At 65.3% G+C, this 57330-nt stretch carries 51 protein-coding genes and 1 pseudogene (1 of these 52 only partly in view); 19 read left to right on the forward strand and 33 right to left on the reverse strand.

The window, feature by feature from the left end; all coding sequences use genetic code 11:
- The 8 genes and pseudogenes from AU194_RS16345 to AU194_RS32630 all read right to left on the reverse strand — a co-directional run.
- Positions 1-488: DUF222 domain-containing protein (locus AU194_RS16345; protein ID WP_157576138.1), on the reverse strand; the 488-nt coding region annotated here is incomplete at its 3' end.
- A 40-nt stretch (positions 489-528) separates the two neighbouring features.
- A pseudogene (locus tag AU194_RS16350) lies at positions 529-2421 on the reverse strand (propionyl-CoA synthetase); the annotation flags it as partial.
- 87 nt (positions 2422-2508) lie between these two features.
- The gene (locus AU194_RS16355; protein WP_059090315.1) at positions 2509-3189 is read right to left on the reverse strand and encodes a response regulator; all 681 of its coding nucleotides are present in this window, start codon (positions 3187-3189) and stop codon (positions 2509-2511) included.
- Positions 3186-5711 (reverse strand): sensor histidine kinase KdpD, encoded by a 2526-nt coding sequence (locus AU194_RS16360; RefSeq protein ID WP_059090316.1) that lies wholly within the window; start codon positions 5709-5711, stop codon positions 3186-3188. The genes AU194_RS16355 and AU194_RS16360 overlap by 4 nt, the downstream gene beginning before the upstream one ends.
- Positions 5704-6555 (reverse strand): potassium-transporting ATPase subunit C, encoded by an 852-nt coding sequence (locus AU194_RS16365; RefSeq protein ID WP_059090343.1) that lies wholly within the window; start codon positions 6553-6555, stop codon positions 5704-5706. Before AU194_RS16365 ends, AU194_RS16360 begins: the two co-directional genes overlap by 8 nt.
- Before the next feature lie 2 nt (positions 6556-6557).
- Entirely contained in the window at positions 6558-8699 is a 2142-nt protein-coding gene (gene kdpB / locus AU194_RS16370) for a potassium-transporting ATPase subunit KdpB (RefSeq protein ID WP_059090317.1), read from the reverse strand.
- A gap of 1 nt (position 8700) precedes the next feature.
- Positions 8701-10371, reverse strand: a complete 1671-nt coding sequence (kdpA, locus tag AU194_RS16375; protein WP_059090344.1) for a potassium-transporting ATPase subunit KdpA — start codon at positions 10369-10371, stop codon at positions 8701-8703.
- 2 nt (positions 10372-10373) lie between these two features.
- On the reverse strand, positions 10374-10475 hold the full coding sequence (locus tag AU194_RS32630; protein ID WP_231743413.1) for a potassium-transporting ATPase subunit F: 102 nt from the start codon (positions 10473-10475) through the stop codon (positions 10374-10376).
- 255 nt (positions 10476-10730) lie between these two features.
- Here AU194_RS32630 and AU194_RS16385 point away from each other — a divergent pair, with 255 nt between their 5' ends.
- The gene (locus tag AU194_RS16385) at positions 10731-11408 is read left to right on the forward strand and encodes a decarboxylase (RefSeq protein WP_059090318.1); all 678 of its coding nucleotides are present in this window, start codon (positions 10731-10733) and stop codon (positions 11406-11408) included.
- A 68-nt stretch (positions 11409-11476) separates the two neighbouring features.
- Here AU194_RS16385 and AU194_RS16390 read toward each other — a convergent pair whose 3' ends face one another.
- Genes AU194_RS16390 through AU194_RS16400 form a run of 3 tightly spaced genes read right to left on the reverse strand, consistent with a single transcriptional unit; the run spans position 11477 to position 14845 of the window.
- The gene (locus tag AU194_RS16390; RefSeq protein ID WP_059090319.1) at positions 11477-11884 is read right to left on the reverse strand and encodes a RidA family protein; all 408 of its coding nucleotides are present in this window, start codon (positions 11882-11884) and stop codon (positions 11477-11479) included.
- A gap of 58 nt (positions 11885-11942) precedes the next feature.
- Positions 11943-13523, reverse strand: a complete 1581-nt coding sequence (locus tag AU194_RS16395) for a long-chain fatty acid--CoA ligase (RefSeq protein ID WP_231743415.1) — start codon at positions 13521-13523, stop codon at positions 11943-11945.
- On the reverse strand, positions 13523-14845 hold the full coding sequence (locus AU194_RS16400) for an MFS transporter (RefSeq protein WP_059090321.1): 1323 nt from the start codon (positions 14843-14845) through the stop codon (positions 13523-13525). Before AU194_RS16400 ends, AU194_RS16395 begins: the two co-directional genes overlap by 1 nt.
- A 213-nt stretch (positions 14846-15058) precedes the next feature.
- Here AU194_RS16400 and AU194_RS16405 point away from each other — a divergent pair, with 213 nt between their 5' ends.
- Positions 15059-15691: a TetR/AcrR family transcriptional regulator gene (locus AU194_RS16405; protein WP_059090322.1), complete on the forward strand. Its 633-nt coding sequence runs from the start codon at positions 15059-15061 to the stop codon at positions 15689-15691.
- Between the two features lie 55 nt (positions 15692-15746).
- Positions 15747-16964, forward strand: coding sequence for an MFS transporter (locus AU194_RS16410; RefSeq protein ID WP_059090323.1), 1218 nt, complete (start codon positions 15747-15749; stop codon positions 16962-16964).
- Positions 16965-17397: 433 nt separating this feature from the next.
- Here AU194_RS16410 and AU194_RS16415 read toward each other — a convergent pair whose 3' ends face one another.
- Complete coding sequence (locus AU194_RS16415) at positions 17398-18888, reverse strand: UvrD-helicase domain-containing protein (RefSeq protein ID WP_197417639.1); 1491 nt, start codon at positions 18886-18888, stop codon at positions 17398-17400.
- The gene (locus AU194_RS16420) at positions 18881-19684 is read right to left on the reverse strand and encodes a hypothetical protein (RefSeq protein ID WP_059090325.1); all 804 of its coding nucleotides are present in this window, start codon (positions 19682-19684) and stop codon (positions 18881-18883) included. The genes AU194_RS16415 and AU194_RS16420 overlap by 8 nt, the downstream gene beginning before the upstream one ends.
- A 278-nt stretch (positions 19685-19962) precedes the next feature.
- Between AU194_RS16420 and AU194_RS16430 the strand changes: the two genes are divergently transcribed.
- A protein-coding gene (locus AU194_RS16430) for an IS3 family transposase (RefSeq protein WP_157576140.1) occupies positions 19963-21101 on the forward strand; the annotation gives its coding sequence in 2 pieces (ribosomal slippage) (positions 19963-20233 and positions 20233-21101; 1140 coding nt in all).
- Here the strand turns inward: AU194_RS16430 and AU194_RS16435 are convergent.
- The 3 genes from AU194_RS16435 to AU194_RS16445 all read right to left on the reverse strand — a co-directional run bounded on the left by AU194_RS16435 (position 21063) and on the right by AU194_RS16445 (position 27234).
- Positions 21063-22001, reverse strand: a complete 939-nt coding sequence (locus AU194_RS16435) for a hypothetical protein (RefSeq protein WP_157576142.1) — start codon at positions 21999-22001, stop codon at positions 21063-21065. The two genes, AU194_RS16430 and AU194_RS16435, sit on opposite strands and share 39 nt — an antisense overlap.
- 1144 nt (positions 22002-23145) lie before the next feature.
- Complete coding sequence (locus AU194_RS16440) at positions 23146-26268, reverse strand: RND family transporter (RefSeq protein ID WP_011856887.1); 3123 nt, start codon at positions 26266-26268, stop codon at positions 23146-23148.
- A 330-nt stretch (positions 26269-26598) separates the two neighbouring features.
- Positions 26599-27234, reverse strand: coding sequence for a TetR/AcrR family transcriptional regulator (locus AU194_RS16445; RefSeq protein WP_011856886.1), 636 nt, complete (start codon positions 27232-27234; stop codon positions 26599-26601).
- Positions 27235-27338: 104 nt separating this feature from the next.
- Between AU194_RS16445 and AU194_RS16450 the strand changes: the two genes are divergently transcribed.
- A complete protein-coding gene (locus AU194_RS16450; protein ID WP_011856885.1) occupies positions 27339-28208 on the forward strand; it encodes a metal-dependent hydrolase in 870 nt (289 codons plus the stop codon).
- A 133-nt stretch (positions 28209-28341) separates the two neighbouring features.
- Here AU194_RS16450 and AU194_RS16455 read toward each other — a convergent pair whose 3' ends face one another.
- The 3 genes from AU194_RS16455 to AU194_RS16465 form a co-directional block, all read right to left on the reverse strand.
- Positions 28342-29232: an alpha/beta fold hydrolase gene (locus AU194_RS16455; protein ID WP_011856884.1), complete on the reverse strand. Its 891-nt coding sequence runs from the start codon at positions 29230-29232 to the stop codon at positions 28342-28344.
- 58 nt (positions 29233-29290) lie between these two features.
- Positions 29291-29743 (reverse strand): PaaI family thioesterase, encoded by a 453-nt coding sequence (locus AU194_RS16460; RefSeq protein WP_011856883.1) that lies wholly within the window; start codon positions 29741-29743, stop codon positions 29291-29293.
- Between the two features lie 174 nt (positions 29744-29917).
- Positions 29918-31114, reverse strand: a complete 1197-nt coding sequence (locus tag AU194_RS16465) for a cytochrome P450 (protein WP_011856882.1) — start codon at positions 31112-31114, stop codon at positions 29918-29920.
- 73 nt (positions 31115-31187) lie between these two features.
- On the opposite strand from AU194_RS16465, the gene AU194_RS16470 reads away from it, so the two are divergent.
- Together AU194_RS16470 and AU194_RS16475 are read left to right on the forward strand one after the other, a co-directional pair.
- Entirely contained in the window at positions 31188-31784 is a 597-nt protein-coding gene (locus AU194_RS16470) for a TetR/AcrR family transcriptional regulator (RefSeq protein ID WP_011856881.1), read from the forward strand.
- Positions 31781-32830, forward strand: a complete 1050-nt coding sequence (locus AU194_RS16475) for an LLM class flavin-dependent oxidoreductase (protein ID WP_011856880.1) — start codon at positions 31781-31783, stop codon at positions 32828-32830. Before AU194_RS16470 ends, AU194_RS16475 begins: the two co-directional genes overlap by 4 nt.
- Before the next feature lie 48 nt (positions 32831-32878).
- Here AU194_RS16475 and AU194_RS16480 read toward each other — a convergent pair whose 3' ends face one another.
- The 3 genes from AU194_RS16480 to AU194_RS16490 form a co-directional block, all read right to left on the reverse strand.
- Positions 32879-33343 carry a DUF6188 family protein gene (locus AU194_RS16480; RefSeq protein WP_024449209.1) on the reverse strand — a complete coding sequence of 155 codons (465 nt, stop codon included), beginning with the start codon at positions 33341-33343 and terminating at the stop codon, positions 32879-32881.
- 78 nt (positions 33344-33421) lie between these two features.
- Positions 33422-34093: a TetR family transcriptional regulator gene (locus AU194_RS16485; protein ID WP_011856878.1), complete on the reverse strand. Its 672-nt coding sequence runs from the start codon at positions 34091-34093 to the stop codon at positions 33422-33424.
- On the reverse strand, positions 34090-34602 hold the full coding sequence (locus AU194_RS16490) for a PaaI family thioesterase (RefSeq protein WP_011856877.1): 513 nt from the start codon (positions 34600-34602) through the stop codon (positions 34090-34092). The genes AU194_RS16485 and AU194_RS16490 overlap by 4 nt, the downstream gene beginning before the upstream one ends.
- Positions 34603-34704: 102 nt before the next feature.
- Here AU194_RS16490 and AU194_RS31230 point away from each other — a divergent pair, with 102 nt between their 5' ends.
- A complete protein-coding gene (locus tag AU194_RS31230; protein ID WP_011856876.1) occupies positions 34705-35397 on the forward strand; it encodes a TetR/AcrR family transcriptional regulator in 693 nt (230 codons plus the stop codon).
- Positions 35398-35746: 349 nt separating this feature from the next.
- Here AU194_RS31230 and AU194_RS16500 read toward each other — a convergent pair whose 3' ends face one another.
- The 3 genes from AU194_RS16500 to AU194_RS16510 all read right to left on the reverse strand — a co-directional run bounded on the left by AU194_RS16500 (position 35747) and on the right by AU194_RS16510 (position 38659).
- Positions 35747-37081, reverse strand: a complete 1335-nt coding sequence (locus tag AU194_RS16500) for a hypothetical protein (RefSeq protein ID WP_059090327.1) — start codon at positions 37079-37081, stop codon at positions 35747-35749.
- A gap of 128 nt (positions 37082-37209) precedes the next feature.
- Positions 37210-37542 carry a helix-turn-helix transcriptional regulator gene (locus AU194_RS16505; protein WP_024449211.1) on the reverse strand — a complete coding sequence of 111 codons (333 nt, stop codon included), beginning with the start codon at positions 37540-37542 and terminating at the stop codon, positions 37210-37212.
- A complete protein-coding gene (locus tag AU194_RS16510) occupies positions 37532-38659 on the reverse strand; it encodes a tyrosine-type recombinase/integrase (RefSeq protein WP_046363131.1) in 1128 nt (375 codons plus the stop codon). The genes AU194_RS16505 and AU194_RS16510 overlap by 11 nt, the downstream gene beginning before the upstream one ends.
- 398 nt (positions 38660-39057) lie before the next feature.
- Between AU194_RS16510 and AU194_RS16515 the strand changes: the two genes are divergently transcribed.
- The 3 genes from AU194_RS16515 to ripC all read left to right on the forward strand — a co-directional run bounded on the left by AU194_RS16515 (position 39058) and on the right by ripC (position 42099).
- Positions 39058-39528, forward strand: a complete 471-nt coding sequence (locus AU194_RS16515; RefSeq protein WP_059090347.1) for a hypothetical protein — start codon at positions 39058-39060, stop codon at positions 39526-39528.
- A gap of 324 nt (positions 39529-39852) precedes the next feature.
- Positions 39853-40338 (forward strand): hypothetical protein, encoded by a 486-nt coding sequence (locus AU194_RS31235; protein ID WP_231743417.1) that lies wholly within the window; start codon positions 39853-39855, stop codon positions 40336-40338.
- 669 nt (positions 40339-41007) lie between these two features.
- The gene (gene ripC / locus AU194_RS16520; protein WP_134057451.1) at positions 41008-42099 is read left to right on the forward strand and encodes a peptidoglycan hydrolase RipC; all 1092 of its coding nucleotides are present in this window, start codon (positions 41008-41010) and stop codon (positions 42097-42099) included.
- A 20-nt stretch (positions 42100-42119) separates the two neighbouring features.
- Here ripC and AU194_RS16525 read toward each other — a convergent pair whose 3' ends face one another.
- Complete coding sequence (locus tag AU194_RS16525) at positions 42120-42917, reverse strand: alpha/beta fold hydrolase (protein ID WP_059090328.1); 798 nt, start codon at positions 42915-42917, stop codon at positions 42120-42122.
- Between the two features lie 56 nt (positions 42918-42973).
- Complete coding sequence (locus AU194_RS16530) at positions 42974-43819, reverse strand: F510_1955 family glycosylhydrolase (protein WP_059090329.1); 846 nt, start codon at positions 43817-43819, stop codon at positions 42974-42976.
- 244 nt (positions 43820-44063) lie between these two features.
- Here AU194_RS16530 and AU194_RS16535 point away from each other — a divergent pair, with 244 nt between their 5' ends.
- Positions 44064-44759 carry a DUF305 domain-containing protein gene (locus AU194_RS16535; protein ID WP_059090349.1) on the forward strand — a complete coding sequence of 232 codons (696 nt, stop codon included), beginning with the start codon at positions 44064-44066 and terminating at the stop codon, positions 44757-44759.
- Between the two features lie 16 nt (positions 44760-44775).
- Here AU194_RS16535 and AU194_RS16540 read toward each other — a convergent pair whose 3' ends face one another.
- Entirely contained in the window at positions 44776-45960 is a 1185-nt protein-coding gene (locus AU194_RS16540; RefSeq protein WP_059090330.1) for a cell wall metabolism sensor histidine kinase WalK, read from the reverse strand.
- Complete coding sequence (locus AU194_RS16545) at positions 45957-46703, reverse strand: response regulator transcription factor (RefSeq protein WP_059090331.1); 747 nt, start codon at positions 46701-46703, stop codon at positions 45957-45959. Before AU194_RS16545 ends, AU194_RS16540 begins: the two co-directional genes overlap by 4 nt.
- Before the next feature lie 137 nt (positions 46704-46840).
- On the opposite strand from AU194_RS16545, the gene AU194_RS31240 reads away from it, so the two are divergent.
- Positions 46841-47095, forward strand: a complete 255-nt coding sequence (locus AU194_RS31240; protein WP_231743420.1) for a hypothetical protein — start codon at positions 46841-46843, stop codon at positions 47093-47095.
- On the opposite strand, the gene ripA is transcribed toward AU194_RS31240, so the two are convergent.
- Positions 47073-48476 carry an NlpC/P60 family peptidoglycan endopeptidase RipA gene (ripA, locus tag AU194_RS16550; RefSeq protein WP_059090332.1) on the reverse strand — a complete coding sequence of 468 codons (1404 nt, stop codon included), beginning with the start codon at positions 48474-48476 and terminating at the stop codon, positions 47073-47075. The two genes, AU194_RS31240 and ripA, sit on opposite strands and share 23 nt — an antisense overlap.
- Positions 48477-48814: 338 nt before the next feature.
- On the opposite strand from ripA, the gene AU194_RS16555 reads away from it, so the two are divergent.
- From AU194_RS16555 to AU194_RS16580, 6 genes are all read left to right on the forward strand, one after another.
- On the forward strand, positions 48815-49177 hold the full coding sequence (locus tag AU194_RS16555) for a BlaI/MecI/CopY family transcriptional regulator (RefSeq protein WP_024444607.1): 363 nt from the start codon (positions 48815-48817) through the stop codon (positions 49175-49177).
- Complete coding sequence (locus tag AU194_RS16560; protein WP_011856857.1) at positions 49177-50097, forward strand: M56 family metallopeptidase; 921 nt, start codon at positions 49177-49179, stop codon at positions 50095-50097. The genes AU194_RS16555 and AU194_RS16560 overlap by 1 nt, the downstream gene beginning before the upstream one ends.
- Positions 50098-50430: 333 nt before the next feature.
- On the forward strand, positions 50431-50847 hold the full coding sequence (locus tag AU194_RS16565) for a hypothetical protein (protein ID WP_059090333.1): 417 nt from the start codon (positions 50431-50433) through the stop codon (positions 50845-50847).
- 102 nt (positions 50848-50949) lie between these two features.
- Positions 50950-52068: a PLP-dependent cysteine synthase family protein gene (locus AU194_RS16570; protein ID WP_059090334.1), complete on the forward strand. Its 1119-nt coding sequence runs from the start codon at positions 50950-50952 to the stop codon at positions 52066-52068.
- Positions 52065-53327 carry an MFS transporter gene (locus tag AU194_RS16575; RefSeq protein ID WP_059090335.1) on the forward strand — a complete coding sequence of 421 codons (1263 nt, stop codon included), beginning with the start codon at positions 52065-52067 and terminating at the stop codon, positions 53325-53327. The genes AU194_RS16570 and AU194_RS16575 overlap by 4 nt, the downstream gene beginning before the upstream one ends.
- A 110-nt stretch (positions 53328-53437) precedes the next feature.
- Entirely contained in the window at positions 53438-54184 is a 747-nt protein-coding gene (locus tag AU194_RS16580; protein ID WP_197417640.1) for a response regulator transcription factor, read from the forward strand.
- Positions 54185-54246: 62 nt separating this feature from the next.
- Here AU194_RS16580 and ripB read toward each other — a convergent pair whose 3' ends face one another.
- The 3 genes from ripB to AU194_RS16590 all read right to left on the reverse strand — a co-directional run.
- Entirely contained in the window at positions 54247-54993 is a 747-nt protein-coding gene (ripB, locus tag AU194_RS31245) for an NlpC/P60 family peptidoglycan endopeptidase RipB (RefSeq protein WP_046361656.1), read from the reverse strand.
- A 484-nt stretch (positions 54994-55477) separates the two neighbouring features.
- Complete coding sequence (locus tag AU194_RS16585; protein ID WP_059090336.1) at positions 55478-56701, reverse strand: Ig-like domain-containing protein; 1224 nt, start codon at positions 56699-56701, stop codon at positions 55478-55480.
- Between the two features lie 384 nt (positions 56702-57085).
- Positions 57086-57330 carry the 3' portion of a sterol desaturase family protein gene (locus tag AU194_RS16590; RefSeq protein WP_059090351.1) on the reverse strand. It continues 685 nt past the right edge of the window, so only the last 245 of its 930 coding nucleotides appear in the window; the start codon falls outside the window, past its right edge; it ends in the stop codon at positions 57086-57088.

Raw genomic sequence — 57330 nt, forward strand, 5'->3', positions numbered from 1 at the left:
TCGGGCCGCAGCACACGGGCATGCCCGACGAGGTCGCGTTCGTAGTCGTCGCGGCGGGCAAACGACACCCAGATGGGCAGATTCTTGATGAAGTCCTGGATGATCCGCACGTGGGCAGAGCTGATCGCGCCTTCGGCGACCGCGGCCGCGGTATACGGCAGTTCGGGGCGCACGAATTGCCCGGTCAACGTCTGCCTCGGACCCAGCTGCCGCGTATCGGCCAGCCGTTCGCCGGCCTCGCGCAGCGACACCCGCAGCGCGTTGGCCAGCAGTTGTTTGTGCGAGGTGGCCCCGAAGTCGTTGGGCGAGGCCTCCATCACCCGGCTGGTCAACCGATGCTCGACGGCCGGGACCGCCCACAGGGCGGTCTTGATGCGATCGAGTTCGGCGAGCGCCTCGGCCGGGGTCAGGGCGTCGACGGACGCGGCCTGCAGTTCAGCCACGGCCGACACCAGGTCGTCGACCGCGGTGCCGAACCCTCCATCCATATATCGAACACTAGTGCGAGGGTCCGACAAGTAGGCGGGGCTACTTCTTCGTGCGCAACACCGGCTGGAGTTTGTCGATGACGGTTGGGTCCTCGATGGTCGAGGGCAGCGGCTCGTCCCGGCCTTCGGCGATCCCGCGCATGGTCTTGCGCAGGATCTTGCCGGACCGCGTCTTGGGCAGGGCGTGCACGATGTCGACCTGCTTCAGGCAGGCCACCGCACCGATGGTGTCGCGCACCGCCGCGACCAGCTGCGCTTCGAGACCCTCGGCGTCGGCGCCGGTCTTGAGCACCACGAAGCCGCGCGGCACCTGGCCCTTGAGATCGTGGGCGACACCGATCACCGCGCACTCGGCGACGGCGGGATGCGCGGCGAGCACCGCCTCGATCGAGCCCGTCGACATGCGGTGCCCGGCCACATTGATCACATCGTCGGTGCGGCCCATGACGAATAGGTAGCCGTCGTCGTCCATGTAGCCGCCGTCGCCGGTCAGGTAGTACCCGTCGAACGCCCGCAGGTACGAGGCGACGTACCGGTTGTCGTCACCCCACAGCGTCGGCAGTGTGCCGGGCGGCAGCGGCAGCTTCACGCAGATCGCGCCCTCTTCGTTGGCGGCGCACTCGGATCCGTCCGAGCGCAGGACCTTGACGTCGTAACCCGGCATCGGCATGGTCGCCGAGCCCGGTTTCACCGGCATGGGTTCGACGCCCATCGGGTTGCCGGCGATGGCCCACCCCGTCTCGGTCTGCCACCAGTGGTCGATCACCGGGATGCCGAGCTTCTCCGCGCTCCACTGATAGGTGTCCGGGTCGAGCCGCTCGCCCGCCTGGAAGAGGTACTTCAGCGAGGACAGGTCGTAGTGGGCGACTTCCTTGGCCTGCGGGTCCTCTTTCTTGATCGCCCGGACCGCCGTCGGCGCGGTGAACAACGCCTTGACGCCGTGCTCGGCGGCCACCCGCCAGAACGCCCCGGCATCCGGGGTGCCGACCGGTTTTCCTTCGTACAGAACGGTTGTCGCGCCGAGCAGCAGCGGTCCGTACACGATGTAGGAGTGCCCGACGACCCAGCCGACGTCGGATGCGGTCCAGAAGACGTCACCGGGTGCGATGTCGTAGAGGTTGCGCATGCTCCACATCAACGCGACGGCGTGGCCGCCGTTGTCGCGGACGATGCCCTTGGGCTTGCCGGTGGTGCCGGAGGTGTAGAGGACGTAGAGCGGGTCGGTCGCCGCGACCGGCACGGGGGCGACGGGTTCGGCGTCGGCGGCCAGTTCGGTCCACTCGTGGTCGCGGCCCGCGATCAGGTCGCACCGGTGGCGATCGCGCTGCAGGATCACGCACGCCGACGGTTTGTGCTCGGCCATCTCGATGGCTGCGTCGAGCATCGGTTTGTACTCGACGGTGCGGGTCGGCTCGATGCCGCACGACGCCGACACGACCACGGTCGGGCGGGCGTCGTCGATGCGGGCGGCCAGCTCGTGTGCGGCGAATCCGCCGAACACCACCGAATGAATGGCGCCGAGACGGGCGCAGGCCAGCATGGCGATCAGTGCCTCGGGGACCATCGGCATGTAGATGACGACGCGGTCACCCTTGCCGACGCCGAGGCCCCGCAGTGCGCCGGCGAACCGTGCGGTCCGATCCAGCAGTTCGCGGTAGGTGAAGGTGGCCTTGGTGCCGGTGACGGGTGAGTCGTAGATCAGCGCGGTCTGATCGCCGCGGCCGCCGTCGACGTGGCGGTCCAGGGCGTTGGCGCAAGTGTTGAGCTCGCCGTCGGGGAACCAGCGGTAGAAGGGCGGGTTCGTGTCGTCGAGGATGCGGGTCGGCTCCCGGGTCCAGGTGACCGCTTGTGCGGCCTCGGCCCAGAACTTCTCGGGTTCGTCGATGCTGGCGCGCAACAGGTCTCGATAGCCGCTCATACCGGCACGGTATACCGAGCGAACCGCTGGTGGTTCAAGACCTCGACGTTGATGTTGAAACGCGGCACGAGGATGCTCCTCGCCGCCGTCGGGCTTCGGTCGCTACTGCTCGAACCGGTAGCCCATTCCCGCCTCGGTCAGCAGGTGCACCGGATGGGACGGGTCGTCCTCGAGTTTGCTGCGCAGTTGTGCGAGATAGACGCGCAGGTAGTGCGTCTCCTTGGCGTACGCCGGGCCCCACACCTCCCTGAGCAACTCCTCACGGCCGACGAGCTTGCCGCGGTGACGCACCAACATCTCGAGCATTCCCCACTCGGTGGGGGTCAGGTGCACCTCCGCGCCGTTCTTGATCACCCGCTTGGCCGCGAGGTCCACGGTGAACGAGGCGGTCTCGACGATCGGTTCGCCGGTGTCGAACACGGGCGTCGCACGGCGTACCGCGGCCCGCAGCCGGGCGAGGAACTCGTCCATGCCAAAGGGTTTGGTGACGTAGTCGTCGGCGCCGGCGTCGAGGGCCTCGACCTTGTCGGCGGAGTCGGTGCGCGCGGACAGCACGATGACCGGCGCCGAGAGCCAGCCCCGCAGTCCGGCGAGCACGTCGATTCCCGACATGTCGGGCAGGCCCAGGTCGAGCACGATGACGTCGGGCTTGTGGTCGGCGGCGGCGCGTAACGCCTCGGCGCCGGTGGCCGCGGTGGTCACCTCGTAACCGCGGACCGACAGGTTGATCCGCAGTGCGCGCAGGATCTGGGGTTCATCGTCGATGACGAGCACACGGCTCATCCCGAGACCTCCGTTGCGGCGGCCAGTTCGATCTCGACGGTCAACCCACCGCCCGGGGTGTCGCCGGCGGTGACGGAACCGCCCATCGCCTCGACGAATCCGCGCGCGACCGACAGACCGAGTCCGACGCCGTTGGTGGTGTCACGGTCGCCGAGGCGTTGGAAGGCGTCGAACACTCGGTCCTGCGCGCCGGGCGGTATGCCGGGTCCTCGGTCGGCGACGGCGATCAGCACCCGGTCACCCACCTGCCCGGCGGTCACGCGCACCGGACCGTCCGGCGCGTACCGCAGGGCGTTGTCGACGAGGTTAGCCACGACTCGCTCGAGCAGGCCGCTGTCCGCGGCGACCACGCAGCCGTCGACGCCGACTTCCACTCGGTCGACGTCGACTGCACCGGATCCGGTTGCGCCGCGGCTGATTCCGACGAGCGCGCGTTGTACGGTCTCCTCGAGGTAGACGGGCCGCAGCTGCGGACGGACGACGCCCGCGGCCAGGCGGGAGGAGTCGAGCAGATTGGCCACCAGGGCGGTCAGCTGATCGACGGACTCCTCGACGGTCGCCAGCAGTTCGGCGCGGTCGTCGGGGGAGAAGTCGACATCGTCGGCGCGCAGGCTGGACACCGCGGCCTTCGCTGCCGCCAGGGGTGTGCGCAAATCGTGGCTGACCGCCGACAGCAGGGACCGGCGCAGCTCGTCGGCGCGGGTGATGGCCTCGGCTCGGCCCGCCTCCTCGATGAGTTCCCGCTGCCGCACCAGTCCGGCTGCCTGGCCTGCGACCGCCGCGAGCACCCGGCGATCGCGGGCGGCCAGCCTGCGCCCGGCGAGCAGCAGCCAGAACTCGTCGTCGCCGACCTCGATCGCGGTGTCGGCGGCGGCGATGTCCGAGCACGGCTCCGGGCCCACCGACGCGATGACGCCGGCGCCCTCGCGCACCAAGCTGACCGACCGCTGCGCGTAGGTTTCGCGGACGCGCTCGAGCAGCATGCCGAGGTCAGCCCCACGCAGGACGGCGCCGGCGAACAGGGCGAGCAGTTCGGCCTCCCGCGAGGCCTGTCGCGCCTCCCGGCGCCGGTTGGCAGCGCTGTCCACCAGTGCCGCGACGGCCACGGCGACGGCGAGCAACACCACGATGGTCAGCGCGCTGTCGGGGTCGGCGATCGTGAACGTGTGCCGGGGGTTGATCAGAAAGTAGTTGAGCAGCAGGCCGGACAGGACCGCGGACAGCGCCGCCGGTGCCACGCCGCCGAGCAGTGCGACCAGCAGGACGCCGATGAAGAACAGGGCACTCTCGCCGGCCACGCCGAGCAGCGGGTCGAGCGTCACGACGGTCAGGGTGCAGATCAGCGCGGGTACGACGAGCGCGGCGAACCACGAGGCGGCGTGTCCGAATCGGCGAGCCGATGACGAATGTCTACGCGATGCAGCGTGGGTCACCATGTGCACATCGATCGTGCCGGACTGCTGGACCACCGCGGCCCCGGTGCCTTCGTCGAAGATCCGCGCCCACCGGGACCGTCGTGACGTGCCGATGACCAGCTGGGTGGCGTTGCGTTCGCGGGCGAAGTCCAGTAGCGCGGTGGGGATGTCGTCGCCGGTCACCGTGTGCACCGTGGCGCCCAGGCTGGTGGCGAGTTCACGCACCCGGCCCATCTGCGGTGCCGACACTCCGGTGAGCCCGTCACCGCGGACGACGTGCACGACCATCAGTTCGGCGCTCGACCGTGACGCGATGCGGGAGGCACGGCGCACCAACGTCTCGGACTCCGAACCGCCGGTGACCGCGACGACGACACGTTCGCGCGCTTCCCAGGTGTCGGTGATCCGGTTGTCGGCGCGGTACTTCGCCAGCGCGGCGTCGACCTGATCGGCCAGCCACAACAGTGCGAGTTCGCGCAACGCGGTGAGGTTGCCGCGCCGGAAGTAGTTCGACAGCGCCGCGTCGATACGTTCGGGGGCGTAGACGTTCCCATGAGAAAGTCTGCGCCGCAACGCTTCCGGGGTGATGTCGACGAGCTCGACCTGATCGGCGGCCCGCACCACCTCATCGGGTACGGTCTCGAGCTGTTCGATGCCGGTGATCTGGGTGACGACGTCGTTGAGGCTCTCGAGATGCTGAACGTTGACCGTCGAGACGACCGTGATGCCTGCGGCCAGCAGCTCTTCGACGTCCTGCCAGCGTTTCGCGTTGCGGCTGCCCGGGGTGTTGGTGTGGGCGAGTTCGTCGACGAGCGCGACCTGGGGGCGGCGGGCGAGTACGGCGTCGACGTCGAGTTCGGCGAAGCTCCCGCCTCGGTAGGAGATGTGCCGTGCCGGGATCACCTCGATGCCGTCGAGGAGTTCGGCGGTCTTGGCGCGGCCGTGGGTCTCGACGACGGCGGCCACCAGGTCGGTGCCGCGGGCCAGGCGCCGGTGCGCTTCGCCGAGCATCGCGTAGGTCTTGCCGACGCCGGGAGCTGCGCCCAGGTAGATGCGCAGCTCCCCGCGTTTCGGGCCGTTGGCCGCCGTCACCCTCTCATCATCCACCGTCGAGTGCGAGGTTGAGCTCCAGCACGTTGACCCGCGGTTCGCCGAGGAAGCCCAGTGTGCGGCCCTCGGTGTGGGCGTCGACCAGCGCGCGCACTGCCTCGGGGCGCATGCCGCGCGCGGCCGCGACCCGGTTCACCTGCAGCTGTGCGTATTCCGGCGAGATGTCCGGGTCGAGCCCACTGCCGCTCGCGGTGACCGCGTCGGCGGGCACCGGGGACGGGTCGGGGGCGTCGCCGCGGACGGGAATGATCTCGCCGGCGGAGTAGTCCTCGCCGGGTCGGGCGCATTCGACGCGCACGCCGGCGTAGGTATCCAGGAACGGCCGGTCCGTCGCGGCGCAGGGTTCGTTGACGCTGACCACTCGGGCGGGGTGGGTGACGTGTCCGTCGGCACCCCTGGGGCCGAGCACCGACAGCACCGCGCCGACGCCACCGCCGGTGCAGTACGGACGTGCGCCGGCTTCATCTGGCAAACCCTCGAACCGCGCGACGGCCTTGCTCCGCGCACACACCTGGCTGAGCAGACTCGGCCGGTCCGGGGCGTCGACGATGTCCTCCGGGCCGAGGTTGCTCGCGCCGGACGCCAGTGGATCGTAACCGTCGCCCGCCGCCGACGGTCGCCCCTGGAAGTACTGCGGTCCGGTGAACGGCTGGCCGATCAGGCTGCTGCCCACCGGCTTCCCCGCCTGCGTCACGAGAGATCCGTCGGCCCTGTCCCGTAACCCGGGTAGCTGCGCGATGAGCCAGATCGACGCCGGGTACACGAGGCCGAGGAGCACGGTCAGCACCAGCAGCGCGCGCAGTGCGGCGGTGTGCTGACGAAGGAGGCTGGAGAGTTTCACGGTCACATTCCCGGGAGGAGTTGGACGACGAGGTCGATGAGTTTGATGCCGACGAACGGCGCGACGATGCCACCGAGGCCGTAGACGGACAGGTTGCGGCTCAACAGTTTCGACGCGCTGCCCGGCGTGTACCGCACCCCGCGCAGTGCCAGCGGGATCAGCGCGACGATCACCAGCGCGTTGAAGACGACGGCGGACAGGATGGCCGACTGAGGGCTGTGCAGGCGCATGACGTTGAGCACGTCGAGGCCGGGGTAGAGGCCGACGAACAGTGCGGGGATGATCGCGAAGTACTTCGCGATGTCGTTGGCGATCGAGAACGTGGTGAGCGCCCCGCGGGTGATCAACAGCTGCTTGCCGATCTCGACGATCTCGATCAGCTTGGTGGGGTCGGAATCCAGGTCGACCATGTTGCCCGCCTCTTTGGCCGCCGCGGTGCCGCTGTTCATCGCGACGCCGACATCGGCCTGGGCGAGGGCGGGGGCGTCGTTGGTGCCGTCCCCGGTCATCGCGACCAGCTTTCCGCCGGCTTGCTCTTTCTTGATGAGCGCCATCTTGTCTTCGGGGGTGGCCTCGGCGAGGAAGTCGTCGACACCGGCCTCGTCGGCGATCGCCCTGGCGGTCAACGGGTTGTCCCCGGTGATCATCACGGTGCGGATACCCATGCGGCGCATCTCGTCGAAGCGTTCCCGCATTCCCCTCTTGACGACATCCTTGAGGTGGACGACGCCGAGAACATGGGCACCGCCATCCCTGACCTGCCCGACCACCAGCGGGGTGCCACCCGCGGCGGAGATCCGGGTGACGATGTCGTCGAGTTCGGCTGGGACATCGCCGCCTTCGGCGCGGATCCATTCCGACACCGAGCCGGCCGCACCCTTGCGTAGGCGCAGTCCGCCGACGTCGACGCCCGACATGCGCGTGGCGGCACTGAACTCCACCCACTGGGCGTCGACGAGTTCGTCGCGGCTGCGCGCCCGCAACCCGTGGTCCCGCTTGGCGAACACCACGATGGAACGGCCCTCGGGGGTTTCGTCGGCCAGGCTCGACAACTGTGCCGCATCGGCGAATTCGGCGGCCGTGACGCCGCTGAGGGGGACGAACTCCGCGGCCTGCCGGTTGCCGAGTGTGATGGTGCCGGTCTTGTCGAGCAGCAGCGTGTTGACGTCGCCGGCGGCCTCGACGGCGCGACCGGACACCGCCAAGACGTTGCGTTGTACCAATCGGTCCATCCCGGCGATACCGATCGCGGACAGCAGCGCCCCGATGGTGGTGGGAATCAGGCAGACCAGCAGCGAGACCAGCACGATGCCGGTGATGCCGTCGCCGCCGAGGGCCGGGTTGTCCGGGACGCCGGGGCTGCCCGCCTTGGCGTAGATCGCCAGCGGCTGGAGGGTGGCGACGGCGACGACGAACACGATCGTCAGCGACGTCAGCAGGATGTTCAGTGCGATCTCGTTCGGGGTCTTCTGCCGGTTGGCGCCCTCGACGAGCGCGATCATGCGGTCGATGAAGCTGTCGCCCGGCTGCTGAGTGATGCGGACGACGATGCGGTCACTGAGGACCGTCGTGCCGCCGGTCACCGCCGACCGGTCGCCGCCGGATTCGCGGATCACCGGCGCGGACTCACCGGTGATGGCCGATTCGTCCACCGAGGCGATGCCTTCCACCACCTCGCCGTCCCCGGGGATGACGTCACCGGCCTCGACGACGACGATGTCGCCCTGCCGCAGCAGTGGTGCCGCGACCTCTTCGGCGGTGCCGGGCCGGCCGGGCCCCCACCCGATGAGGCGGCGGGCCATGGTGTCAGCCTTGGTCTTTCGCAGTGTGTCCGCCTGTGCCTTACCGCGGCCTTCGGCGACCGCTTCGGCGAGGTTGGCGAACAGAACCGTCAGCCACAACCAGAGGACGGTCAGCACGCCGAACCACGTCGGTTTCATCAGCGCGAGCACGCTGCTCCAGACGGCGCCGATCTCCACGATCAGCATGACCGGGTTGCGCCACAGGGTGCGGGGGTCGAGTTTGCGGAACGCCGCCGGTAGCGACTGCCACAGCATGCCGGGGTCGAGTAGCCCGCCGGGGATCTTCTTCGGTGCCGGATCGTTCGGGCGGGTGGTACGCGCGTCTATGGCGGTCAGGGTCATGTCAGTGAAGTCCTTCAGCGAGGGGGCCGAGCGCGAGTGCGGGCAGGAACGTGAGGGCGACGAGGATCAGCGTCACGCCGGTGACCATGCCGACGAACTGCGGCCGGTGGGTGGGCAGGGTGCCCACCGACTCGGGCGTCTTGCCCTGACGGGCAAAGGATCCGGCTAGAGCGAGGACGAGGATGACCGGGAGGAAGCGGCCGAACAGCATGGCCAGGCCCAGCGCGGTGTTGTACCACGTGGTGTTGACCGACAGCCCCGCGAACGCCGAGCCGTTGTTGTTGGCTGCAGAGGTGAACGCGTAGAGGACCTCCGACAGGCCGTGAGGACCGGTGTTGAGCATGCCGTCGCGCTGCCCCGGCAATGCCATGGCGATCGCGGTGCCGGTCAGTACGAGTAGCGGCGTGACGAGGAAATAGGTTGCCGCGAGCTTGATTTCGCGGGGTGTGATCTTCTTGCCGAGGTACTCCGGGGTGCGGCCCACCATCAGACCCGCCACGAAGACGGTGATGACGGCCAGAACCAGCATGCTGTACAGACCCGAGCCGACACCTCCGGGCGCGACCTCGCCGAGTTGCATGTTGAACAGGGTCATCAAGCCGCCGAGGCTGGTGTAGGAGTCGTGGAACGAGTTGACCGCGCCGGTGGAGGTGAGCGTCGTGAGATCGGCGAACACCGCGGAGTCGGCGACGCCGAAGCGCTGTTCGACGCCTTCCATCGCCGAGCCGACGGCCGTCGGGACGGTGCCGTGCGCCTGTGCCTGAAAGGTCATCATCAGCGCGAGGCTCAGCGTGGCGATGACGCCCATGACCGCGACGATCGCCACACCCTGCTTACGGCTGCCCACCATGCGTCCGAAGGTGCGGGGCAGTGAGAAGGCGATGCACGAGAGCAGGAAGATCTCGACCCAGTTCGTCCAGGCGGTCGGGTTCTCGAACGGGTGCGCGGAGTTGGCGTTGAAGAAGCCGCCACCGTTGGTGCCGAGCTCCTTGATGGCTTCCTGGCTGGCGACGGGGCCGCCCGGGATGGGCTGCTGGGCGCCCGAGAGCGTCGTGACGACGGTGTCGTGGAGCGCGAAGTTCTGGATCACGCCGCCGGACACCAGGATGACTGCGGCGATCACGCTCAGCGGCAGGAGGATGCGCAGGCTGCCGCGAACGAGGTCGACCCAGAAGTTGCCGAGTTCCGTTGTGTCACGACGGGCCAGACCGCGCACGAACGCCATCGCGACAGCCATACCGACGGCGGCCGAGACGAAGTTCTGCACGGTGAGGCCGGCCATCTGCACGAGGTGGCCCTGGGTGGATTCGCCGGAGTACGCCTGCCAGTTGGTGTTGGTCACGAAACTGACGGCCGTGTTCCACGCCAGCGATGGCGTCATCTCGGTGGCCGGATCGGTCAGGTGCAGCGGCAATCTCGTCTGCAGCAGTTGCAGGCCGAACAGGAACAGGACGCTCACCGCGGAGAAGGCCAGCAGGCTGCGCGCATAGGAGCCCCAGCCCTGCTCGGCGGCGGGGTCCGCGCCGATCAGTCGGTAGACCACGCGCTCTGTGCGCCAGTGCTTTTCGGTGGTGTAGACCCGGTACATGTAATCGCCGAGCGGCACGTGGACGGCCGCGAGGGCCACGGCCAGGCTGAGGGCGAACAAAACGCCCGCGGCGGTGGTGCTCACGGTCATAACCTCTCGGGGAACAGCAACGCGGCGAAAAGGAAGACGACGATCGCGACGGCCAGCGCCAGGCCGACGAGGTTTGTGATCACAGCTGTTCGACCCACTTCTGGATCACCCCGAGAAGCGCGAAGGCCGTGACCGTCAGCGCGAGGTATCCGAGCACAGACATACCGTCTCCGTATCTGCGCCACCGTGTCTCGGTGGCCGCCGACCAGCATCGGCCCGGACGAGCGCGACTTCGACGGTCTTGACGGTTTCTTGACGGGGTAAGGCGGCGTCTTTACGGACGCTTAGCACTCGCCGGAGGGTCACAGGTTGCGGACAGCGTGGCCCGAGGTCGCACCGCCACGATCGATTCCATGATCAAGTTCCGTCGCTCGCAGTCCCTGCCCCGCCACACGGCGTGCCACCGCGCGTTACGGGGGACGCCGCTGCATGTCCCTGCCGAGTTGTTGACGACGGCGTCGCTGGCCGAGTGGGTGCGCCGACGTGGGTTGGGGGTCGACGTGTCCAGCGTCGAGGAGCTGCAGGTGGCGTTGGAGGCGGGGTTACCGCCGTCACGGGTGTCCGCGCTGTCCCGGGACGTCGCGGCGGTCGAGGCCGCGGTGGCGGCCGGCGTCGGGCGGTTCGTGATCGGCGGGTGGGCCGAGGTGCTGCTGCTGGCGGGGCGGCCGGCGGCGGCGCATCGCGTGGTGGTGGATGTCAGCGAGCCGACGGGGGAGCGCCTGGCGTCGTCGGTGCTGTCGATGGGCCGGCTCGACGTGGTGGGGCTGCGCTGCGGGGTTGCGGGTGAGGCGTCGGCGGCCGAGGCGGTGCGCCGGATGATCGAGCAGATGGCGCGGCTGCGTCGCGAACACGGGGTGATCCTGACGCGGGCGTGCCTGTCGGGCTACGGGCGTGCCGATGCCGACCCGCAGGAGCTGCGGCAGGGGGTGCATCGCGTGCAGTTGGCGGTGGAGGAGGCGTGCGCGGAGTTGCGGTATCCGCGCCCGGCGTTGGTGCTGTCGCTGCAGGCGGCGACGTTGGTGGAGTCTTGAGGTGTCGTCGTTGCCGAGTTCTACACCAGGGTCGTCGAAGCCGCCGCTTGACGACCCTGGTGTAGAACTCAGCCGACGACCGCGGTCGCTTCGATCTCCACGAGCATGTCGGGTTCGGCCAGCGCGGCGACACCGATGCCAGTCAGCGGGGGAGCCGCGGTGGTGCCGAGCCTGGCTTGTGCGCGGGTGAGACCGTCGGCGAGGGCGGGCATCTTGTCGGGCGTCCAGTCGACGAGGTAGACGGTCAGCTTCGCGACGTCGTCGAAGGTGGCTCCGGCCGCGGCGAGTGCAGTGCCGATGTTGAGGTAGCACTGCTCGACCTGGGCGGCGAGATCGCCGGCGCCGACCGTGGTGCCGGCGGCGTCGCAGGCGACCTGGCCGGCGATGAAGACGAGCTTCGACCCGGTGGCCACGGAGACCTGGTGGTACAGGCTGACGGCGGGTAGGCCCTCGGGGTTGGTCAGGGTGATCGGCATGTGCGCTCCTGGGCTATGTCTCGCGGTAGGGCGTCAACATACGGTGACGCCAAGCCGCTCAGAAAGCGGGCTGGCGAATATCCCGTCGTAGAGCGACTTTCGAGATCTTGCCGGTGCCGGTCCTGGGGAGTTCGTCGAGAACGACGATCTCCTCGGGGATCCACCAGCCGGCCACCAAGCCGTCCAGGTGGTCGCGGACCAGGTCGGCGGTCACCTCGCACCCGGCGGTGGGGACGATGCACGCCAACGGGCGCTCACCCCACTTGTCATGTGGCACACCGATCACCGCCGCTTCGGCGACCCCCGGGCACGTCATGATCGCGTTCTCCAGTTCGACCGAGGAGATCCACTCGCCGCCCGACTTGACCAGGTCCTTCACGCGATCGACAATCCGGACGAGTCCCCTGGCGTCGATGGTGGCGATGTCTCCGGTACGGAGCCACCCGTCGTCGGTGAAGGCCGAAGATCCGTCGGTGCGGCCGAAGTAGCCGCCTGCGACAGTGGGACCGGCGACCTGCAGCTCACCCGAGGTCACCCCGTCGTGGGGGGCGGAGGAGCCGTCGTCACGCCGAAGGCGAAGCGACACAAGCGGTATGGCCGGCCCGGGCAGGCTCAGCGTGTCGGTACGATCGGCGGAATCCCCGCTGGGGAGGCGCGCACTGCAGACGAGCGGACTGGTCTCGGTCATCCCCCAGGAACTGCACAACGGCACCCCGACCTCGTCGTCGTACTGTCGGGACAGGCTCGCAGGCAGGGGACCACCGCCGCTGACGAGTCGGCGCAACGCGGGCAGCCGTCGACCCCGAAGGTGCGGGAGCACGCTGCGCCAAACCGTGGTCACGGCGGCCGCGATGGTGACGTCCGCCGCGTCGATCGTCTCGGCGAGTTGCGTCGGTTGCGTCGCGTGGCCCGGCAGGACCAGCGACGCCCCGGCCATCATCGCCGCGTACGGGAGGCCCCACGCGTTGACGTGGAACATCGGCACGATCGGTAGCACCACGTCGTTCTCGCTGATCGCGAAGGTGTCTGCCATCAGCAGTGTCATGGCGTGCAGCACGATCGACCGATGGTCGTACAGAACACCTTTCGGCCGCCCAGTGGTGCCGGAGGTGTAACAGAGGGCGGCGGCGGTGCGTTCGTCGGCGACGTCGAAGACGGCGGCGGGCTCGGCGCCGGCGAGCAGGTCCTCGTAGTCGTGCACGCGAGGGTCGTCCGGAATGCGCGGTCCGGGCCCGTCGTCCATCACCACCAGGTGACGCACGGTGTGGAACCGGTCGACCAGCGGCCACACCACATCCAGGATCGACCGGTCGACGAACAGGACGTCGTCCTGGGCGTCGTTGACGATGTAGACGATGTCATCGGCGAACAGTCGGTGGTTGATGGTGTGCAGGATTCGGTTGGTGCACGGCACCGCCATGTAGAGCTCGAGGTGGCGCTGACTGTTCCACCCGAAGGTGCCCACCCGTGCGTCGTGCGGAACCCCGAGGTCGTCGAGCACTCCAGCGAGACGCCGGATTCGTTGTGCGACCGCACCATAGGTCACCGAGCTGTCGTGCTGCGTGCGAACGGTCTTGTGGCTGAACCGACCCTCGATGCCGTCCATCAACATCGGGAGGCTCAGGGGCCGGTCCTGCATCAGGCCGTGCATGTGCTCGCATCCTCACGCTTGATGGCGTGGCCGAGCACCGGTGCCAGCGCGACGCCGATGATCGAGGCGATGATGACGACGTAGAACCCGGCGGACGGATTGTTCGTCGCGGTCTCGGCCAGTCCGAACAGGTATGGCCCGACGAACCCGCCGATCAGGCCGATGGTGTTGATGAACGCCAGGCTGGCCGCGGCCATCAGCCCGGACATGCGCGCCATCGCGATGGACCAGAACAGCGGCAGAGTGCCGAACACGAAGATCATCGAGACCGCGATGACCAGGATGCGGGCCAACGCGCTGGACGACAGCATGAACGCGATCGAGGTGACCAGCGTTGCGGCGGCCAGGATGCCGACGGCACTCGCCTCACGCTGGTATCGGGCGAACAGGCGGGGCACCACCAGCACGCCGATCGTCGCGCCGATTCCCGCGCTTCCGGACAGGAGCCCGATGAGGAACGAGCCGCTGATGTCGAGGTCTTCGACGATCGCGGGGATGTTGAAAACGATTCCGACGTTGGTGATCTGGTTGAAGAAGTAGATGAGTGCGACCACGATGACGAACGGTCGACCGAAGGCCTTCTTGACGTTGCCGCGGATCTTGGTCGCGCTGTCGTGGTGCGCGCCGGTCGCGCGCTCGGTGAGGATCTGCGCCTCATCGGCGGACAGCCACTTCGCTTCGCTGGGTGTTTGGGGGAGCTTCAACCAGACCAGCACGCCGACGAGAACGGTGACGGCACCTTCGATGAGGAACATCCACTGCCAGCCGTGCAGTCCGAGTGCGCTGTCGAGTTCCATCAGCGCTCCGCCCATGGGGCCACCGACGACCAGCGCGATGGTGGGCGCCAGGTAGATGAAGCCGACGACGGTGGCGCGGTAGCTCTGGGCGAACCAGACCGTGACCATGTACATCAGGGCGGGGTAGAGGCCGGCTTCCGCGGCGCCGAGCAGGAAGCGCATGACGTAGAAGGACAGGTCGCCCTGGACGAACATCATCAAGGCGGACAGGGTGCCCCAGGTGACGGCGATGCGGGCGATCCACCGGCGTGGCCCGACGCGATACATGACCAGGTTGCTGGGGACTTCGAGGAATGCGTAGCTGATGAAGAAGATGCCTGCGCCGAAACCGAATGCCGCGGCGCTGATGCCGACGTCGGCTTCGAGGTGGGTCTTGGCGAGCGCGACGTTGGTGCGGTCGATGTAGGCCATGAAGTAGACCGCGCACATGACGGGCAGCAGTCGCAGCACGGCCTTGCGGGTGGCGTGCTTGTGCAGTTCGTCGGCCGATGCGAGCACAGAGTTGATGCTCATATGGCTCCTTCTCGCTTGTCGCGATGCGGTTCGATGCCGCGCGTTGGAGGGTTGATTCCCCGTATCGAAGTGGCGGAACCGGCTCCTACCAGGGATACTACTGAGTATTATCGTAACGAGGGTCACAATGGGTGTCAATCGTGAGCGGCGCGGAGCGGGGCGCGCCACGCCGTCACCACGGGTGCGCGATGCTGGATGAACCCGATGAGTGCAATGGGAGTTGAGTTGAGCGCGAGCGCCGAACTGGAACCGGACGTCAAGGGTCGGATACTCGACGCGGCTGCTGACGCGTTCATGAAGCGCGGATTCGCGAACACGACCATCGATGACATTGCCGACGAGGTCGGGGCCACCAAGGGCCTGATCTACTACCACTTCCGGTCGAAGTTCGACATCTTCCTGGCGGTGTACGAGGACGGTATGCGCCGCGTGCGCGAACGGGTGGAACCGCATGCGACGGCGTCGGGCACCGGACGCTCACGGCTGGAAGCGATGTCGATCGCCCACCTGGAGAACCTGATGACCGAGTTGGGTTACCACCACGTGGTGCATCAGGGCGTACGGCACCAGGATTCGACGGCGCTGAAGGTGCGCCAACGGGACGCACTCGTTGCGCTCAACGAACTCAGGCGTGACTACGAGCGGATGTTCCGTCGCGTCATCGCCGAGGGAATCGCGGACGGTTCGCTGCGTGAAGTCGACGAAGCGCTCGCGACGCGCATGCTGCTGAGCAACCTGAACGCCGTCGACGTCTGGTATCGCAAGATCGAGGGGCAGACCGCTGAGGAGATCCGCGAGCTCGCCCGCCAGGTGGTCGACATCTTGATCGGTGGACTCGCCGACTGACCCGGCTCCTGCGCTTCGTAACCTTGACGGTCAGAGCCGGTAAGGGGAGTGGGGGATGTCCGAGCGAGTGAGCGCCGATCGGACGCACACACTCAGCGCGGCCCACCGGTTGCGCTGGGTGCTGTTGACGTTGTGCGTCACCGAGATCACCAGTTGGGGAGTGCTGTATTACGCCTTCACCGTGCTCTCCGACCAGATCAGCGCGGATACCGGGTGGTCGGCGCCGGCGACGACCGCAGCGTTCTCGGCAGGACTGGTGACGTCGGCGTTCGTCGGTATCCCGGTCGGGCGCTGGTTGGATCGCGTCGGTCCGCGGTGGATCATGACGGGCGGCTCGGCGCTGGGCTGCGTCTCGGTGGTCGCGGTGGCGGCGGCACCGACCTACGCGTGGTTCGTCGCGGCCTGGGTGGTTGCCGGAGTGGCGATGAGCGGAGTCTTCTACGCGCCGGCGTTCGCCGCGCTGACCCGGTTCTTCGGCACCGACGCGGTGCGGGCGCTGACGGCATTGACATTGGTGGCCGGCTTCGCCAGCACGGTGTTCGCGCCGCTGACCGCCGGGTTGTCGGCGCACCTGGACTGGCGCGACACCTATCTGGTGTTGGCCGTCGTGCTGGCGGTGGTCACGATCCCGGCGCACTTCTTCGGGCTGCGGCGACCGTGGCCGCCGGTGACCACCAAGCATGCGGTGGAGTCTCCGACACGCACGGCCCGCAGCGGCGCTTTCATCGCGTTGGTGGCGGCGTTCGCGCTGTCCGGGGTGGCGTCCTACGCGGTGATCGCGAACCTGGTGCCGTTGATGGGTGAGCGCGGCATCGGTACGGGCGCCGCGGCGGCCGCACTCGGACTCGGCGGGGCCGGGCAGGTTCTGGGCCGCCTCGGGTATCAGGCCTTGGTGCGTCGCATCGGTGTCGTGCCTCGCACGGTGGTCATCATGGCCGGAGTCGCGGTCACGACGGCGCTGCTCGGCGTGTTCAGCAGCTACGTCGCGTTGCTTGTGGTGACGATCGGCGCCGGCGTCATGCGGGGCATCATGACGCTGCTGCAGGCCACGGCGGTGACGGAGCGTTGGGGCGCAACGCATTACGGCCATCTCAGCGGCATCCTGAACGCCCCGGTGATGATCGCCACCGCGATCGGCCCGTTCGTCGGTGCGGCGCTCGCGAGCGTTCTGGGCGGTTATGCGGCGATGTTTCTCGCGCTTGGTGCCGTCGCGGCGTTGGCTGCGGTAGCCGCTGTTGCGACGTCTGCCGCCTTCCCAACGACCAGGCTTTGACTTCGCGGCCTGCGACTACGACGCGCGGCCGCCGTAGGACGTTGGAACGAGGCCGACGGGGCCGAAGTATGCTCTGACCTTCATCGCCCCCATAGCCCAATTGGCAGAGGCAGCGGACTTAAAATCCTCTGAATTGGACGTTTGTCGTGTTTGACGCAGACGGTAGCGGTTGAAGATATTGCCCGGAACTGCGAGTTTGGAGTTGGCAGCGTTGGTGAGTGCCGAGGTGAAACGGAACCACTGCGGTATGTACTGCGGTATCTAGCCTTCGGTCGTCAGGCTTCGTGCCGCGCACAGTGAACCCCTCCGACCCCTGACACTGGGTGCAGCGCCCGGCGAGCGGATCGAAGTGTCTCGATAGAACCTGCTGAGACTGCCGGGCGGCGCGCCGGGAGCTCTGTTGATTTGGAGCGGTCGCCGGCTTCGTGGGCCTTTAGCGGCCGTTGGGTGATTGGTGCAGCTGCAGGCTGTCGCTGACTCCCAGGATTTTGATTGTCTTTCTGGCGCGCGACAACGCCACGTACAGATCGTTGATGCTGGCATGCTCATTGACGTTCGCGATGATGACGTGATCGTATTCCAGCCCCTTCACCAAGAGGGTGCGGGAGATGATGCGCCTTCGTTCGCGTCTCCCAGCGTGCCTGAGCACTTCACGGATCTTCGCAAGCTCTTCGAGCAGCACCCCGGGGTCATCTCCATGAGCTATGGCTCCACGGATCGATGCCTGAATGTCGTACCACGCTTCGTGTGAATGCAGTCGTAGCACTGGTGATGTGGGAACGACGCTCATTGCAGCCGCCAGAGTCCCTAGGGTTGGGTTCGATACGATCGAATCGAAGGCGCGGATAGCAGGTTCGGCGCCGGCTCTACCGCCAGCACCGCCCTTGAGCAGATCGCCCGCGGACTTCCCGTTCGCGTAGCGTTTGCGCAGGGTCTGTGTGTCGAGGACGCCGTGGTTGCAGTGGCATGATTTGGTCAGATCGAATAGCCAGAGCGGGTAATCGATTGGGCTCATCGTCGCTAGGTTTTCTAGGCGCTGCGCCATGTACTTCCCGGCCATTTCCTCCATCACGGTAAATATCCCTCGAAGGTCTCCTGCGATCGTTCGCGCAGTGTTGGCACGGGGAGCGATGATGAGCACGGTCTCGTTCGCGGGGCGGGTCGCCAAGGCTGCTTCCGTAACGCCCGTGGGGTCGTCAGAGATGTTCTGAAACGTCACACCCTCCGGTAGAGCAACGTTGGTCCACCTCACAACGTGGCCGGGGACCATGCGTGGACGAATCTCCAACAACCATTTGCCAAGCGCCTCGTTGTGGCCGGACCATCTGTGGGGCTTGATCGTCGTAGGGTGTGATGGGAATTGTGTCTGTACGGTCGGCCAGTCGGCGAGGCGTTCATTGAAGCCGAAGATGGCCTGCAATGGGTCGCCAAGTACTCCGGCTGCTGGGATAGCTGCACGAAGAGCCAATACGAACGCGTGCTGCGTCTCGCTGCAGTCCTGATACTCGTCTACCAGCAGATGAGTGAACGATGCACGCAGCACTGCATGGATGTGTCTGCTCTGTGCGACTTTGATGGCTGCGCTGACGTAATACTGGGCCTGGGCTGGGACCATCAATTTGGGGACCCGCAGGCCACCCAACTGAGGGTAGGCCCGTGCGAGGCGGAACGCGAAGGAGGCGATGGTCGAGACCTGCACTCCCTTGGTGATGCCGAATCTCTTGAGGCGTGCATTGATGGCATGCACGCCTGCGTTGGTGTGGGTTAACACTAAAGCGCGACCGCCACAATCAATGATGTGCTTGGTTGTCGCAGCCAACAGATGGGTCTTCCCAGCGCCTGCCGGCATTTCGACGGAGGCTGGCAGACTCATCGCGAATGATGCTGCATCCGTCGCCAATTCAGTTGATACCTCTTCAGGCATGGGCAGGTCCGGATACGGCACCTGGGTGGGTACCTGGCTGCCTCTCCCGTGTCTCCGACTGTGCATGGTCGTCATCGAGGGGTTGGGTGAGCGCCTGACCGGCGAGCGACTCTGCGTAGATCGCAGCGCGGAGTTGGTCGATTGTTGCCTTGAACTTGCCCGTCTGCAAAGAAGGGGTTTCAAGGATGAAGGTGCCTAGGCGTTGGCCCTTGTCGACGCGCTTGAACCAGCTTTTGGACTTCGACACTAGAGCGATCGCTGACCGGCAGGCGTCCAGGTCGATGCCTGCGGCTGTCCAGGTGTTTATATCCAGAAGCTCGACACCTTGAGGTGTAACGGAATTGACAACGGCGTACGTGCGCAGGTTGTCGCTAAACGACTGCTTCGCGGCATCTGCGTCCTCGGCGACCTCGAGTGCCGCAGCGATGTAGCCGTTGAGGCCCGTCTCATCGAGTTGCGCGCAGACGGCTGATTCGATGCACGCGCCGTCGGGCCACTGCACCACCACTCCGCCGAGTGTTTGCACGTCAGACACTAACGCGTTCGCGTTTGAATCGTCGCTATCGATGAACAGCACGACTTCATATCCGACACTGAGGAACTCCTTCGCCCACTTGCATGAACCGGTTCCGCCGTTGCCCTCCAACGCCACGACCCCTAGGGCGGCCGAGGGGACGGCCTGTTCCAGGCGGTCGTCCCACTTCTGCAGGAGTCGAAGTACGACCCCGTACTCGGTCTTGCCTTCATTGATCACGATCCGCCGTGACAGAAACGCTTCAGGGCTGGTCTTGAGCAACGGCCGCAAACTGGGGGGATCGCCAAGTGATCGAACGTAAGTGGTCCCAGCCGCTGTCGCGCGAACCATCGCCAGGTCGTCCGGTTCGAGATGGCGCAACGCGGTCGGCGAATGGGTGGTGATGAAGACCTGCGAAAACGCGTCTTTGTTTTTTAAATAAGAAAGTAGATGAACCAGGCGGTGTGGTTCTAGGCCGTATGAGGTGAGCCCCCTGTAGTGGTCCAGTCGTTGTGCGACTCTGTTGCCCGAGTGTTCGGGCAGGAAGAATCACCAACGACATGGCATCGAACAAGCGGCGGCGGCATACGCCCGATCAGATCATCCGCAAGCTCGCCGAGGGTAACAAGCTGCTCGGCTCCGGTCAGGAGCTGGCCGAGGTGTGCCGTCATCTGGAGGTCGCCGAATCGACGTGGCATCGCTGGGTGGCTCAGTACGGCGGCATGAAGGCCAATGACGCCAAGCGGCTCAAGGAGCTCGAGGCCGAAAACGCCCGGCTCAAGAAGCTGGTGGCCAATCAGGCCCTCGACATCGACATGCTTAAGGAGATCGGGTCGGGAAACTTCTGACCCCGAACCGCAAACGCCGCGCAGCGACCATGCTGCGTGAGCGGTTCGGGGTGTCCGAACGCCGCGCCTGCACCGTTGTAGGCCTGCACCGCTCCACGATGCGGCTGACGCCATCACCGGTCACCACCGAGGAGTCCGAACTGCGGGCCTGGCTTCGCCGGTTCTCCACCGACCGGCCTCGCTGGGGATGGCGCCGCGCTGCCAAGATGGCCCGCCGGGCGGGCTGGCAGGCCAACAACAAGCGCATCCGCCGGCTCTGGCGCGAAGAGGGCCTACGGGTCCCGCAGCGCCGCCGCAAGAAGCGGCTGACCGGCATCGGGGTGGCCGTGGGCGCGATGTCGCCGATCCGTCCGAACGTCCTCTGGGCGATGGACTTCCAGTTCGACACCACCGCCGACGGCCGCGCCCTCAAGATGCTCAACGTCATCGACGAGTTCACCCGGGAAGCCCTGGCCATCGAAGTCGACCGGTCCATCAACGCCGACGGTGTCGTCGCCGTGCTCGATCGGCTGGCCCTCATCCACGGGGCGCCGCACTATGTGCGTTTCGACAACGGGCCAGAGTTCGTGGCGCACGCTGTGGCCGATTGGTGCCGATTCAACAGTGCCGGTTCACTTTTCATCGATCCCGGCTCACCGTGGCAGAACGCCTTCATCGAATCGTTCAACGGCCGACTACGCGACGAACTGCTCAACTCGTGGCGCTTCGATTCGCTGCTGGAGGCCCGGGTAATCATCGAGGACTGGCGCCGAGACTACAACGCCAACAGACCCCACACCGCTCACGGCGAACTCACCCCCGCCGAGTTTGCCCTACAGTGGGCCACGACCCACCAACCGAAAGTCGCATAGCGCCTGGACCACCAAACGGGTCCCCCTCACGTATTCCACCTCGTCGACCAGCAGAGTGGCGGAGCCTCCGTTGGCGAGTTGTTGGGTCGCAGCACCCGTTAGCCGGCGGGTACCCAGTCCGAAATTGGTGAGTGGTACGTCCCCCTCGAACAGAGCAAGGTTGCCACGCGTATTGGACAGCGATACATCAAGTCCAGGCTTCAAATCATCGAACCTGGCGGTCCCGATGGTGTGCACTGCTTCCTGTACCTCACGTGCAAGAACTTTAAGGTCATCTGTGACGGCAGCCGAGGCTGCGTCCCGCGCAGCCCGGTTTGCAGCAGTCAAGGTCGCCTTGGTGTTGCCGCGCTTAGAAGTGAGCTTCCCCAGCGACGATGACGACGACCAACGAAGGTGCGCGTCGATACGGTCGTCGATGCGGTACGCAGTTATCCGAGCGCGTTGCGCCGAGCGCACCGGATGCGGATCATCCTCTTGGACGTCTGGCCCGCCCAATGGCGGACGGTAGGACTGCCACACTGGCTCAAGATCAGCCTCGACGAGCAGTTCCACGATCACGCACCGTTCGGACTCGCTGGTCGGGTCGTGCGACCACTCACCCGCGTCGTCGATCCCAGAGAGGAAGGTGCCAAAAGTGTCCATCGTGATGAGCTGGTCTGGCAGATCGGCCACCGCCACCCGGATCCGAATGGGCTCATCGACCTTCGCGCCGTAGAAGTCCGTGTCGACGAACGTCATACCCGCCCGGTCGTGAAGTGTTCGCTCGATAGCCGTCAGGAGCGTCGTCTTGGTTGAGTCGCCGGGGCCAATGAGAGCGAGGAAACTACGCTCTTTAGGTAGTCGCCACGACGCAAACTTGATACCGCGGAAATTTTGAATATCGACGCGTCGAATTCTCATGCGCGACCCCTCCACCCCTTGGACCGAGTCCAAACTAATCGCTTCGGCAAACGGGTTGCGCTATATAGAAGCAAGACACGCCGCATGAGACGGGAAACGATACGGCTCGACCGGCGGTTTTGAGACGGGATGGGGCGCCCCGATAAAGTCTCGCATCTCTAGAAATGAGACAGCGGGCGTTGCGGATGGTAGGTGAATCCACGTCAAACTAGACGAGTGAGTTTTCAAGACGATCCGGTCGAATACGAGCGCCGACTAAAGGCGAAACTGCAGTCAGACATCCATTCGCAGCACCTTGGGCGTTCGCCGGTTTGTACCAAGTCACTCATGCGATGATCCAGCACTCGGTGCTGGACAAAGTTCGAGAGTTCTACTGCCCGAACTGCGTTCTGGGGTGACGGTCGCGACTCAAGAACAGCAGCGGTACGAGCAGCAAGTGTTGTCGCTGGCGCCAAAGAGGAAGTTTCGAGCGTCACTGCTCTGGCTTGTTCAAAGCGACGCCATCACAAAAATCAGGCCGACCGCCTTGACCACATCTACGCGCACCGACACTCGCTCACCCACGAACTCGTCAAATACCTGATCGATCCGGACCTCGATCCTGGGGTCGAGTTGTTTGTCGGCGCGATAGCCACGCTGAAGCGCTGCATCGCTTTTGGATCAACATAGAACTCAGCGTGGGGGATCTTCCTCGCGATGGGTCGCACGTCGAAGTCGACGATATCGATGCCGAGGAAGCCATTCCTGCGTCGTTGATGGCGTTGCAGCAGTGCATAGACGCCTACCTCGACGGTCTTCCATCGACCGGCCCAGCCGACTCCACAACGCAAGATCACCACCCCGAATGACGCTCGCGATCCTCGCGCGCATACACCGCTGGTTGAGGCTGCGAGCTTCTGTTTGCAGAGGCGCCGTGACGCTCCTCCTGGCAGATCCCGGCGTGGACCCATCCCCCGCGCGAACCGGCGGCCGGGCTGTCCGTAGCCCGTGTAAGTGATCTGTTGTCGAGCAGCTCCGCGGCTCTCACTTCTTTTCGTCCGTCGAAAAGAGACTTCGAGTACCGGCGCAGGGGTCGTATTCATTCGGGGTGAATACGCCTTCACGCTGGTCGGCATGTAGCGCCGGGTATTGCTCTGTTCGCTTTTCACCTCTCCTGGACCAGCACGTGAGGTGCGTCCTTAATGCCTCCTGGGTTGGTCTGACCGGGTCGCGGGTTTGTTGCTTTGGTGGGCCACCAGCTGGCTTCGCGTAGGAGTGTGGCGATGGCGGGCACGGTGAGGGTGCGCACGAGGAAGGTGTCGAGCAGCAGCCCGAAGCCGATGATGAGGCCGGCTTGGATCATGATGGCGACTGAGCCGACCATGAGGCCGAACATGCTGGCGGCGAATATGAGGCCAGCGGAGGTGATGACGGCTCCGGTGTTTGCCACGGTGCGCAGGACGCCGACGCGGATGTTGGTTCCGGATTCTTCGCGGAGCCGTGAGACGAGCAGCATGTTGTAGTCGGCGCCGACGGCGACGAGGATGATGAACGCCAGCAGCGGTACGGGCCAGGCGATTTCGTGGCCCAGTCCCCATTGGAAGACTACGACGCCGATGCCGAGTGATGCGAGGTAGTTGAGCACGACGGTGCCTAGTAGGTAGAGCGGTGCTAGGAGTGCGCGCAGTAGTAGGACCAGGATGACGCCGACGATGATGATGGTGGCGATGGCTAGTTGTGCGAAGTCGGCCCAGAGGAGTCGTTGGATATCGGAGTTGACGGCGGGGAAGCCGGCTACGGACACGGTGGCGTCGGCGAGTGACGTGTTGGGTCGTGCGGTGTTGGCGGTGTCGGTGATGCGGCTGGCGAGGTCCATGGCTTCAACGCTGTATGGGTCGTGGCTGCTTTCGATCATGAACCGCGCTGTTTTGCCGTCCGGTGAGAGGAATTGTTCGGCGACGTCGGTGAATTGCCGGTTCTCGAATGCGTTGGCGGGCAGGTAGAAACCGCTCGAGGAGTCGGAGTCGGCCGCTGCGCGCGAGGAGTTCTGTAGTTGGGTGGCGATCTGGCTCATGCCGGACAGCATTTCGATGTTGCTGTCGGCGAGGGTGCGGACGCCGGTGGCGAGTGCTTGGGCGCCGGAGGCCAGCTGTCCGATTCCGTCCTGCAATCGGCGGAGATTTGTGGTCAGGTCGGCGGGGTCACCCAGGGCTCCGAATGCCTTGTCCAGTGAGGCGACTGCGTTCTGGACGTTGGCGAGGGTGCCACCAACGGTGGCATTGGTGGCGGGATCGTAGCGGTCCCCGAGGTCGGCGATTTGGTTGAAGAATCCGTTGTCGCGCAGAGTGACCAGGATCTGGACCTGGTTGCGGATTTGGGCGCATTGTGGGGTGGTGGCGCACCAGGGTGAGGTGTTGAGGGCGCCGACGAGTGGGTCGAGTTGAGTGATTGCGTTTTGGGCTTGGTTGGCCAGCGGTCGTAGTCCTGGGCCGGATTGGATGGCTTGGTCGACGGCGGGGGCAGTGGCGGAAAGTTGTTGCAGCAGCGGCCGGAATTGGTTGACCTGAGTTCCTGCGGATTGGGCTTGGGTGAGGATTCCGGCTAGTGGTGTGAAGGCGGTGCGCACGGTGCTGTCGAGTTGGGCGAGGCCGTCGGCGAGCTGGTCGGCGCCGTCGGTGAGTTTGGTGAGGTCGTCCTTGCGGGAGTTGCCCTCGGCGACGGCGCCGGCCATTTTGTCGCCGATCTGGCCGTTCTGCCAGGCCAGTTCTGCTTGGTCGAGGCGCTCTCCGGTGGGGCGGGTGACTCCGGAAACCTTGGTGACGCCGGGGATCTGGGAGACGCGGGAGGCCATCTCGTCAAGATCGGCCAGTCCTTTGCCGGTCCGCATGTCGGTCGGATTTTCCACGACGAGGAATTCGCTGATGACGACGTCTTTGCGGAAGTGGCGGTCCAGCAGGTGGTAGCCCAGGTTGCTGGCCGTGGTGTCTGGTTGGCCCTTGCGGTCGTCGTAGCTGATTTTGATGGTTGCTGCCGCTGCCGACAGGGCGAGCAAGATGACCAGGCTGACGATGAGTAGTGGCACGGGACGGCGGACCACGGCGACGGCGACGCTGTTCCAGTAGCGGCGGGTGCGATCGGGTTTGGGTTCACCGATGCCGCGTTTGGCGGCTAGCGACAGCACCGGTGGCAGCAGGGTTACGGTGGCCAGAAATCCGAACAGTACGGCGATGGCACACGCGGGGCCAAGGGCGGCGAAGACGCTGAGCCGCGCGAAGACCATGGCCAGGAACGCGAGTGCGACGGTGGCGGCGGAGGCGAGGATGACGCGCCCGATGCTGGCGGTGGCGTGGATGACGGCCTGATCGGCGGGTACTTGGGCGCGGCGCTGTTCGTGGTATCGGCTGATCAGAAATACGGTGTAGTCGGTTCCCGCGCCGAGCAGGATCGCAGTCATGAAGGCGACGGTGAACTGGGAGACGGGCATGCCCATCTCGCCGAGGGCGGACAGCACGCCGCGCCCGACTGCCAGGCTCAACCCGATTACTAGCAGCGGTAACAGCGCGGTGAACACCGACCGGTAGACGATCAGCAGGATCAGGGCGATCACGCCCGCGGTAGCGATTGAGATCAGCAGCAGGTCGTGCTCGGCGGATGCGATCATGTCGCTGAAGGTTGCCGGTGGTCCCGTCACTTGCACAGTCGTGGTCGAGCCGGTGAAGACCTCGGCGGCGATGTTGCGCACCGCGTTTACCGATTCGGCGGCCGTGGGGTCTCCGAGGGTGCCGGTGACACCTACGGGCAGGTACCAAGCTTTGCGGTCGGCGCTGACTGCCTGGGCTTCGGTAATCGGATCGGACAGTAGGTCCTGCACCAGCAGGACGTGGTTGCCTTCGCCCTGCAACCGGCGCACGAGTTCGCCGTAGCGCTGCCGTGCAGTCGGAGTCAAGCCATTGGGGTCTTCCATGGCGACGAACACCATGGTTTTTGAGCCTTCTTCGCCGAAAGCGGCGCTCATGCGGTCAACCGTCTGCAAGGACGGCGCATCGCGAGGGATGAGGTCCACCGACTGTTGGCGCACCACGGTTTCTAGCTGGGGGAACAGCAACGCGAGGACGACCGCGGCGCCTAGCCATACCCCGATGACCAGCGCTTTGTGTCGGAGGGTGAATCGGGCTAGCGCTGCCAACCGTTCGCTGTACTCGCGGGTTTCGGCCGGGTTGGGGGATCCGTTGTCCCGCTGGCCACGGCGCGTGGCCTGGCCTGGGGAATCTGCAGTGCCGTCGGTCACGGGGCCTCCACTAGTAGCGAATCGTAGCGATACTATCGGTATCGCTACGCTACCGCATGTAGTGCAAGTGGTGGCGGGGCCGTCGTCGCCAGGCCGCGCAAAGCGCGCGGCTGGCGAAGGGGCCGGCGACCGCTATCGAGTCGGGACCGGGCCGACGGTCGCAGTGGGCAGAGGAATGATCGAACACTCAGTGGGTTTCTGGAAGCCAGGGCTGACGCTGTAAGTCGACGACACTGGCCTTGGATGCCGTTCAGGGTCTTGCTGTTGCTGTTCTCGGACGTTGGTCGTCGGGCGCACGCACGGCCACATCGCGTAGCGGGGCCGCTAGCTCTAGGTTTGCGCTTCGGTTGTGGCCGACTGGCCCGTGTTCTGCAGCAGCACGTAATTGCCTAGGCTGCCCAGGAAACCTGCGCAGTGCTGAACGAGTTCATCTGTGGTGAATTCCAGTTCTCCGTCGAGTCGGCGGCGCAAGACTTCGAATAGCCCTCCCACGCCCAAGGTCGAAGCCAAATGGGCAACCCCCACGGCAGAGTCGGCGATGTCGAGGTGAAGTCTGGCTTCGCGCAAGACAAGGTCGGTGAAACCTGCCATTAGTTCGCTGCGTAGCTCTCGGAGCAGCGGCTCGGTTGCAGATTCCACGAACAGGATCCGACCCAGCCGCGGGTCGTTGTCGATCATGCCGACCAGCCTGCGGATTGGCGCGTACGCCAATACCTCCGGTGGCTCGCCGGCATCGGGGATCGCGTCGACTATCACCTCCTGGAAGGTGGCATAGAGCTGCTGGTAGACAGCCCGCAGGAGTGCGTCTCGGTCGGAGAAGTGCTGGTAGAAGTACCGTGACGTGACACCCGATTCAGCGCAGACGGCAGTCACAGTGGCGGCGGCAACGCCGCGCGTGCCGATCAACTCCGTTGCGGCCTCGATGAGACGGGTGCGCCGGTTCCGGTGACGCTCCTCGGCGGACATTCCGCTATACACCCGCGCCGAAACCACGTGGATAGCTTGCCATCTAATTCTGACAAGGCTTAGAGTCAGATTGACAGCGCGTCCTTGGCGAATGGGAGAACAACATGAGCGACGATTCGTCCACACGGCCCACCGCACGGGTCGTCCCGAAGCCCCGCCGTGTTCGATTCGATATGCCTGCTGGGACCAGTCGGCAGCACTTCGTTGATGGCGACTTGGTGATGAGCCACTTTGTGTCCACCTTGTCGGCCACGTTCCCCGAAGGCGAAGACTTCTTTATCCGGTCAGTCCGCGAGTACCGGGACCACATCAGCGACGCTGACCTCAAGGAGGCGGTCAAGGGGTTTATCGCACAAGAGGCCACCCACCGACACCAGCATCGGCTGCTCAACGATCGGCTTCAAGCAATGGGCTATCCCACCGAGGGGATCGATCGGCATGTCAAGAAGCTGGTTGGCCGACTTGAGAAGCGTTTTTCTCCCAAGATGCGCCTGGCTGTGACGGCCGCCCTCGAGCACTACACGGCGACATTCGCCGAGATCATTCTCACCAGCGACGAAGCTCAAGAACTGATCGGCGACACCGAAGTGCGGCCTATTCTGCTCTGGCACGCACTGGAAGAATGCGAGCATAAGGCCGTTGCTTTCGATGTCTACGAGACGGTCGGTGGAAGCGAACGCACCAGGGTCTGGGGGATGCGGATCGCCAGCCTCCTCTTGTTCAGCGAGTTGGTCATCCAGACCACCCGCTCTCTGGCTGGTGACCGTTCCGCCTACAACCCGGTGCGCTTGCTGCGCAGCCTTCGAGCCTTCCGTCATAACCCGCTATTCAGCCCAGCAGCAATTGCGCGCTTTCGCTCCTACACCCGCGCCGGATTTCATCCCGACGACTGGGACAGCGCAGAAATCCTCGAACGCTGGACCAAGGAACTCTTCGACGCCGATGGTGGCCAGCAAGTGCGTAGTGGCGTCTAGCTCGACCAGAGCCCGGCACAGTTCAAAGTCGGCCTTAACCGAAGAACACTTCATGGGCTCCGCTTCGCGCGCTGTGAAGTCAAGATCGGTTCTGACTACTGGCCGATCGATGGTGCTCGACCAACGTCGCGACCTACAGGAGGTTCCGGCCGAGGAACTCGGTGACGGCGCAGCCGAAGGCGTCGTTGTCGTCGCCGGCGATCATGTGTCCGGTGCCGGATACGTCGACGGTCTCGGCGTGGGGAACCAGTTGCTTGAACTCGTCGACGGTGGCTTGGGAGACCACGTCGGACAAGAGGCCCCTTACGAGAAGTGTTGGGGCATTGACCCGTCGGGCTCCGTCGATCAGCAGGTGGCTGATTGCGTCGAATTGCTCCGTTCCCGTGGTCGATTCGTCGCGGAGAAAGTCGAAGTTGGAGTGAATGAATGCCGGGTCCCACCGCCAGATCCAGCGGCCGTCGTGACGCTGCCGTAGCACCTTGCGCAGGCCGTCGACGTTGGCCGGGCGCGAGCGATGGGGGTTGTACGCGGCGATCACCTCTGCGGCGTCAGAGAGGGTGCTAAAGCCATCGGGATGTGCGGCCATGAACGTCACCACGCGACGGGCGCCCTGGAATTCAAGTCGCGGGGTGACGTCGACCAGGACGACCGCCGCCCACGACGCCCCGGATGTCAACAGATGCGTGCCGAGCACGGTCATGCCCCCAAGGGATGCACCTACGACCGCAGGGGCGGTATAGGCGCTGAAGTGCTCGCGCACGGCGAGAAGATCGGTCGCGAGTCGCTCGATGTCGTACCTGCCGGCTGGGTCCCAGTCGCTGTCGCCGTGACCGCGGGTGTCGTAGGCGACGACTGTGTATCCGCATGCGTGGAGGCGACGCGCTGAAGTGCTCCACGCGTGCCGGTTCTGGCCGCCGCCGTGCAGGAGCAGCACGACGGGACGGGCGTCATCGTGGCCGTAGCAGTCCGCAGCCAGGGCGATCCCGTCCTGGGTTCGGACCCGATGCTGCACGGCGGAGGTCATGACACCTTCCTGGCGAGATCGTCGTCCGCCCGAAGCGTGGGCCCGGCAGCAAGCGCCTTCATAGTGCGTTGCCCGCGGCGTTCACGATCGTGACCGTGCCCTGGGCTACGCAGACGGCTTTGTCGCCGTTGCTAATGTCGATGCGCGCCACTCCACTGCGCTTGCCCAGCGACACGATGTCGGTGACGGCGACACACACACCGGTGGACACGGGTCGCAGCAGGTTTAGCTTGAATTCGGTGGTGGCGACCCATGATCCGGCCGGAATGACGGGGTAGAACACGACTCCGAGACAGTGGTCGACCATCGCCGATAGACATCCGCCGTGCAGGGTGCCGAAGGGTGTGAGCAGTTCGGCACGGGTTTCCATCTCTGCCACCAGCCGACCGGCGGCGAGTTCGGTGTGCCGAAAGCTCAGAAACCTCGACAGTCCACCTGCTGTGTTCGGCGATCTGAGCAGCTGGTCGGCGATCTGCTCATCGAAGTGCGCGAATGTCACTGCCACCACCATGCCCCTTTCTCCTGTCCGGTCATGGGTCGATCACCGTTCGAGCCCGCGAATCGTTTGAGCATGTCGCCGAATGCGCCGAGGTCGCCGTGCGCGGCGGAGTGCTCGATATCGACGGCGATGAAGAACCTGGCCGCGCGGTGATGCACACGACGCGTCGTCGAGGAGGGGCACGGGCTAGACCGGTGTGGTCCAAGTGATGGGCAGCGATGTGTAGCCGCGGATCGGTCCGGACCGCAGCCGCCGCGCCGATTCAAGATCGACCTCCCAGTCGGGCACCTTGTCCAACAGAGCATCCAGAGCGATGCGGGCCTCCATCCGCGCCAGTGCCGCGCCCAGACAGAAGTGGATGCCGCGACCGAAGGCGACCTGGTGCTCACTGGTGCGCTCGATGTCGAACACGTCAGGATCGGGGAAGGCGCGCTCGTCGCGGTTGGCCGACCCGAACAGCAGCAGCACCTTCTCACCTTGACGCATGGTCGTGTCGTGCAGTGTGACGTCGCGGGTCAGGGTTCGTGAAAGTCCCTGTGCCGGTGAGTCGTAGCGCAGCAACTCCTCAACTGCCGGCCCCAATAGTGTTCGATCGGCGGCCAGGCGTCGGCGGGTCTGCCGATGCTGGGCCAGCACGACCGCGGAGTTCCCCAGCAGATTGGTGGTGGTCTCGTAGCCCGCGACGAGCAGCAGCGCGCAGAAGCCGAGGACTTCCTCGTCGGTCAGTCTGATCCCGTCGACTGTGGCGTTCGCCAACGCCGACATCATGTCCTCGCGGGGGGTTTGGCGGCGGTCGGCGAGGAAGTCGGTGAAGTAGGCGTAGATCGAGGTGGCGGCGGTCAGTGCGTCGGTGGTTTGTCCGTGGTTGACGTCGACCTGGACCAGTTGGCTCGACCACAATCGGAACTGATCACGATCGGTGGCGGGAATGCCCAGTAGATCGGCGATCACCGCGGCGGGCAGGATCGCGGCGAAGTCGGTCACGAAGTCCGCCGAACCAGAGCCCTCGTCGAGGCGCTCGAACAACTCCGCGGCCATCTGTGTGATGGCGCCCTGCAGCCCGGCCACCCGCCGGGGAGTGAACGCCCGGCTCACCAGGGCACGCAACTGGTCGTGGCGCGGAGGGTCCATCACGATCATCATCGGCAGGAACGAGCCGATGAAGTCCGATCCCGGTGGGGTGGGGAAGATGCCGTCCACCGAGGAGTACGTGCCGTGATCCAGTGCTGCGGCCTGGACGTCGGCGTGCCGGCTCAACACCCAGGTATGGGATTCCTCGGCGCGGTACACCGGAGCCGTGTCACGCAACGACCGATACGTCGGATAGGGGTCGTTGAGAATCGAGGCGTCGAACGGGTCGTAACGAATTTGCACCGAGACCACCAAGACCTCCGACCACCAAAGTAACGACGGTTTAGACTCGCAGTCTAAACCGGCCGAACGGGACAGGGGGGCAATGCGCAAGATTCCACGTCAGATCTCTGACCGGCTTCCCGCCGCGGCGGACTTGTTCGCCGAGAAGGGGCTCAACGACTCCAAGATCGAAGACGTCGCCGCGGTGACCGGTGTGCCGAAAGCGACGCTGTACTACTACTTCGCCGGTAAAGAGGACATCCTTGCTTTCCTGCTCGAAGACCTCCTCAAGGACATCTTCGATGCTGTGACCGCGATCGTGCACACCGGCGGCACCGGTGCCGAACGCCTCGAACTCGTGATCCGCGCACAACTGCGGGCAATGGCGCAGCGGCCAGCGGTATGCCGTGCACTCATCGGCGAATTGGGACGAGCGGCCCGCATGCCGGCTATCGCCGAGATGATCAATACCGCCTACCAACAACCCGTCGAAACCCTGCTCATCGAAGGGGCCCGCGACGGATCCCTCGTCGCTCAGCCCGATGCGCGATCGACGTCGATTGCGCTGTTCGGCGCGGTCACCATCAATGCACTCATGTACCTGGTCACCGATAACCACCTCGACGAGACGGTGGTCGCCAGCACCCTCAGCGCCGTCATGTTCGACGGGCTGCGCCCGCGCACAGGAGACCAGTCATGAGCACCTACGGCCTGTCGGTTCTCGGCGCGGATCTGAAGTCACTGGCCCAGACCGCCCAGGCCGCTGATGCGGCCGGGTTCGACGCCGTATGGGCCTCGGAGTTCTATTCTCGGTCCGGATCGATCTCCATGGCCGCGATGGCCAACAGCACCCAGAACTGTCGGATCGGTTCCTCCATTCTCTACGGCGTCGGCCGAAGCCCCCTGGTGCTGGCCACCGAGGCGCGCGACCTCGACGAACTCTCCAACGGACGACTGGTACTCGGCATCGGCAACGGCACCAAACGGATGATGGGCGACTGGCACGGCGTGCCCGACACCTCCGCACCCGCCCTGCGGATGGAAGAACTCGTGATGCTGCTGCGCCGGATATGGAACCTGCATGAAGGCCCGATCCATCACGAGGGCCGTTTCTACAGAATGAATCTCACCCCGACCGGCGACGTGGGACCCTCCAGCAGGCCGATCCCGATCGTCACTGCCGGTGTCCGGCCCCGGATGTGCGAGGCGGCCGGGCGGGTGGCCGACGGCCTAGCCGGACATCCGCTGTTCACAACCACCTACGTCGAAGAGGTCGTCCGGCCCGCTATCGCCAGGGGCGCCGCGCACACCGGCCGCGACCCCAATGACGTGGAAATCATTTCCATGGTGATGTGCGCCATCCACGACGACGCCGAGGTCGCCAGGCGCGAACTGGCGCAGCAGATTGCGTTCTACTCCTCGGTCAAATCCTACGAGACGGTACTCGATGTGAACGGCTTCGCCAGCGAAGGCCGAGCCATCCGGCAAGCATTCGCCCAGCGCGATTTCCCGGCGATGTTCGCCGCTGTGTCCGAGGAGATGATCGACGCCATGGGTGTCGCCGGGACGGCGCACGAGGTCCGTGAACAATTGAGACGGTACAACGGCGTCCTCGACCACATCATGCTGTATTCACCATCGGTCGGCATCACTGCCGAACGCGTGCAACAAAACCTCGACAGCATCATCCGGGAATGCTCGCCCGCCTCGATGTCGCCAGGGCGGTCCTGTCCACGTTCAACCTGATCCACGTATTGCCGCCCAAGTCGACCCGTCGCAGTGTCCGCGGCCGGATTAGTGGGTCTGCCGCGCCGACCCCGCCGATGATTGCCTGACGCTGTTGACGATGTTGGCGTCGTCGGTGTCGGGGAGGTCATGGCGGACCACGCGTACCCGTCCTTGAGGTAGACAGGCCATGTAGCCGTGGCGCATGCCATAGAGCTCCCACGCTGTCTGTTCAGCGTCGGGATCGACATCGATGCGATGTCCGCGCGAGAAGCTCAGGTGTAGCCCTCCATCGTCGCTGGACCAGGCCTGGGTGCACAGTGCGCCGGCGAGGTTCAGCAGCGGGCGTTCGTGGGTCGCGATCCTGAGGGGGTCAATACGCACCGCCTCGATGGGGTAGGTGCCGACGGCAGGAAGCGTCAATAGTAGGGGGCAGGAGATGACGATTTCGTTGTAATCATCGAAATCCAGAACCAGGCCGCCGTGCAGCGAGAGGCGTTGTACGACAAGGTTTTCGATCCATTGGGTGTACATGGCAGTCTCTTTTCGACGCATCGTTGAGCCGTATCCCCAAAGAGTACGCCAAGTATCGCTGCGATACCAGCAGTATCGTTACCGGTAGACGGCTGGCCTAGCAGCGCTGGTCACGACGCGCCTGGTGGCTCGGTCAATGCGGTCGCGGGTGTCGGCGGCTGTCGCGCGGTGGCCGCTGAAGGCCACGAGGTTGGCCAGCCAGATGTCGGAGATGATCCCAGCCACGTGCAGATCGGTAGGAGTGGGCTCGCCGCCCCTGAGCGTGCGGGCCAGCAGGATCTGGATCTCATCGGCCGCGCGGTCGAGTTCCGCGGCGGCGCGGGTATCTGCGACTGCGAAGGCCCGTGTCATGGCCGTCGTCAGCCATGGGTCGCGCTGCCAGCGGTCATGCAGATGTGCGGTGAGCCGTTCGAGCCGTTCCAGCGGTGTGCCCTCACCACTCGCCCAGTCCCCGGCCGAGTCGAGTCGACGGAACTCGCGCGTCAGCGCTGCCACCAGCAAGTGGGTTTTCGCCGGGAAATAGCGGTAAAGCGTGCCGACGGCGATGCCGACCCGCTCGGCAACTGTCCGCATCTGAACCGCCTCGTAACCACCCGCCGCGGCCACGACCAAAGCTGCATCAAGAATGGTCTCCCGGCGCCGTGCGGACGCGCGTGAACGCGACGCGTTAGCGGCTCGCTTCTCTGCAGCGACCGAGTTCGCTTCCGAAGGCGGGGTTTTCCCGTGGCTGCGCGCCTGAGGGACAGTCATGACGGCTCCGGGTCGAGGCCGCCGCGGCGCGAGAACTGCTCCAGAAGATCGCCGAAAGCGCTGACATCGCCGTGTGCGGCGAAGTGCTCAGGGCTGACGACAATGAACACTGCACTGGCGGTGAAGCGGGCGATCCCACCCTCACCCGTGCCTGTCGCCGTGACATGCAGCGCCCGCCCTTCACGAGAGACGATGTGGGCAGTAATCCGGTGGGTCTGATGCAGCGGCACCGGCCGCAAATATTCGACCGTCAGGGTGCGGGTCACCGCCGGGGTTCCGGCGATCCACAACGTGAAGCCCAGGACGTCATCACATGCCGCGGCCACTGCCCCGCCATGGGCCAGGCCCGGGGCCCCGATATGGCGCTCATCGAACGTCACATCGGTGTACACCGCGTCGCCGCTACGATGCACCACCAACCGCAGTCCGTGGGGGTTGTCCGGGCCGCAACCCATGCATGTCGTGGTGTGCGAGGGCAGCCGCTCGGGCGGCAACAGGCTTTCGGGCACCGTCACCCTCCAATACGATCGGTTTCGCTGCGCTACCGTTAGTACCACACTGCTAGACTGCCGTGACAGCATCGCGTGAAGATCGACCGCCGAGGTGAACGAGTGAGCGACAGTCAGGCAGTGCCCGTCCCTGACGACGACGTGGACCCTCGGCTCATCCGGTCACGCACCCGGCTGCTGGATGCTGCGGCAACGCTACTGAGCACCGGTGGGGTGGAAGCGGTCACTATCGATGCCGTCACCAAAGCATCCAAAGTGGCCCGAACCACGCTGTACCGCCACTTCCACAGTTCGTCGCATTTACTGGCAGCCACGTTCGAACGCCTACTTCCACAAGTGACCACTCCGGCACCGACCAGCGGACCCCTCCGTGAGCAGCTGATCGAATTGCTCAGCCGCCAAGCCGCCCTTTTCAACGACGCACCGCTGCATGTCACGACACTCGCGTGGCTCTCATTGGGGCCCACCGGCTCCAATGCCCAAGCGGAAGACCGCCACACATCCGGGGCGCTACGGACCCGAGTTGTCGATCAATATCGTCAACCATTTGACGCCGTACTCACCAGCCCAAAAGCTCAAGCCGAACTCAACGACTTCGACCAGGAACTGGCGCTTTGCCAACTCGTCGGACCACTCGCCTTCGCCCGAATGACCGGGCTTCGCACTATCACTCACAATGACTGCGCGAACATCGTCGATGACTTTCTCGCCGCCCACCGCAACACCGACAGCGACGCCATAAAATCGAACATCGCCACCAAGAAGACGGGCCGCCCGGCGCGCTCAGCTCGCTAGGCACAACGAAATCACAATGTCGAGCCGGCTGGTCTTCGGGCCCTTTTCGCCTCTCGCAAATCGCGTCGGTGATGGCATCGAAGGACCATTCGTCGCCATCATCGGCGAGGCCGTACGCTGGTTTCCGTTCCACAGCGAGGTGCGGAGACTCGCAGCAGGGTAGTGAGCTACCCGAAGTGCAGGTCACCCGCGGTTCGGCGTCTCAGACGCTTGAGGGCGCGCAACTGCTTGAACCCGTTTCTCGATTGCTTGACTTGTGGCGAGGAGGATTGACAAAGAACAACTTTGACGAGAGCAGGCGAATCGTGGCCTCGGCGGCATGGAGTGGTTACGACATCGCTGTTGCGAGTTAGCTCCGCCTTCGATGCGGCATTGATCTGCCGCGTTCGGTGACGTAATCGGTCCAGTCGCGGGCGGCGAGTTTGGCCCAGGCGGCTGCGTTCTTGGTGGTGATCGCGAGCAGTTCGGCCAGCACGGGTGCGGGCATGTCGCTGGCGAGCTGGAAGAGGGCGGCTTTGCGATGTTCGTAGGGTTTCACCCCGACCGCGACGAGCTGGGTGCGGATGTTCTCGGTGGACAGGTGGGTGCCGGGAAGTCGGCCGGGGAACAGCCAGCCCGTATGGGATGGGGTGTAGCGGCTTTCGCATTGCTGCTCCAGATGCTCGCGGATGAGGTCGTCGAGTAGGGGAGTCATTTGGATGGGGATGGCGGCGAAGACGACATGCACGGCGTGATCGTCGGAGATCGAGATTTGGCTTGATCGCAGGGCGACGATGCGCGAAAGAGGTTGGGCGAACAACAATGTGAGCAGTCCCGCGATGCGGGTTTTGCGGCGGATTGTGTCGTCGTGCAGCAGCCGCCCGACGGCGGCCCACCGCTGGGAATCCGAGACGGTTACCGAGGGAGGTGACCGTGGCGGATCGGTGACCCTCAGTGTGGTGTTGATGCGGGATTGGCGTAGCCAGACGAGGAAGGCGTACTCGGCAGTGAGCGGCCTCCGGTGGAGCGCCTGGTAGCGCTCCAGCATCTCCTGTGTCGCTGTCGCCGGAGTGGCGTCGTGGGTGTGCAGAAACGCCATGAACTGAATCGCCACGCGGACGCGACGACGGCAGGCATCGGTCATCGATCTCGTCAGCCGGTTCTCGTGGGAGGCCTTGCGCATCTGGCGCAGTACATGCCAATGCGCGAATCGGCGAACGATGGCGGCGTCTTCGGCCGGAAGCTCGGCTACAACGTCCTCGATCCAGGGCAGCATCCGTTCGACGCGGATGTCGATCGGGCCCAGAACGCCGACCGCGACCAGGAGGCTGCGCAAGTAATCGTGGGCTCGGTCCGAGGGAAGATCGCTGAAGGTGTCGTGGCTGATTTCACGCGTTCCGCAGGCCATGTCGCGAAGGAGCTGCGGGCCGGTACCGGGCTTCTTTCGCAGCCACCAGAGCACCGTCTGTGGGCGGTCGGCGTTGATCAGTTCGTCGAACACGGGCCGTAGTCGGTGATGAATCGAGCCGCTGATCGGGTCGGTGAGCAGCTCGGTGAGGCGCTCGCGTAGGAAGCAGCGGGCGCATCGGTAGAACCCGTAGGGGTGTTCTTCGCGGCCGCATTCGCTGCAGGTGAAGATCGATGCGACACCGGCGCAGGAGGCGCACACGATGGCATCGTCGAGCTGCCACGCCAGTGGCCGCACGGTCTCACACCGCGGGCATTTCTCGGGGTGATAGTGCCGTCTGCGACGGCATGCGACACAGATGCGACGCCCGTGCGTCAGTGGGGTTAGCCGGATGGTGCTTGCACACTCCCAGCAGGCCCGCTGAGTCACTGGTTGTCGTGGGGGCGGCGGATGGTGGCGCGGATGGGTCGCAGGTCGCCGATGCCGGGTCCGCTGTCGTTGACCGCGGGCGCCTCACGGACTTGTTCGGCGACGAGCTCGAGCAGGTCGTTGGGCGTGCACGACAAGATGTCGCAGAGGGCGGCGAGCAGGTCGAGATTGATGCGCTGCGGGGGCTTGGTCGCGATCCGGTGCACCATCTGTCGGGAGATCTCCACGCCACGCTCGTGCAGCGGTGCGACAAGGTCGGTGGTGGCGAACATTCCGTTCTGGGCCATCAGCTGACGCAGGTTCCACCGCAGCACGGTCCTAGTGCTCATCTCCGCCTTCACCTGTCGTCGTGGATGATCCGTAGACGCGGCGCAGCGCCGCCTGCAGTGTTTTGGTCTTGAAGTCGTCGGACACCGAGGTATAGATCGCGGTGGTCGAGGCATACGAGTGCCCCACCTGTTCGGTGACGAACCGCTCCGGATAACCGAACTCGATCAGATGGGTGACATAGGAGTGCCGCAGGCAGTGCAAGGTGAGCTCGGCAGGCAGTCCCGCTTGCACCCGTGCGACGGCGAATCGCCTATCCATGGTCTTGGTCGCCACGCGCCGTCGACGCTCGGTCAGCCAGAGCTCTTGACGGTTCCCGGGGCTGAGGAGTGGGCGGCCGTGGTCGACCCATTGGCGCAGTCCGTCGATCACCCAGTCGAACTCCGGAACGGCGAGCACGGTGCGACGCCTGGGAGAGCTGCCGCGACGTGATTTGGCGTAGCGAACGTGGACGGCGCCGAACGTGCCCCAGGCCGGCATCCGCGAGTTCGGACGCAGGTCGGCGAGATCGAGATAGCACAGCTCGCGGCGGCGTAAACCGAAGGCGTAGGCCGTCTTGATCATCTGTGCGTCGCGCAGCGCCGCGAACGCGCCTTTGTTCCTGGACCGAGCGAGAACATCGACGCGATCATCGAGGAAATCGAACAATGTTTCCAGTTCGTCGTAGGTGAACGGGCGACGCGCGGGCTTGCCCTCGTAGTCGACCAGATGCGCGGCGGTGTTGTAGTCGTGACAGACCTGCGATGGGATCCGTCCGAACCTGTTCTCGCATTGCGCGATCCAACCGTAGCGGCTATCGAGTAGGTAGTCGCAGAACATCCGCAACGACATGTGATAGCCGCGAATGGTCGACGGTGCTTTGCGTTCCGGGCCCGACATCAAAGCGGCCGTGAAGTCTTCGACATCGCCGGCAGTCCAGTCCCACGGAGGCGCCCCGGCGAACTCTGCGAACCGCCGCACCAACGCCAGCCGCGGCTCGATCGTGGCCTCAGCAGCGAGTAGCCGAGACGCCTGTTGACGACCCCACCCAGACAGCATCGCTTCGAAGACTGCGCTGGCCTCGTCCAGGTGAACCACGCCCGAGGCAAGAACCAAGTGCGCCGACCCCGGAACGCTCACAAGAGAACCTCCATCTATCGTCAACTTAGAGTTGTCAATGACAACCGCAAGTTACCACACCTGCGAGCGAAATCCGTCTACCAGGAGGAACACGAAAGTGGTTCAATGAAGCGCATCCGGCGCTGGTCCCATGCGCCAGATATACGCGTCAACTTCAGGTTGATTCGCGACCTTCGGGCCCTGAGTGCAAGAGGTGTGTGGTCTGTGGTGGGGCGACGGAAGGGGGTCATGGGGCAGGGAGCTGGGTGGGCGGTGCGCGGTGGTGAGGGACGCTGGCTGTGGGCGTGGTGAGGTGAGTGGCGGTAGACAGATGCGGTGAAGGCGAAAAAAATTGGTGAGAGGCGAATGTGGCTGCGGTGGTGGCCCGCTCGCCGGTGAACCTTCTACTGTCGGCGACCATGACAGCAGCAACGTCCAAGGTGGAAGCCCGGCGCCGGGCACGCGAAGTGACCCGACGCGCCAACGAGGAACGCGCCGCGCGGGATAAGGCGAACATCGATGACGCCGCGGACTTTCTCGTCGCGGTCGGCAAGGTCGCCGAAGTCGAAAGTTGGAAGAGGGAGCGCCTGGCCCAGCTGCGCGCGCAGGTCGACGCAGAAGCGGCCAAGCGGGTGGCTGGCCATCGGGCCAAGGCCGGCGCGGCGGTCGCACGTATGCAGGGCCGTGGTGAGACGCTGACGACCATCGCCGCACGGACCGACGTCGGAATCGGGATCGTCCGCACCATGGCACGGCATGCTCCGAAATCCGAGAAGCGGACTGCCGGGAATGGTTCGCATGCACTAGGTCTGGAGGCATTGTCCGGCCCGACCGCTCAGGGGGTTGACCCCCACGCTGACCAGCCTCCGGCGGATGCAGCCTCGGCGTGACGCACTGCGCAACGGTGCAACGAGGCCGGTGGTGCACCACGATGTGCACGGCCGGGGTGCGTGGGTCGGCGGGTGCGTGGGCCATCATGGAGGTGCGCCGTTACGCCGGTCGGCCCGCTGACGCACACGCCGGTCGCGCCCCTGGTGCTGCGAACCGGCCTGTGCGTCCGACTACACCAGGTCTGCCCAGCGCGGTGGGGAGCGCTCGACGTGGCAGGGGCTGCGCAGCGGTAAAGGGGCACCCGGGAGCAGGGTTACGGCACCGGTGGAGCGGGCCGCGGTGGCCGTGCTGAATGTCAGTGCCGGCGGATAGGTTCAACGGCCATGAGAAGCGCGGGACAGCTTGTTGTTGATCAGCGTGTGCACGCTGCCGAGATCACGCGCTTTCACAGCCATGTCGTCTGCGGCCCAACGGCTTCGGATTGCAACATCTGGACCGGCGCGATCGGCGCCGATGGCTACGGTCAGCTCTACCTGACCCGCGAGCGTTCAGGATTGTGCGTTCGCCCGCACCGCTACGCGTTGGCGATCGTGTCCGGTGTAGTGGCCGCTGGGGTGCTCGGGCTTCACGAATGCGACAACCGTGTGCGTCAAGATCTCGGCGGCAACAAAACCCCATCAGCACGTCGGTCCGGCCCGCAGGGTGACAACATTGAGCGGATGGCGCGGATGCGTCGCGGCGGCGGCCGATATGCGTTGCGACGCCTCGACGGTCGCGGTATTCGACGGGAACGGTCGGCGACGCTGCGGGAGGCGGTGCGCCATGGTGGGGACGCGGCGCTGCTCGGTGATCAGGCCACGCTGTGGTGACATACGTCAGGGCCCCCCTGGAGCCGGTGCGCGTGGGAGCGGGTGCGGCGAGCTGGATGGTCTGGCGCGCGGTGTCGCAGTGCCGAGCTGGAAGGGTGTGCGGCGGTGGTGTCGCGCGCGGGCGCTTAGCCGCGCTGCACGAGTACCGCGTCGCGTGACGTCGCACCGTGTTGGCGTCGAACAACACGAGCAGAGCAGAAACTCGGGCGGTGCGGGCCCGGCAGATGCGGTGCCGCCCGATCGTTTCGCCGTGCCGTGGCCGTTGAGATCGACGCGCGGCGTGTTGCTCAAGCGCGCAAGCTTGAAGAACTGACCGACGCGGGGGGCAGAAAGCCTGAGGTAAGCAAGAGTGGCCTTGCCGCGCTGCACGGTGCCGGCGAGGAGGTCGGGGTGCGATCGCATTGTTCTGCGCGCTGGTAGCACCTGCCGCCGTGTCCTCCTCATCGCCCTGGATCGGATGTGCCACGCCGTGCTATTCGGGGATGCTGGGCGGTTCGCTTCGAGTGGCGAGGACACAGGTCACCGGATTTCAGGGCCCTTTCCGGCCTCAGTGGATGGACCGGTTGTTTCGCAAGGCCCGGCTGGACAGTGGCTGCCTGGCCTCGTAACCTAATCGTGACCTACGTATCTAGTACGTACTTGCCCACTTCGCCGAAGGTTTTCGCTGTTGTGACTTCATCTGTGCTTGCGGTCCTGCCGCGCGCGTTGGGCAGGCGGCTCGTCTGCATTTTGGTTGCTTTCGGCGTTGTTGCTGCGCTTTTGGCAACCGATGTGCGCGCTGATCCGGCGGCTGATGCGCTTGCCGAACTGACTGAATTGTCGCGTCTGGCTGAGCAGACCACCGAGCAGATTCACACGGCGCAGATCGACCTTGACGAGAAGCTCGCAGCGCAGCAGGTTGCGGAGAAGGGGGCGGTTTCGGATCGCATGGCCGCGGATGCAGCGGCGGCCGATCTGGTGAGGTATCAGGCTGCAGTCGATAGGTTGGCCGCGGCTGCCTACATGGGTGGGCGCACGGATACCTTGGCGGCGGCGTTGACGGCGACGTCTCCTCAGGATTTGATCGATCAGCTGGCAGTCCAGAAGGCGGTTGCGTCGGAGCTGACTGTGCAGATGGCTGCGTTCCGGTCGGCCAGTGCGCGCGCCGCCGCAGCTGCAGACCAGTCGGCGAAGTCGGCAGCGCAAGCACGGATCGCGTCCGACGAGGCCGCCGCGGTGCGAACGGACCTTGATGCCAAACACCGTCGAATGCAGGAGCAGATTCGTGCCGTGCAGGCCCGCTACGAGGCTCTGACACCTGACCAGCGGGCCATCTTGGCCGATCCCGGGCCGCCGCCCCCACCGCTGCCGCCGTCCCCGTCGGCGAACGATTCAAGCATTGTGGCCATGCCGGGCCCGGCCGGCGGCGGATCCTTTGGCAGCGGAACTGCGGTCGTGCAAGCTGCCCTGACACGGGTGGGATCACCGTATTCGTGGGGCGCCACCGGCCCGGATGCGTTCGATTGCTCAGGGCTGATCAAGTGGGCGTTCCTGCAGAACGGGAAGTCGTTGCCCCGGTCCAGTCAAGCGCTCGCGCAGGGCGGGCAGCCGGTGGCTGTTTCCGATATGCAACCCGGTGACATCGTGACCTTCTACGGCGACGTTTCCCATGCGGGGATTTACATCGGTGACGGGATGATGGTTCACGCGTCCACGTTCGGAACGCCGGTGAAGGTTGCGCCGATCTCGTCGGCACCAATTCACAACGTCCGGCGGTACTAGGCCGCCGCCGCGGCGCTGCGTCAATCGGAGAAGAAGTGGCTGGTGATTTCGGTCCACTCGCGGATCTCGTCGATGGTGTGAGCGACGTGCAGCGTCGAGTCGGGGATCAGCTCAGCGAGGCGCTCGGCGGTGGAGATGGGATGCAAGGGGTCGGTGTCCCAGGCCAGCACCAACGTGGGCTGGCGGATGGAGGTCAGCCGATTGGGGTCGGGTAGATCGGAGGAGCCGACTCCGCGCAGCGCGGCGGAGACCACATCGTCGTCGACGCCGGGTTGAAACTTGCCTTGCGGGTAGTTGGCGAAGATCGGCAGTGGGGGAGCGTCGGCCCATTGTTGTCGCCACGCGGTTGGTCCAATGGAGTCGATGAGGTCAGCGGTGTCGAAGTACCACTGGCGCAGTTGATCGGGCCCTGTTTCCCAGGCGACGGGAGGGATCACAAGTGCCAGCCGCCTGAATCGGCGAGGAGCGTTGAGGGCGGCGTGCAGTGCTGCAGCGGCTCCGAGCGAGGATCCGGCGAAATCGATGGGTTCATCGAGGCCGGCCGCGTCCAGGACGCGCAGCAGATCGTTGGCTGCTTGCTCGAAGCGATAGTCCTCGGGTTCTGGGCGGCCCCGTGATGCGCCGTGTCCGCGTTGGTCGTAGGTGATTAGACGGCGGCGGTCGGCGATAGCGTCGACGTCGAAGATGCCCAGGCCGCGCACGATCTGCCGGCTCATGAGCACGCCGTGCCCATAGCCGACTGGCACCGTGTTGGGTGGGCCGCTGAGCTGGTAGGCGATGGTGGCGCCATCGGTGATGAGAAGGTGGTCATCCGGCAATGCGGCTCCTCAGATGCGTTGGTGCGGTATTCCGTGGGGTTTCGGGTGCCAGCCGTCTATTCGACAGCGGTGAGGACGTTCACCGTGGCACCGTTGTCGGTTGAGGTGTAGATGGCGGTATCAGTGGCGATGTAGACCTGACCGTTGCCCGCGGCGAGCAGGGCCTGGGGTTTGTTGTTGAGCGAGTGGCCCGGCTGCCAGGTCTGCCCGTCGTCGGCGCTGGTGTACAGCCGTCCTTCGAGGTCGGCGCCGAGCAGGGGACCGCGGTCGGGCCAGCTGATGAACAGCAGTGCCGGCGCACCGGTGACTGCGCTGAACGTCCTCGCCCCGTCGGTGCTTCGGAGCAGCCCTTGGCGTGCTGTCGCGAGGATCTCATCCGGGGCATCCGGTGATATTGCGAGGTCGACGGCGGGGACTTCTGCGCGCTGCTGCCAGGACCGCTGATCAAAACTAACCATCACGGTGCCGGATTGACTGTCGTGACCGTAGACCCGTCCGTGGCGGTACTCGAGTGCGTGGAAGTCGGCGCTACCGTGCAATGACAGAGGTTCCCAGGACTGGCCGGCGTCGCTGCTTTTGATCAGGCCGAGGTGCGGGGGCTGTTGGCGATCGGCGGGGTCCGGGTGGCCGCTGGCCAGGAATTCGTCGGGGCCGGCGACGGTGAAGCCCATGAAGTCCTGCGAGAGTTCACCGACTCGTTGGGGCGCCTGATCTTGCTCAACGGTGTAGAGGCCGTAATGAGTTGCGACGTAGAGCTTGTCGTCAGATGGGTTGATGCCGAGGCCGTGGATGTGCACCATGCCCGGCACGACGGCGGGTGGCGGGCTTTCGGGGGCGTTCGACGAACAGGCCGTGACCAGAGCCCCGGTCAGGGCGATGGCGAAAAGGTTGCGGATCAGCACACGGACACCTTCCGGTCACGAGATCTACGTAGTTCAATAGTAGGTGGGCGGTGCGTGGCTACCGCGTGAGGTGGCTGCGCCTCGGGTGCGCCGACCGGGTGAAGGACCGGGGGAGGTGTCTTCATCAAATCTTCATCGGATCGCGAACCGACCCATACTCGGCATGCTGAGGCTGGGGTCCGGCGGCGCAAGGCTTGCCGTGTGGACGCATGGTGTCACGAAGATGTTTGAGGAAGGATGTGCGATGCAGCACAAGCGTTTTGGATTCGGGTTTGCGGCGCTTGCGGCGTCGGCCCTGGTTATCAGTGGCTGTTCGAATGCAACGAACGAGTCTCAGTCATCGGCGTCGAGCACCACCTCAGCGGCAGCGTCGGCGTCGGCTTCGCCTAGTGCTGCGAGCAGTGACGCTGCGCATAACGATGCTGATGCGGCGTTCGCGCAGGGCATGATCCCTCATCATCAGCAGGCGATCGAGATGAGCGACATGCTGCTCGGCAAGCAGGGAGTTGATCCTGAAGTAGTGTCACTCGCCAACGAGATCAAGAACGCTCAGGGTCCTGAGATCGAACAGATGCAGGGCTGGCTGCGGGACTGGGGAGTGTCCTCGTCGACAACGGCCCCCAGCACTGCCGCAATGCCCGGTCATGACATGCCTGGCCATCAAATGCCCAGCGGAGACATGGGTGATATGCCGGGTATGAGCGGCGGGGGTATGGGCATGATGTCGGAAGCCGATATGGCTGCACTGCAGAATGCGCAGGGCGCTGAGGCTAGCCGACTCTTTTTGACGCAGATGATCGAGCATCACAAGGGCGCGATCATGATGGCGCAGCAGGAGGTTGACAACGGCCAGTTCCCGGCGGCAGTCGAGATGGCGCGCAACATCGTGTCTTCTCAGCAAGCGGAGATCGACACGATGCAGGGAATGTTGGACAAGTAGCGCGGAGGGGCACTCGTCAGGGACGCGCTGAGTCAGCCGTCGCAGGGTGGTGCTGGCTGCGTATCGGGGTGATGGGCAGGGCGATGGTGAATGTTGCGCCGGCGCCGGGTCCAGCACTGGCTACCGAGATGGATCCGCCGTGGGCTTCGATGAGCGCTTTGGCGATGGCGAGCCCGATACCGGCGCCGCCGTGCTCGCGGTCGCGGGCGGTGTCTGCCCGGTAGAACCGTTCGAACACTCGGGTGACGTGCTCGGCGGCGATCCCTTCTCCGGTGTCGGCGACAGCGATTTTTACCTGGTCGCCGTCACGAAGACAGTGAAGGTGTACCGACCCGCCGGGCGGTGTGTGCCGTAGCGCATTCTCCAGCAGGTTCCCCAACACTTGAGACAGTCGTTGTTCGTCGGCCCACAGCGGCGGTAGCGGTTGCGGGAGGTGTACGTGCAGTCCGACCCCCTTGGTGTCATAGCGTTCTTGTGCTGCTGCGACGCACTGGCGGGTTAGGCGGTCCACGTCGAGGGAGGCGTAGGACATAGACATCGCACTTTCCTCGGCCTTCGCCAGCGCGGCGACGTCATCGGAGAATCGCACCAGCCGACGGGTTTGGTCGCGCAGCATGGCTGCTGTCTGGGGTGTCAAGGAGCGCACGCCGTCTTCGAGTGCCTCGATGTAGGCCTCGAGTACTGCCACGGGTGTGCGGATCTCGTGCGCGAGGTCTCCGAACAGTTGCTGGCGTGTCGAATCGACGGCTTGAAGCCGGGAGGCCATTTGGTTGAATGCGGTTGCGAGGGCGTCGAAGTCATCGCCGAGGCGCGGCGGTGACACGCGGATGTCGTAGTTCCCTTCAGCGACATCGGTGGCCGCGGCGGCGACTTCGGTGATGGACCGTTGGAGGCGTCGACTGACGTAGAAGCTGACCGCGAGGGCGGCCAGTGCTGACACCGCTAGGGCGCCTCCGATGGAGATCACCGTTGCGTAGCCGTAGGCCTCTTCGGCGTGGACTTCTTCCAGGGAGTCCATCGGGACACCGGCACGGTGGAGGTGTTCGCGGAACAGCGGTGGGCCGACCACGGCAGCGACCACCGCGGTCGTCGCCGCTCCGGCCGCCAGCACGATGGCTTGGGCCGCCAGGAGTCGCAGGCCGATACCGGGACGGCCCGGCCGTCGACGCCGGCGAGGGGTCGACGTAGGTGGGGGAGTCACTGTCCGGTTCCCATCCGGTATCCGACACCTCGAACCGTGGCGATGTAGCGGGGGCGTGCGGCGTCGTCGCCGAGTTTGCGTCGCAAGTGTCCGATGTGGACGTCGACGAGGTGTTCGTTGCCGACCCAGGGTTCGTCGCGGATTATTTCGAGAAGTTGTCGGCGGCTCAGCACGATTCCTGGCCGCGCGGACAGGGCTTCGAGAATGTCGAATTCCGTGCGGGTCAACAGGATTAGTTCGTCGTCGATATGTACCTCACGGGCGGCGACGTTGATGCTCAGTCCGCCGAAGCGGCGCGGCGGGGCTGTCTCTCGTTCGGCGGGTGCGGCGGCTGTTTGCAGGATGCGGGGTCGCCGCAGCATGGCGCGGATGCGCGCGACCAGCTCGCGGGGACTGAAGGGTTTGGTGATGTAGTCGTCGGCGCCGACGGTGAGGCCGAGCACGGTATCCAGTTCGGTGTCACGGGCGGTGAGCATGACGACGTAGGCGTCGGAGAAGGTCCGCAATTGCCGGCAGACCTCGAGTCCGTCGATGCCGGGTAGGCCAAGGTCAAGGATGACGACATCGGGATCCAGGTCGCGTGCGACGGCGATTGCGTCGACACCGTTGCCGGCGACGACGGCTTCGAACTGCTCGCGTTCGAGATAGCTGGCCACCACTTCGGCCAGGGGGAGTTCGTCGTCGACGACCAGCGCGCGGTATCCCTTCGCGCTCTCAGGCGCGCCCAGGTGGTGGTGCTGCATGTCCCATATGGTGCCTGCTGGTGCGCCCGTAACCAGGTATGGCTGACCGAGCGGCTCGATCTTCAGCAGATCTTCACACGACTCATACCGTTTTCCTCCTGCGGTGGGGTGAGGCTCACTGCGGAGGAGGGCCTGACATGCGTTGGCTGATGGACGTGTGCCCGAACAGTCTCGGGTGGCAAGCGTGGCTGATCCTGTGTGCCGTGGTCGTGGTGCTGTGGGCGGCTGCGATCGCCGGCGCGGCGGCGCTATTTAACGCCTCTCGCTGGCCGCGTCGTTCGGGGCGGCCTGACGTGCCCGAGGAGGCCGATTCGCAGCGGCGGCACCGCGGCGCACTGACCGGTCCACCTGCGCGGCATCGCGGCGATGTCAATATTCGATCAAGCGGGTGACGTAGGGCGTCATGCCGGAGGTGCGCACGGGCGAGATCTTGACGACCGACCCGGTGTAGGGGGCTTCGATCATCATGCCGTCGCCCAGATACATCGCTTCGTGCTGGCTGGCGTTGGGGCCGTAGAAGATGAGGTCACCGCGTCGCATCTGTGACGAGGGGATCTTGCGGCCTGCGTTGTATTGCGATCCGGAGTAGTGGTCGAGTTTGATGCCGACGCCGGCGAAGGCATACAGCATCAGGCCCGAACAGTCGAAACCCACGGTGTTGGCGCCCTGGTCGATGCCTCGTGACGGGCCGTTGGCGTTGCCGCCGCCCCAGGAGTAGGGCACGCCCAGTTGTGACATGGCGCGGCGAATCACGAATTCTGAGGCCTGGCGGCCGTAGAGGCGGGGGATGCGTCCGTTGGTGATGCCGGGATCTGCGGCGGCGGTGACTGGAGACAGAATGCCGAGTTTGGTGAGGAACTTACGGCCCATGTCGGCCGTCAGCTGCGCCGAGGTCGCCATGATCTTGAGGACGGCATTGATGATGGCCACCGGGTCGCCGGCCACGTTAGCGCTGGGCACCATCGGCAGCGTGGTGTCCCACAGGCCCCCCTTAGTGGCGCCCCCCGGCGACGTGGTGCCGCGGTCCCAGGGAGCGCCGGATGCCGGCCCAGCGCCGGGTTGCGCGGCACTGGGCGCGGCAGCCGTCGCCGCCACCGGTCGGGCGGCTTCCAGTCGTGCTTGAGCGGAGTCGCGTTCGGTAGCGAGCTGTTCGACCTCGCGTTGCTGTGCGGTAAACGTCTGCTGGGCGTCCCGGAGTGCGGCTACCGCGTCGTCTTGCCGGCGTTGGGCGTCCGCGGCGGCGCTCTCGGCGCGCGCCCGCGCTGCCGTCGCAGCAGAAAGCTTGTTGGCCTGATCGGTCTGCCGACGCAGGAGGTCGTCGTGGACCCGCTGAAAGCTGATGGTGAGGGTCTGCTGGGTCGAGGCCCCGGCGAGGATCTCCTCGGGACTTCGTGCCAGCGGCAACGCACCCGACGGCCCGTTCATATAGGTCGACGCGGCGAAGCGGTCAAAACGCTGTTGCGCGGCCTCGATCGCGTGTCGACTGTCGGTCAGGGCTTGGTCGCTGGCAACAACGTCGCGCCGGGCCTGCGCGAGGGTGTCGCGAGCGGCCGCGACCTCGACCAGGGCACGGTTGACGCCCTCCTGCTTGATCTGAATGTCGCTACCGACGTCGGCCATCCGCTGGTTCGCGTCGGCGACCGCCGCAACCAATGAGGGAACGTCGTCGCGATCGGGGCTGCCGTCATGCCCGGCAACAGCGGTACCCGGGGCGCTGAGCACCAGTACCGGCATTAATGCACAGAGACTCAGAAAAGAAGTGAGGCGCCGCATCGAATCTCCTCAGCTGGGGTGAGCGTTGTCGAGCCGCGCACCTAAGCCGAAAGGCACCCGCGGCACTCCTACTACCGAGCTAAGTACGTAGCACAATAGTACGTAGACGGAACGTACATCACTTTGGTATCAGGAGGAACGTCTGTCACAGTCTCAGGTCGGTTACAACTGTGCGCCACGGGCGCTAGGTTCACGCGCCGCGGCCGGTAGTGCAGATGCTGGCCCTATGCGGTCCAGGTGAGGCGTATCGCGGCTTTTCCCAGCTCGGCGGCTACATTGGGGACTGAAGAGCTCGGGGCGCGAGGAGGCCAGCTCGTCGCGGAGAGCGGGAGGCGCAAATGGAACAGCGAGGATTCGGCGACCTCGAAGCGGTGGTCATGGATTGCGTGTGGGATTACGCCGAGCCTGTCACGGTGCGTGAGGTTTTCGACGAGATCTCTCAACGGCGCCAGATCGCTTACACCACCGTGATGTCGACGATGGACAACCTGTACCGCAAGCGCTGGTTGCAACGTCAGCGCGATGGGAAAGCGTACGTGTATCAGGCGTCCATGAGCCGCGAGGAGCGTTCCGCGCGTTTGATGAAGGCCGCGTTCGACGCCGGCGGGGATACCGATGCGGTGCTGGCCTTCTTTGTTGAGCAGATGAACGCCGAGCAGTCCGCTCAATTGAAGGCGGCTCTGCGCAAGGGTCGTCGGTGATGACCGCCGCGCTGTGGCTGCTCCTCTACGGCAGCGCGCTGGCCTGGTGGGCGCCACCGGTCCTGAGGCGGATGACCCGTCACGGCATCAGCCCCCATATGGGAGTGGCCGCCTGGCTGGCCACCGTCGCCGCGACGCTGACGGCGTGGCTCGTCGCGCTGATCATGGTCATCGGCGCAACGACGGACAGTATTCGTACGGGCGCGGTCGTGACGCTGTGCCTGGAGCTGTTTGGCTTCTCCGAGCACACCCCCATGGCCGGACGAATCGGTTCTGTTGTTCTCATCGCGGTAGGAACCCTGACGTCAGGGTTCGTCGTAATGCGGATCGGTCGCTGCTTGTCGCGGCTGCGGGCGCGAAGTCACGAGCACGCGCGTGCCGCGCGGATCGTCGGCCGACCCACCGACCATCCCAATGTGGTGGTCGTGGAGGCCGACCGGCCTGCTGCCTACTGCGTGGTCGGACGCCCGAACGCCATCATCGTCACCTCCGCGGCGATGAAGTCGTTGAACCGATCACAGCTCAAAGCGGTTCTGGCGCATGAAAACGCGCACATCTCGGGGCGCCACCACCACATCCTCATGGCGCTCCGCGCTTTGGGGGGCACACTGCCGCGGCTTCCGCTTTTCGCGACGGCCCCTCATCGTGTGGGTGAACTGCTGGAGATGTGCGCTGACGACACCGCCGTGCGCCGCGTCGGCACGCATCCGCTGTTGGCTGGTTTATCTGCTCTGGCCGGAGAACACCCGCCTGCGCGGGAAGGCCTCGCCGCGGCGGGAACAGCGGTCATCGCGCGAGCGCAGCGCCTGCTCACCCCCACACGCCGGCACGTGCGATGGCGCCACCGCATCTGCCTGACAGCCGCGATCACCGCCATGCTCGCCACACCCGCTCTCATCCAGGTGCTCTGCCACCACTAGCGCCTCAACGCCGGCCGCACGCTGCGCAGGTGGAGCCAATGCGCGTAGGCCGCCAGCAAAGGAAACACCGCTTGGCGCGCGGGCCGATAGAGAGCAAATTATCTACGTAGTAAAACCGTAGATGATCTGCGGTACAAGCAGCGCTCCGATCTATTGCATCTCCTTCGCGGAACCTCCAAAAGGGCGTTTTCGCAAGGGCATCGGGCGAAGTCGATCGTGCGACGGAACGGCCGGTTGGCTCGGCGCGACGGCGGTCGCGCTCTGATCACAACCCGGCATCGGCTCAGGGGCCGAGCCTGAATTCGCCGATCCGCTGCTACAGTCGGCAACATCGTGAAGTACTTCGACGCGAACTCTGGGCAACGCCGCCGCGCCATCGTCGCGGCGTTGATCGCGTTCTGGACCGTCATCGTCGGAGCCGAGTGGGCACTGCCCGGCGTGAATGCGGCACCTACGCACGGACCGCACACCCTGGCCACCAGTGCGGTCGGCGCGCCGATGTCTGTCGAGCTCGACCACCCCCACGTCTCCCAACCCGACGCCGAGTGCACGCCCGACACATTGGCCGAAGCGATCCTGCCGCGGGGAACGGTTTCCCTGATCGCGCTCGCGTTGGGCCTCGTCGTGGTTGTGCTTCCGCTGCTGTGGTGCCAGGCGGCGAAGGCGCCTATCCGCGGTCCACCACGGAACGCCCGCGCCCTGCGCACCGGCCGCGACGTGCTCGCCCACCTGTGTATCGCGCGCCGCTGATCGGCTAGCGTCAGGCCCCGTCGTCTTCGACGGTGGCCGGTGACCGCTACCTGCCGTCAGTCGCCGCGCTTCGTCGCGGCCTCACAGAAGCGACATTCATCGATGAATCCTGCCCTGCCAATCCGCCATGCACGCACTTCCCACACCCGATCGGCACAGCCACAACGCGGCCGCAACGAGCGGCCGGCCACCATGGTTGGCCAGACCCCTGTCTTGAGAATCAGCGCACCGTTCACGTCAGAAGAGCGGGGCTTTTGGGCCAAACTCGAAGGCTTCAACCCGGGAGGGATGAAAGACCGACCCGCGCTACACATGGTCGAACGCGCCCGCTCCCGCGGGGCACTTGCCCCCGGCGCCCGCATAGTCGAATCCACCAGCGGGACACTGGGGTTGGGTCTCGCACTAGCCGGAACGGTCTACGGGCACCCCGTCACCTTGGTCACCGACCCCGGGATGGAGCCGATCATTCAGAATATGCTCGCCGCATTCGGCGCCGACATCGAATTGGTCACTGAACCGCACCCACAGGGAGGCTGGCAGCAGGCTCGCCGTGACCGCGTGCAGAAGATCTTGGCCACCGACCCGCGCGCGTGGCATCCCGATCAATACAGCAACCCCGATAACGTCGAGGCCTACCGCGGGCTCGCGTTGGAACTGAACGAACAACTCGGCGCCGTTGATGTCCTGGTGTGCTCGGTGGGCACCGGAGGCCACTCGGCCGGCGTCGCACGCGTCCTCCGAGAATTTAACCCGCAGCTGCGGCTGATCGGCGTCGACACGGTGGGCTCGACGATCTTCGGCCAGCCCGCGGCTTCTCGGCTCATGCGCGGCCTGGGATCGAGCATCTATCCCGGCAACGTCGACTACCAAGCGTTCAACGAAGTGCATTGGGTTGCCCCCGCGGAGTCGGTGTGGGCATGCCGCACCCTGGCGGCCACCCACTACGCCAGTGGCGGCTGGAGCGTCGGTGCGGTCGCCCTAGTTGCAGGCTGGGTCGCACGCAATAGCCCTGCCGGAGCCACTGTCGCAGCGATCTTCCCGGACGGTCCGCAGCGCTACTTCGACACCATCTACAACGACGACTACTGCCGCGCCCACGGCCTGCTCGACGCAGCGCTCCCACGGCATCCCGCCACCATTGAGGACCCGATGACCCAGACAGTCACGGCGTGGACGCGATGCACCACCGTTGTCGACCCCACCGAGAGGCAGTCACGATGACCCTGCTGTCAGCCTTCCGCAGCTTTGGTTGGCCCAGTCGGATGCTGATGATCAACCAATTCGGCATCAACCTGGGCTTTTACATGCTCATGCCTTACCTGGCCGGCTACCTCGCCGGCCCGTTGGGGCTGGCCGCGTGGGCCATCGGCCTGGTGCTGGGTGTACGTAACTTCTCCCAGCAAGGCATGTTTCTCATCGGCGGCACTCTGGCAGACCGGCTGGGCTACAAACCGCTCATCGTCTGCGGATGTGTCCTCCGGACAGCAGGATTCGGCTTGCTTGTCTTCGCTGAATCGCTACCGGCGGTTCTGATCGCCTCGGCAGCAACCGGCTTCGCCGGCGCCCTGTTCAATCCTGCGGTGCGCGCCTATCTGGCGGCCGACGCGGGCCCACGGCGCGTGGAAGCCTTCGCGGTGTTCAACGTGTTCTATCAGGCGGGCATTCTGGCCGGACCCCTTGTCGGGCTGGCCTTGATGTTCGTCGATTTCCGAATGACAGCTGCCGCCGCAGCGGTCGTGTTCGCTGCGCTGACCGTGGCCCAACTCTTAGCATTGCCCCACCGCGCCGCGGGGACACCTGACGAGAAGACATCGGTGCTGCAGGACTGGCGAACAGTCGCGGCCAACCGCTCCTTTCTGCTCTTCGCGGCGGCCATGATCGGGTCGTATGTCTTGTCATTCCAGGTCTATCTGGCATTGCCGCTTCAGGCGCGAGACCTGTTTCCGCGCAACGATTCCGTTGTCACCGCCATGATCTTCGTGGTCTCGGGTCTGGTTGCCGTCCTCGGCCAGATGCGGATCACACGATGGTTCGCCCACCGCTGGGGCGCCGGCCGCTCCCTGGTGATCGGCATGCTGATCCTCGCGGCGTCGTTTTTGCCGCTGATCGTGCTGCCTGATGACACCAGGGCAGGCAGAGTCGCCGCCGCGACCGCGTTACTCGTCGCCACGGCGGTGCTGGCGGTCGGGTCGGCGGCGGTCTTCCCGTTCGAGATGGACACCGTCGTCTCATTGGCCAACAACCGTCTCATCGGAACGCACTACGGCTTCTACAACACCATCGTCGGAGTCGGCATTCTTGTCGGCAATCTGGCCACCGGCTCGCTGATGCAGGCCGCCCGAGATCTCGGACAACCCTGGCTGCTGTGGGTTCTGCTGTCGGCAATCGGGCTGGCCTCCGCCGCGGCCTTGTTCCGGCTGGACCGACGGGGCCGACTTCAACCCGAACAGCTGACATCCTCCGCGCAACCTCCGCGCTGAACACCCAACGACGCGAACATGCTCGATACCCCATATCGTCATCTACGTAGTAACTACGTAGATGGCGATATGCTGGTTCCAGCATCCGCGCAGACGCCTTCACGCCGTGAATGGCCCACGCTGGCAAGGAGACTGCCACGACCATCGAGCCGCACCCCGCTTCGGGCAGCGTTGCCTCTCCGGCGGTAGCCGCTGGGCGCATTCGCGTTCTGCTGGTTGAGCCTCGGCGCATCTACGCCGACATGTTGGCCCGCACCCTACGCGCTGAAGAGTTCGCCGTCGACGTCGCACGCTCAGATGCTGCAGCGCTCACCGCGGTGCTCGGCGATGACCCCGATGTGGTGGTGGTGTGCGTGGGATCATCCGCGCACGGCGCCGTCGTCCTTGACCGTGTTCGCCAGGCCGCCCATTGCGGCGTCGTCGCGCTCGCCGACACAGATATGGCGCCACTAATATCGCGCGTCGGAGTGGCTCCCATCGGCTCCCGCGACATACTCAACACGCGAATACGGCAGACGCTCAGGCGTTCTCACCAGCGCAGCGAGGTCGGCGGCGCGCAGCGACGCCACGTCGACGATCTGGTGATCGACGTGGGGGTCCGGCGGGTCTATCAGCGCGGCAACGTCATATCGCTGACTCGAACGGAGTTCGCGATCCTTCGGGTGTTGTCCGATGATCCAGGGGAGCCCGTGACGTGCCGACGACTTCAGGAAGTCCTTTGGGGGGCGACGCAGCCCGGCGGGCGGTCGGCACTGGGCGTGCACATCGGCAATCTTCGACGCAAGCTCGGTGACGCCCCGTCTCGTCCGCGCTATGTCCGGACGGTCCGCGGCATCGGCTACTGTCTGGCCGGCTGAACCATTACCCGGTGCAGACAAGGCGTTTGGTGGGAGGAAGCTGTTGGCGGAGGCGTTCGGGGTCAGGTCTCGATAATCCGTATGACGTAGGGTGTCATCCCGGCGGTACGCACCGGTGAAATCTTGATGGGAACGCCGGTTTGTTGCGCCTCGATCATTTTTCCGCCGCCGAGGTAGATCGCTTCGTGTTGGCTTCCGCCGGGCCCCCAGAACAGGAGGTCGCCGCGTTTAGCTTGCGCGGGAGGTACCTTGCGGCCAGCGTTGTACTGGTCGCCGGACCATCGCGGCAACAGTACTCCGACGCCGGCGAAGGCGAATCGTGTCAGTCCTGAGCAGTCGAAACCGACGGTGCCTGCGCCTTGGTCGACACCGCGACTAGGGCCGGTGAGGCTGCCCCCTCCCCAGGAGTAGGGAACGCCGATCTGCGTTCCTGCCCTGCGGATAACGTATTCGATCGCCTGGGCACCGTAGAGACGGTTGCCGCGGACGCTCGTTTGGGGGCTTGCCGCGGGACTGACGAGTCCGAGACTGCTCAGGAAGCTACGCCCCAAGTCCATCGCAGTCTGGGTGGCAACGGCCGTCGCCTGCAAGGACGCGTTGGCGATGGCAACCGGATCGCCGGGCGCTCCCGCACTCGGGATCTTGGGCAGGAGTGGATCCCACGGACCGCCTGTCGGCTCGGCGGAGGCTGCTGGCGTGCACGCCAAAAGTACCGTCGCGACGACGGCAACGATCACCCCAGTCAGGCGAAAGCCGACCGCAGATACGCGGCCTTCCTCCGGGCGGACGCATCGGGCCATCGGTTCCATATGGCGTTCTTTCTTTCGGCTGTCGGAGCGCCGGTGATTGGTTTCGCCAAGAAAGGCGAAACAGAGCGTTCCGTACTGTGCAGCAACGATGTACGTAGCGAATACGTAGATCAGCCTAACTCACATATGCCTCATCAGTAACACCTGCAACATAATTACAATGCTGGAACTTCGGCAGCTGAAATTGCTAATGGTGTTTTGCGAATGGGTGCTTGAAAGTGTCGATCGTCGATGGCAAAGGCTACGAAATAAGCGGTGGTCCGGACATGTGAAAATGCCTTTACCTAGGGCGGCAAACCAAAGGTGCCGTAGCGGAAAGGGCTGCGCTACCTGTGCTGCGTGGGCCCCACGGCGCGATGCTTGGGTGACACTTGGCAGTTCGCAACCCGGTTCGGTGGATGCGAAACGTCCTGCTGGCACGCTAACTGGTGCCACGAGGTGACTGGGAGGCGGCGGTTGTGAGTCTCCGCTGCTGATCTGAGTTTCAGAGGTTGGCGTTGCCGGCTTTCCACTGATCCCAAGGGATGTTCCAGTCACCTAAACCGTCTGTCCCCGACAGCGTGGGGCCGGTGGTGTTGATGACCTCAACGATGTCGCCGCGTCGGGTGTTGTCGTAAAACCAGCGGGCGTTGGCCGGATTGACGTTGAGGCATCCGTGGCTGACATTGGCGATACCTTGGCTGCCCACCGACCACGGTGCAGAGTGCACGTAGATCCCGCTGTAGGACATCTGGGTCGCCCACTCCACCTCGGTGCGGTATCCGTCAGGAGAGTTGACCGGAACTCCGTAGGTGGACGAATCCATCACCAGAAACGAGTAACGATCTCCGATGATGTAGGCGCCGTTATCGGTCGGGGTCTTGGCTTTACCCATGGAGATGGGCATGGTCTTGACGATCTGACCATTGCGCCGCACAGTCATCGTTTTGGTGGCGTCATCGGCGGTGGCGATGACCTCGTCACCGATGGTGAACCGGGTAGTGACGTCATCCTGACCGAACAGCCCGTCACCGAAGTTGACGCCGTAGGCGTTGACCGCCACCTCTACTTTTGTTCCCGGTTTCCAGTATTCGGCTGGGCGCCACCGTACTTCGCGATTATTGAGCCAGTAGAAGGCTCCCTCGACCGGGGGGTTGGTGGTCACGTCGATCGCTTGCTGCGCCGCAATCCGATCGGTGATGTTCTCATCGAAGCGGATCGCGATGGGTTGGCCCACGCCAACCGTTTCCCCGTCGTTGGGCAGGACGTAGGGCATCGTCAAGTTGTCGGGCGAGTGGGTTTCGAAGGTCGCTGTCGTAGTGGTCGCGCCGCCCAGTCCAAGGGCCTGGGCATGAAGGGTGTACTGCTTGTTGTAGCCCAGCGGCTCGGCCGACGACCAGGACACGCCATCGGGGCTGAGCTGTCCGTCGACGAGTTCGCCGGCTTCGTTGGTCAACGAGACTTGGCCGAGAACGCCGTCACCGGCGGACACGGTAACAGGGGAGTCCACCGCGACGCCGATCGCTCCGTCGGTCACCGACGCCTGCAATTTGGGCACTAGCAGGTCGGCGAACGGGGTGCCTTTATCAGTGATGACCTCGGGCTGGGGCGCGGCGGCCGGCGACGAGCTGCACGCGGCCGCGATCAGCAGCACCGCCATCGCTAGGACGGCCGTCCGCAGCCACTGCGCCGTCCTGCGAAACGGTGGGAGGCAAGTCGCCTGCGGCATCAGTGTGGTCTCCGTATCCGAATGTTGACATCGCTGATGAGCGGGCACTGCGTGCGCCGCGACGGCCGTTCGCGGGCGGCGGTGCACCGTTCACGAATATGGTTCAAGTGTGCTGATGCGTCATTTGGCTTTCTTAGTCCTTCGATGAAGATTCAGTAAAGACGCAGACTTGCGCTCTGGCCTGCCCGACATGGCATCCGGCTAGCTCTGGCAGGCGCCGAACGGGCTGCCGATCGTTTGTTCGTCGATCGTCGGCCCGTGGCGCGAAATGGGCCACGTAGGAGGCTATGGGTCTAGTACGCGTAGATCGGGAACGCTTGAGGCAATCACGGTTCCGGGAGCGCTAGACGCTGGTCGCTCTCAGCCCTGCTCCAGTGTCGGTTTCTACGCGGTGGGGTCCTTCGTCGCGGTGGTGGACTTGAGGCTGCACCCTCCGGCGGGGGTGAAGGGGTGTATCAGCTGCCGCCCGTACGCGGTGGGGTAGTCGGGGTGTGCGGCCATGCCGAGCTGGGTGGAGTCGAATCGGCGGCTGGGGTTATAGGAGTAGGTGCGCATGAGGTGGTCCCAGACCAGGGTGAACAGCCCGAAGTTGACGTCGCCGATGCCGGCCCACTTGAGGTGATGGAAGC

This window comes from Mycobacterium sp. GA-2829, from assembly GCF_001499965.1.
Lineage (GTDB): Bacteria > Actinomycetota > Actinomycetes > Mycobacteriales > Mycobacteriaceae > Mycobacterium.

What these genes read in the sequence shown, in the direction of transcription:
- AU194_RS16570 (WP_059090334.1), top strand. Translation starts at nt 50,950, where the DNA reads ATGAATCCTGCCCTGCCAATCCGCCATGCACGCACTTCCCACACCCGA.
- AU194_RS16395 (WP_231743415.1), bottom strand. Translation starts at nt 13,523, where the DNA reads ATGCAGGACCGGCCCCTGAGCCTCCCGATGTTGATGGACGGCATCGAG.
- ripB (WP_046361656.1), bottom strand. Translation starts at nt 54,993, where the DNA reads ATGGAACCGATGGCCCGATGCGTCCGCCCGGAGGAAGGCCGCGTATCT.
- kdpB (WP_059090317.1), bottom strand. Translation starts at nt 8,699, where the DNA reads ATGACCCTGACCGCCATAGACGCGCGTACCACCCGCCCGAACGATCCG.
- AU194_RS31235 (WP_231743417.1), top strand. Translation starts at nt 39,853, where the DNA reads ATGAGAAGCGCGGGACAGCTTGTTGTTGATCAGCGTGTGCACGCTGCC.
- AU194_RS31240 (WP_231743420.1), top strand. Translation starts at nt 46,841, where the DNA reads ATGCGTTGGCTGATGGACGTGTGCCCGAACAGTCTCGGGTGGCAAGCG.
- AU194_RS16355 (WP_059090315.1), bottom strand. Translation starts at nt 3,189, where the DNA reads ATGAGCCGTGTGCTCGTCATCGACGATGAACCCCAGATCCTGCGCGCA.
- AU194_RS16480 (WP_024449209.1), bottom strand. Translation starts at nt 33,343, where the DNA reads ATGTACACCCAATGGATCGAAAACCTTGTCGTACAACGCCTCTCGCTG.
- AU194_RS16400 (WP_059090321.1), bottom strand. Translation starts at nt 14,845, where the DNA reads ATGAGCATCAACTCTGTGCTCGCATCGGCCGACGAACTGCACAAGCAC.
- AU194_RS16470 (WP_011856881.1), top strand. Translation starts at nt 31,188, where the DNA reads ATGCGCAAGATTCCACGTCAGATCTCTGACCGGCTTCCCGCCGCGGCG.
- AU194_RS16535 (WP_059090349.1), top strand. Translation starts at nt 44,064, where the DNA reads ATGCAGCACAAGCGTTTTGGATTCGGGTTTGCGGCGCTTGCGGCGTCG.
- AU194_RS16555 (WP_024444607.1), top strand. Translation starts at nt 48,815, where the DNA reads ATGGAACAGCGAGGATTCGGCGACCTCGAAGCGGTGGTCATGGATTGC.
- AU194_RS16560 (WP_011856857.1), top strand. Translation starts at nt 49,177, where the DNA reads ATGACCGCCGCGCTGTGGCTGCTCCTCTACGGCAGCGCGCTGGCCTGG.
- AU194_RS16450 (WP_011856885.1), top strand. Translation starts at nt 27,339, where the DNA reads ATGAGCGACGATTCGTCCACACGGCCCACCGCACGGGTCGTCCCGAAG.
- ripA (WP_059090332.1), bottom strand. Translation starts at nt 48,476, where the DNA reads ATGCGGCGCCTCACTTCTTTTCTGAGTCTCTGTGCATTAATGCCGGTA.
- AU194_RS16435 (WP_157576142.1), bottom strand. Translation starts at nt 22,001, where the DNA reads ATGAGAATTCGACGCGTCGATATTCAAAATTTCCGCGGTATCAAGTTT.
- AU194_RS16410 (WP_059090323.1), top strand. Translation starts at nt 15,747, where the DNA reads ATGTCCGAGCGAGTGAGCGCCGATCGGACGCACACACTCAGCGCGGCC.
- AU194_RS16505 (WP_024449211.1), bottom strand. Translation starts at nt 37,542, where the DNA reads ATGAGCACTAGGACCGTGCTGCGGTGGAACCTGCGTCAGCTGATGGCC.
- AU194_RS16385 (WP_059090318.1), top strand. Translation starts at nt 10,731, where the DNA reads ATGATCAAGTTCCGTCGCTCGCAGTCCCTGCCCCGCCACACGGCGTGC.
- AU194_RS16580 (WP_197417640.1), top strand. Translation starts at nt 53,438, where the DNA reads ATGGCCCACGCTGGCAAGGAGACTGCCACGACCATCGAGCCGCACCCC.
- AU194_RS16390 (WP_059090319.1), bottom strand. Translation starts at nt 11,884, where the DNA reads ATGCCGATCACCCTGACCAACCCCGAGGGCCTACCCGCCGTCAGCCTG.
- AU194_RS16485 (WP_011856878.1), bottom strand. Translation starts at nt 34,093, where the DNA reads ATGACTGTCCCTCAGGCGCGCAGCCACGGGAAAACCCCGCCTTCGGAA.
- AU194_RS16575 (WP_059090335.1), top strand. Translation starts at nt 52,065, where the DNA reads ATGACCCTGCTGTCAGCCTTCCGCAGCTTTGGTTGGCCCAGTCGGATG.
- AU194_RS16585 (WP_059090336.1), bottom strand. Translation starts at nt 56,701, where the DNA reads ATGCCGCAGGCGACTTGCCTCCCACCGTTTCGCAGGACGGCGCAGTGG.
- AU194_RS16545 (WP_059090331.1), bottom strand. Translation starts at nt 46,703, where the DNA reads ATGCAGCACCACCACCTGGGCGCGCCTGAGAGCGCGAAGGGATACCGC.
- AU194_RS16475 (WP_011856880.1), top strand. Translation starts at nt 31,781, where the DNA reads ATGAGCACCTACGGCCTGTCGGTTCTCGGCGCGGATCTGAAGTCACTG.
- AU194_RS16415 (WP_197417639.1), bottom strand. Translation starts at nt 18,888, where the DNA reads ATGCCTGAAGAGGTATCAACTGAATTGGCGACGGATGCAGCATCATTC.
- AU194_RS16455 (WP_011856884.1), bottom strand. Translation starts at nt 29,232, where the DNA reads ATGACCTCCGCCGTGCAGCATCGGGTCCGAACCCAGGACGGGATCGCC.
- AU194_RS16460 (WP_011856883.1), bottom strand. Translation starts at nt 29,743, where the DNA reads ATGGTGGTGGCAGTGACATTCGCGCACTTCGATGAGCAGATCGCCGAC.
- AU194_RS16515 (WP_059090347.1), top strand. Translation starts at nt 39,058, where the DNA reads ATGACAGCAGCAACGTCCAAGGTGGAAGCCCGGCGCCGGGCACGCGAA.
- AU194_RS16445 (WP_011856886.1), bottom strand. Translation starts at nt 27,234, where the DNA reads ATGTCCGCCGAGGAGCGTCACCGGAACCGGCGCACCCGTCTCATCGAG.
- AU194_RS16405 (WP_059090322.1), top strand. Translation starts at nt 15,059, where the DNA reads ATGGGAGTTGAGTTGAGCGCGAGCGCCGAACTGGAACCGGACGTCAAG.